General features: G+C 60.7%; 40 protein-coding genes and 21 pseudogenes (2 of these 61 running past the window's edge). 36 read left to right on the forward strand and 25 right to left on the reverse strand.

Features of this window, described 5'->3' with window-relative positions; genetic code table 11:
- The 4 genes in view from XH91_RS35640 to XH91_RS35655 are tightly spaced (each overlapping or abutting the next) and all read left to right on the forward strand, a layout consistent with a single transcriptional unit that may run on beyond the window.
- A protein-coding gene (locus tag XH91_RS35640; RefSeq protein ID WP_164934301.1) for an ABC transporter substrate-binding protein crosses the window boundary here: on the forward strand, positions 1–1,531 show its 3' portion. 86 nt of this gene lie to the left of the window's left edge; only the last 1,531 of its 1,617 coding nucleotides appear in the window; its start codon lies off the left edge, out of view; the stop codon is at positions 1,529–1,531.
- Positions 1,528–2,505 carry an ABC transporter permease gene (locus XH91_RS35645; protein WP_128955116.1) on the forward strand — a complete coding sequence of 326 codons (978 nt, stop codon included), beginning with the start codon at positions 1,528–1,530 and terminating at the stop codon, positions 2,503–2,505. Before XH91_RS35640 ends, XH91_RS35645 begins: the two co-directional genes overlap by 4 nt.
- Positions 2,502–3,422 carry an ABC transporter permease gene (locus XH91_RS35650; protein WP_128929847.1) on the forward strand — a complete coding sequence of 307 codons (921 nt, stop codon included), beginning with the start codon at positions 2,502–2,504 and terminating at the stop codon, positions 3,420–3,422. Before XH91_RS35645 ends, XH91_RS35650 begins: the two co-directional genes overlap by 4 nt.
- A complete protein-coding gene (locus XH91_RS35655) occupies positions 3,422–5,164 on the forward strand; it encodes a dipeptide ABC transporter ATP-binding protein (RefSeq protein ID WP_128929848.1) in 1,743 nt (580 codons plus the stop codon). The genes XH91_RS35650 and XH91_RS35655 overlap by 1 nt, the downstream gene beginning before the upstream one ends.
- 10 nt (positions 5,165–5,174) lie before the next feature.
- Here XH91_RS35655 and XH91_RS35660 read toward each other — a convergent pair.
- The 7 genes and pseudogenes from XH91_RS35660 to XH91_RS35690 all read right to left on the reverse strand — a co-directional run.
- Positions 5,175–5,303: pseudogene (locus tag XH91_RS35660) on the reverse strand (IS3 family transposase); the annotation flags it as partial.
- Positions 5,304–5,462: 159 nt separating this feature from the next.
- Positions 5,463–5,714: pseudogene (locus XH91_RS35665) on the reverse strand (transposase); the annotation flags it as partial.
- A gap of 112 nt (positions 5,715–5,826) precedes the next feature.
- A pseudogene (locus XH91_RS35670) lies at positions 5,827–6,510 on the reverse strand (IS66 family transposase); the annotation flags it as partial.
- 222 nt (positions 6,511–6,732) lie between these two features.
- Positions 6,733–7,545: an IS21-like element helper ATPase IstB gene (gene istB, locus XH91_RS35675; RefSeq protein WP_128929849.1), complete on the reverse strand. Its 813-nt coding sequence runs from the start codon at positions 7,543–7,545 to the stop codon at positions 6,733–6,735.
- Positions 7,542–9,011, reverse strand: coding sequence for an IS21 family transposase (istA, locus tag XH91_RS35680; RefSeq protein ID WP_128929850.1), 1,470 nt, complete (start codon positions 9,009–9,011; stop codon positions 7,542–7,544). Before istA (XH91_RS35680) ends, istB (XH91_RS35675) begins: the two co-directional genes overlap by 4 nt.
- 281 nt (positions 9,012–9,292) lie before the next feature.
- The gene (locus XH91_RS35685; RefSeq protein WP_164934317.1) at positions 9,293–10,318 is read right to left on the reverse strand and encodes an IS110 family RNA-guided transposase; all 1,026 of its coding nucleotides are present in this window, start codon (positions 10,316–10,318) and stop codon (positions 9,293–9,295) included.
- Positions 10,319–10,799: 481 nt separating this feature from the next.
- Entirely contained in the window at positions 10,800–12,257 is a 1,458-nt protein-coding gene (locus XH91_RS35690; protein WP_371746383.1) for an ISNCY family transposase, read from the reverse strand.
- Here XH91_RS35690 and XH91_RS35695 point away from each other — a divergent pair.
- The 7 genes and pseudogenes from XH91_RS35695 to ald form a co-directional block, all read left to right on the forward strand.
- Positions 12,218–12,394 (forward strand): annotated as a pseudogene (locus XH91_RS35695) (ISNCY family transposase); the annotation flags it as partial. The gene XH91_RS35690 and the pseudogene XH91_RS35695 sit on opposite strands and share 40 nt — an antisense overlap.
- Positions 12,324–12,818: a transposase gene (locus tag XH91_RS40230; RefSeq protein ID WP_206733559.1), complete on the forward strand. Its 495-nt coding sequence runs from the start codon at positions 12,324–12,326 to the stop codon at positions 12,816–12,818. The pseudogene XH91_RS35695 and the gene XH91_RS40230, both read left to right, overlap by 71 nt.
- Before the next feature lie 254 nt (positions 12,819–13,072).
- A pseudogene (locus XH91_RS35705) lies at positions 13,073–13,374 on the forward strand (transposase); the annotation flags it as partial.
- A 71-nt stretch (positions 13,375–13,445) separates the two neighbouring features.
- Positions 13,446–14,174 (forward strand): annotated as a pseudogene (locus tag XH91_RS39695) (Mu transposase domain-containing protein); the annotation flags it as partial.
- An 831-nt stretch (positions 14,175–15,005) separates the two neighbouring features.
- Positions 15,006–16,208: a M20 family metallopeptidase gene (locus XH91_RS35710; RefSeq protein ID WP_128929852.1), complete on the forward strand. Its 1,203-nt coding sequence runs from the start codon at positions 15,006–15,008 to the stop codon at positions 16,206–16,208.
- A 322-nt stretch (positions 16,209–16,530) separates the two neighbouring features.
- On the forward strand, positions 16,531–17,298 hold the full coding sequence (locus XH91_RS35715) for a M24 family metallopeptidase (RefSeq protein WP_232995624.1): 768 nt from the start codon (positions 16,531–16,533) through the stop codon (positions 17,296–17,298).
- An 869-nt stretch (positions 17,299–18,167) separates the two neighbouring features.
- A complete protein-coding gene (gene ald, locus XH91_RS35720; RefSeq protein WP_128929853.1) occupies positions 18,168–19,280 on the forward strand; it encodes an alanine dehydrogenase in 1,113 nt (370 codons plus the stop codon).
- A gap of 254 nt (positions 19,281–19,534) precedes the next feature.
- Here ald and XH91_RS35725 read toward each other — a convergent pair whose 3' ends face one another.
- Positions 19,535–20,011 (reverse strand): Lrp/AsnC family transcriptional regulator, encoded by a 477-nt coding sequence (locus XH91_RS35725; protein WP_128929854.1) that lies wholly within the window; start codon positions 20,009–20,011, stop codon positions 19,535–19,537.
- A 158-nt stretch (positions 20,012–20,169) separates the two neighbouring features.
- Between XH91_RS35725 and XH91_RS35730 the strand changes: the two genes are divergently transcribed.
- The 3 genes and pseudogenes from XH91_RS35730 to XH91_RS39170 form a co-directional block, all read left to right on the forward strand.
- Positions 20,170–21,684, forward strand: coding sequence for an NAD-dependent succinate-semialdehyde dehydrogenase (locus XH91_RS35730; RefSeq protein WP_128929855.1), 1,515 nt, complete (start codon positions 20,170–20,172; stop codon positions 21,682–21,684).
- A gap of 9 nt (positions 21,685–21,693) precedes the next feature.
- Positions 21,694–23,094, forward strand: coding sequence for an aminotransferase (locus XH91_RS35735; RefSeq protein ID WP_128929856.1), 1,401 nt, complete (start codon positions 21,694–21,696; stop codon positions 23,092–23,094).
- A gap of 495 nt (positions 23,095–23,589) precedes the next feature.
- A pseudogene (locus XH91_RS39170) lies at positions 23,590–23,776 on the forward strand (IS66 family transposase zinc-finger binding domain-containing protein); the annotation flags it as partial.
- A 288-nt stretch (positions 23,777–24,064) separates the two neighbouring features.
- Here XH91_RS39170 and XH91_RS39700 read toward each other — a convergent pair.
- Positions 24,065–24,529, reverse strand: a complete 465-nt coding sequence (locus tag XH91_RS39700) for a group II intron maturase-specific domain-containing protein (protein WP_232995625.1) — start codon at positions 24,527–24,529, stop codon at positions 24,065–24,067.
- Between the two features lie 623 nt (positions 24,530–25,152).
- Here XH91_RS39700 and XH91_RS35745 point away from each other — a divergent pair.
- Both XH91_RS35745 and XH91_RS35755 read left to right on the forward strand, forming a co-directional pair.
- A complete protein-coding gene (locus XH91_RS35745) occupies positions 25,153–26,667 on the forward strand; it encodes an ISNCY family transposase (RefSeq protein WP_128955117.1) in 1,515 nt (504 codons plus the stop codon).
- An 883-nt stretch (positions 26,668–27,550) separates the two neighbouring features.
- Positions 27,551–28,416, forward strand: a pseudogene (locus tag XH91_RS35755) (IS66 family transposase); the annotation flags it as partial.
- A 34-nt stretch (positions 28,417–28,450) separates the two neighbouring features.
- Here XH91_RS35755 and XH91_RS35760 read toward each other — a convergent pair.
- The 4 genes and pseudogenes from XH91_RS35760 to tnpA form a co-directional block, all read right to left on the reverse strand.
- Positions 28,451–29,041: a UPF0149 family protein gene (locus XH91_RS35760; RefSeq protein ID WP_128955118.1), complete on the reverse strand. Its 591-nt coding sequence runs from the start codon at positions 29,039–29,041 to the stop codon at positions 28,451–28,453.
- Positions 29,042–29,070: 29 nt separating this feature from the next.
- A pseudogene (gene tnpC, locus XH91_RS35765) lies at positions 29,071–30,628 on the reverse strand (IS66 family transposase).
- Between the two features lie 50 nt (positions 30,629–30,678).
- On the reverse strand, positions 30,679–31,032 hold the full coding sequence (gene tnpB, locus XH91_RS35770) for an IS66 family insertion sequence element accessory protein TnpB (RefSeq protein WP_128955119.1): 354 nt from the start codon (positions 31,030–31,032) through the stop codon (positions 30,679–30,681).
- Positions 31,029–31,460: an IS66-like element accessory protein TnpA gene (gene tnpA / locus XH91_RS40235; protein ID WP_128955120.1), complete on the reverse strand. Its 432-nt coding sequence runs from the start codon at positions 31,458–31,460 to the stop codon at positions 31,029–31,031. Before tnpA ends, tnpB (XH91_RS35770) begins: the two co-directional genes overlap by 4 nt.
- A gap of 504 nt (positions 31,461–31,964) precedes the next feature.
- Between tnpA and XH91_RS35780 the strand changes: the two genes are divergently transcribed.
- From XH91_RS35780 to XH91_RS39710, 3 genes and pseudogenes are all read left to right on the forward strand, one after another.
- Positions 31,965–32,135: a hypothetical protein gene (locus XH91_RS35780; RefSeq protein WP_206733234.1), complete on the forward strand. Its 171-nt coding sequence runs from the start codon at positions 31,965–31,967 to the stop codon at positions 32,133–32,135.
- Positions 32,125–34,359, forward strand: a pseudogene (locus XH91_RS40240) (recombinase family protein). The gene XH91_RS35780 and the pseudogene XH91_RS40240 overlap by 11 nt, the downstream one beginning before the upstream one ends.
- On the forward strand, positions 34,314–34,550 hold the full coding sequence (locus XH91_RS39710) for a helix-turn-helix domain-containing protein (protein WP_232995628.1): 237 nt from the start codon (positions 34,314–34,316) through the stop codon (positions 34,548–34,550). The pseudogene XH91_RS40240 and the gene XH91_RS39710 overlap by 46 nt, the downstream one beginning before the upstream one ends.
- 34 nt (positions 34,551–34,584) lie before the next feature.
- Here XH91_RS39710 and XH91_RS35790 read toward each other — a convergent pair.
- A pseudogene (locus XH91_RS35790) lies at positions 34,585–34,929 on the reverse strand (ATP-binding protein); the annotation flags it as partial.
- Positions 34,926–35,917: pseudogene (locus tag XH91_RS35795) on the reverse strand (IS21 family transposase); the annotation flags it as partial. The pseudogenes XH91_RS35795 and XH91_RS35790, both read right to left, overlap by 4 nt.
- Between XH91_RS35795 and XH91_RS39715 the strand changes: the two are divergent.
- Positions 35,918–36,475: pseudogene (locus XH91_RS39715) on the forward strand (IS110 family RNA-guided transposase); the annotation flags it as partial.
- 313 nt (positions 36,476–36,788) lie between these two features.
- On the opposite strand, the pseudogene XH91_RS35810 reads toward XH91_RS39715, so the two are convergent.
- Positions 36,789–37,166: pseudogene (locus XH91_RS35810) on the reverse strand (IS110 family transposase); the annotation flags it as partial.
- 66 nt (positions 37,167–37,232) lie between these two features.
- Here XH91_RS35810 and XH91_RS35815 point away from each other — a divergent pair.
- The 3 genes and pseudogenes from XH91_RS35815 to tnpB (XH91_RS35825) all read left to right on the forward strand — a co-directional run.
- A pseudogene (locus XH91_RS35815) lies at positions 37,233–38,156 on the forward strand (IS3 family transposase); the annotation flags it as partial.
- Positions 38,157–38,183: 27 nt separating this feature from the next.
- Positions 38,184–38,285, forward strand: a pseudogene (locus XH91_RS40245) (hypothetical protein); the annotation flags it as partial.
- 430 nt (positions 38,286–38,715) lie between these two features.
- Positions 38,716–39,063, forward strand: coding sequence for an IS66 family insertion sequence element accessory protein TnpB (gene tnpB, locus XH91_RS35825; RefSeq protein WP_128929859.1), 348 nt, complete (start codon positions 38,716–38,718; stop codon positions 39,061–39,063).
- Between the two features lie 535 nt (positions 39,064–39,598).
- Here tnpB (XH91_RS35825) and XH91_RS35835 read toward each other — a convergent pair.
- The 6 genes and pseudogenes from XH91_RS35835 to XH91_RS35860 all read right to left on the reverse strand — a co-directional run bounded on the left by XH91_RS35835 (position 39,599) and on the right by XH91_RS35860 (position 44,706).
- Positions 39,599–40,824: pseudogene (locus XH91_RS35835) on the reverse strand (IS256 family transposase).
- Between the two features lie 129 nt (positions 40,825–40,953).
- The gene (istA, locus tag XH91_RS35840) at positions 40,954–41,853 is read right to left on the reverse strand and encodes an IS21 family transposase (protein WP_164934314.1); all 900 of its coding nucleotides are present in this window, start codon (positions 41,851–41,853) and stop codon (positions 40,954–40,956) included.
- Between the two features lie 291 nt (positions 41,854–42,144).
- Positions 42,145–42,384 carry a hypothetical protein gene (locus tag XH91_RS35845; RefSeq protein ID WP_128929832.1) on the reverse strand — a complete coding sequence of 80 codons (240 nt, stop codon included), beginning with the start codon at positions 42,382–42,384 and terminating at the stop codon, positions 42,145–42,147.
- A complete protein-coding gene (locus tag XH91_RS35850; protein ID WP_128929833.1) occupies positions 42,381–43,574 on the reverse strand; it encodes an IS91 family transposase in 1,194 nt (397 codons plus the stop codon). The genes XH91_RS35845 and XH91_RS35850 overlap by 4 nt, the downstream gene beginning before the upstream one ends.
- A 9-nt stretch (positions 43,575–43,583) precedes the next feature.
- Positions 43,584–44,444, reverse strand: coding sequence for a tyrosine-type recombinase/integrase (locus XH91_RS35855; protein WP_164935788.1), 861 nt, complete (start codon positions 44,442–44,444; stop codon positions 43,584–43,586).
- 130 nt (positions 44,445–44,574) lie between these two features.
- Positions 44,575–44,706 carry a transposase gene (locus XH91_RS35860; protein WP_371746382.1) on the reverse strand — a complete coding sequence of 44 codons (132 nt, stop codon included), beginning with the start codon at positions 44,704–44,706 and terminating at the stop codon, positions 44,575–44,577.
- A gap of 166 nt (positions 44,707–44,872) precedes the next feature.
- On the opposite strand from XH91_RS35860, the gene XH91_RS35865 reads away from it, so the two are divergent.
- The 5 genes and pseudogenes from XH91_RS35865 to tnpC (XH91_RS35880) all read left to right on the forward strand — a co-directional run.
- Positions 44,873–45,184, forward strand: coding sequence for a transposase (locus tag XH91_RS35865; RefSeq protein WP_128929863.1), 312 nt, complete (start codon positions 44,873–44,875; stop codon positions 45,182–45,184).
- A gap of 262 nt (positions 45,185–45,446) precedes the next feature.
- Positions 45,447–46,751, forward strand: a complete 1,305-nt coding sequence (locus XH91_RS35870) for an IS110 family RNA-guided transposase (protein WP_128929864.1) — start codon at positions 45,447–45,449, stop codon at positions 46,749–46,751.
- A 33-nt stretch (positions 46,752–46,784) separates the two neighbouring features.
- Positions 46,785–47,441 carry an IS3 family transposase gene (locus XH91_RS35875; RefSeq protein ID WP_128929865.1) on the forward strand — a complete coding sequence of 219 codons (657 nt, stop codon included), beginning with the start codon at positions 46,785–46,787 and terminating at the stop codon, positions 47,439–47,441.
- A gap of 82 nt (positions 47,442–47,523) precedes the next feature.
- Entirely contained in the window at positions 47,524–47,688 is a 165-nt protein-coding gene (locus XH91_RS39180; RefSeq protein ID WP_164934318.1) for a hypothetical protein, read from the forward strand.
- A gap of 79 nt (positions 47,689–47,767) precedes the next feature.
- A pseudogene (gene tnpC, locus XH91_RS35880) lies at positions 47,768–48,625 on the forward strand (IS66 family transposase); the annotation flags it as partial.
- A 136-nt stretch (positions 48,626–48,761) separates the two neighbouring features.
- Here the strand turns inward: tnpC (XH91_RS35880) and XH91_RS35885 are convergent.
- The 3 genes and pseudogenes from XH91_RS35885 to XH91_RS35895 all read right to left on the reverse strand — a co-directional run.
- Positions 48,762–49,330, reverse strand: a pseudogene (locus tag XH91_RS35885) (IS5 family transposase); the annotation flags it as partial.
- A 65-nt stretch (positions 49,331–49,395) separates the two neighbouring features.
- Positions 49,396–50,490: a C45 family autoproteolytic acyltransferase/hydrolase gene (locus tag XH91_RS35890; protein ID WP_164934298.1), complete on the reverse strand. Its 1,095-nt coding sequence runs from the start codon at positions 50,488–50,490 to the stop codon at positions 49,396–49,398.
- A 275-nt stretch (positions 50,491–50,765) separates the two neighbouring features.
- Entirely contained in the window at positions 50,766–51,446 is a 681-nt protein-coding gene (locus tag XH91_RS35895) for a hypothetical protein (protein ID WP_128929867.1), read from the reverse strand.
- A 246-nt stretch (positions 51,447–51,692) separates the two neighbouring features.
- Here XH91_RS35895 and XH91_RS35900 point away from each other — a divergent pair, with 246 nt between their 5' ends.
- From XH91_RS35900 to XH91_RS35930, 8 genes and pseudogenes are all read left to right on the forward strand, one after another.
- Positions 51,693–52,337 carry a transposase gene (locus tag XH91_RS35900; protein ID WP_128929868.1) on the forward strand — a complete coding sequence of 215 codons (645 nt, stop codon included), beginning with the start codon at positions 51,693–51,695 and terminating at the stop codon, positions 52,335–52,337.
- A 14-nt stretch (positions 52,338–52,351) separates the two neighbouring features.
- On the forward strand, positions 52,352–53,113 hold the full coding sequence (gene istB, locus XH91_RS35905) for an IS21-like element helper ATPase IstB (protein ID WP_128929869.1): 762 nt from the start codon (positions 52,352–52,354) through the stop codon (positions 53,111–53,113).
- 375 nt (positions 53,114–53,488) lie between these two features.
- Positions 53,489–53,842, forward strand: a complete 354-nt coding sequence (gene tnpB, locus XH91_RS35910; protein WP_128929870.1) for an IS66 family insertion sequence element accessory protein TnpB — start codon at positions 53,489–53,491, stop codon at positions 53,840–53,842.
- Between the two features lie 51 nt (positions 53,843–53,893).
- Positions 53,894–54,169, forward strand: a complete 276-nt coding sequence (locus XH91_RS39720; protein ID WP_232995629.1) for a transposase — start codon at positions 53,894–53,896, stop codon at positions 54,167–54,169.
- A gap of 36 nt (positions 54,170–54,205) precedes the next feature.
- Positions 54,206–55,400, forward strand: a pseudogene (gene tnpC, locus XH91_RS35915) (IS66 family transposase).
- Between the two features lie 41 nt (positions 55,401–55,441).
- On the forward strand, positions 55,442–56,680 hold the full coding sequence (locus tag XH91_RS35920) for a tyrosine-type recombinase/integrase (RefSeq protein ID WP_128929871.1): 1,239 nt from the start codon (positions 55,442–55,444) through the stop codon (positions 56,678–56,680).
- Positions 56,677–57,602, forward strand: a pseudogene (locus tag XH91_RS35925) (tyrosine-type recombinase/integrase). Before XH91_RS35920 ends, XH91_RS35925 begins: the two are co-directional and overlap by 4 nt.
- A protein-coding gene (locus tag XH91_RS35930) for a tyrosine-type recombinase/integrase (RefSeq protein ID WP_128929872.1) crosses the window boundary here: on the forward strand, positions 57,599–57,671 show its start. 929 nt of this gene lie beyond the right edge of the window; the window shows 73 of its 1,002 coding nt (coding positions 1–73); the start codon lies at positions 57,599–57,601; its stop codon lies off the right edge, out of view. The pseudogene XH91_RS35925 and the gene XH91_RS35930 overlap by 4 nt, the downstream one beginning before the upstream one ends.

Consider the following 57,671-nt stretch of genomic DNA (forward strand, 5'->3'; position numbering starts at 1 on the left):
ACTAATGACCGTCTCACCCGGGGGCGCGGAAACGCTGAAATGGGCTCGGAGCTTGGACGTTCAGACTCTAGACCCTCACGCCTATAATGAGAACGTGACCTTTGCGTTCAATCGGCAGATGTACGAAGGCCTTGTGGAGCGCTCCGACGACGGAAAGCTCATTGGAGTACTAGCGACCGAATGGCGGATGTTGCCTGATCACCCCGACGTTTGGGAGTTCAAGCTTCGCCGGAACGTTACGTTCCACGACGGCGCACCATTTAAGGCCGACGACGCCGCATTTTCAATCCAGCGAGCTATGGCACCAACCTCGAATGTGCGGACCTATCTGGCTGCCGCCGCGGTTGAGGAAGCCATCGCGAAGGACGACTACACCGTGCAGGTCAAGACAAAGGGACCCAGCCCTCTTCTGCCCGAAAACTTGGCAAGCATCTTCATAATGAATAGAGCATGGGCCGAGAAGAACGACTCCGTTGTTCCGCAGGATTTTAAAGGCGGGAAAGAAAACTATGCTGCTCGCCATGAGAACGGCACTGGCGCCTATCGCCTTGTAAGCCGAGAATCGGATCGCCGTTCGGAGTTGGAAGCTTACGATAAATACTGGGGTATCGGCCAGTTCCCAATCGATATCGATCGGATCATCTATACCCCTATCCAGTCGGCCGCGACGCGTGTATCCGCATTGATCAGCGGAGAAGTTAATTTTCTCCAAGACGTCCCCCCCCAAGACATTTCACGGTTGGAGCAGAATGAAAGCCTTCGGGTGGTTCGCGGCCCAGAGATTCGCACGGTTTTTTTAGGCGTCAATACAAGCGCGAACACACTTGCCAGCGGGGAAGCAAAGGGAAATCCTTTCGCCGACAAGCGGGTGCGCCACGCAATGAACATGTCCATTGATCGTCTAGCGATCAAGTCGGCAATCATGCGAGGGGAGTCGGTTCCGCTCGGTACAATCATTTCGCCGATCGCCGACGGCTATACGGAAGAATTGGGTAAGTTCCCAAAGCTCAATATTGACCAAGCCAAGCAGCTTATGGCCGAGGCAGGTTACCCCAACGGATTTTCGGTCACTCTAAACTGTCCAAATGACGGCATGGTGAACGACGAGCGCATCTGTCAGGCCGTGGTGGCAATGCTCGCCAAGATCGGTGTCACCGTGCATCTCGATGTCCAACCCAGCGCAGTCGTCTGGCCTCTAGTTCTCAATAGGAAGACCGACTTTTACCTGATGACGTGGGGCTCATACGATTCTCAATTAATCTTCGATAATCTCGTCCACTCTCGGGGCGCCTGGGCTGCAGCGAATTACAAAAACCCGGAGATTGATGCCAAAATTGAATTACTCCGGTCGGAAGCCGATCCTCAAAGACGTAAAACCATAATCGCCGAAATTTGGAAGACCGTTCAGGACGAGTGTTTCTATCTACCGATTCACGCGCAGGTGTTGGCGCGTGCAACGCAGAAGAAGATTCACGTTACGCCAAACGTTGGTAATCAGATCTCCGTGAAAACCATCAAGGTGGACAAGTGACAGGTTTCTTTCTGCGCAGATTGCTGTCCGTGTTGCCGGTGATGCTGATGACGGCGTTTCTGTCGTTCGCCGCCTTTCATTTTATCGGCGATCCGCTCCAGAATATGGTCGGACCGGAGGCGACCGCGCAGGACCGCGCGCGGCTAGCGGCGGAACTCGGGTTCGACCGCCCCTTTTACATCCAGTTCTTTCGTTTTATCAGTTCGGCACTCCATGGGGACTTCGGCATTTCCACTCGCGTTGGAAGGCCGGTGTTGGATTTGATCCTGGAGCGGCTGCCTGCGACTCTGGAACTAGCTATATTATCGTTTATATTTGCAATGATAGCGGGAGTCGCCCTTGGCGTCGTGACAGCATTGCGGCCGCGCTCCATATTATCGGGCTTCAGCTTGACGGTCTCGCTGATCGCAGTATCCCTGCCTAACTTCTTAATCGGCATCGGCCTCATCTACGTGTTCGCGGTCAAACTTGGCTGGTTGCCGTCCTTCGGACGGGGCGACACGGTGAAGATCGGCTGGTGGACCACCGGGTTACTGACTAAGACCGGCTGGCAGGCTATCATCCTTCCCGCGATTTCACTGGCCACCTATCAACTCACGCTGATCTTGCGTTTAGTCCGCACTGAAATGCTTGAGGTCATGCATTCCGATCATATCCGGTTCGCACGCGCGCGAGGGCTGCCAGACCGGCTCATCTATTTTTCTTACGCTTTGAAGAACACGATGATTCCGGTCGTCACGGTTGCAGGTTTGCAGTTGGGATCCATCATCGCATTCGCCGTCGTTACTGAGACAGTATTCCAATGGCCAGGCGTTGGGCTGCTCTTTATTAATTCCATTAGATTTTCCGACGTCCCAATCATGGCCGCATACCTTCTCATCGTGTCGATCATTTTCGTTACCATCAACATGGTCGTGGATTGCGTCTACTACCTTCTAGATCCTCGCCTGCGGACGGGAGGAGTAGTCAGATGACCATTCACAAGCTTTCCGCATTGTTTAACTCTGATATCGGGCACTCTTACATCCGTTCCCCCAGAGCAGTTCTGTCTACGCTCGCACTGCTAACTCTCATTGTCGCGGCCCTGGGAGCTCCTTTATGGGCACCACAGAACACTCTCGACGCCAGCACGTTCGATCTGCTTTCGTCAAATACACCGGCCTGGAGCATCAATGAGTTCACGAACCGCTTCTACGCTTTCGGCACAGACGATCAGGGACGTGACGTGCTTTCAGCGACCCTTTATGGAACACGGGTTTCACTCCTAGTGGGCCTTGCCTCTGTTTTGGTTTCAATGTCGATCGGCGTCAGCTTAGGCCTGATATCCGGTTATTTCGGGGGACACATTGACGCAGCGATCATGCGTATCGCAGACATCCAGTTGTCCATCCCCGCCATTTTTATTGCGCTCCTTATTTCCGGCTTAACGCGGTCGCTACTGCCACCGAGCGCGCGCGAAGCCCTTGCTGTCTACATGGTAATATTGGCGATTGGAATTTCCGGATGGGTCACATATGCCCGCACGGTGCGCGGCGCCGTGATGGGGGAGAAACAGCGAGAGTATGTGCAGGCAGCCCTAATGATAGGCCTTCCGACGGGCACAGTGCTGGTACGGCACATATTGCCAAACGTGCGTCGACCGATCCTCGTGATCGCGACAATCTCACTTGCGCTTTCAATTATTACCGAAGCCACGCTGTCCTACTTGGGCGCAGGTCTGCCCCCCACCCAACCATCTCTTGGAACATTGATCCGCAGTGGGCAAGACTTTCTTTTTGCTGGGCAGTGGTGGATCCTGCTGTTTCCTGCCGCCACCCTTCTTACACTCGCGCTGGCCATTAACGTCTTGGGCGACTGGTTCCGGGATGTAATCAACCCAAGGGGCATCTGATGACAACAACTGCCCAGCCTTGCGTTCTTTCCATTCGGGGACTTAGCGTCGACTTTCCTAGCCGGCATGGCGCCTTGCAAGCCGTATGCAACGTCAGCCTAGACATCGCGCCAGGCGAAATACTCGGCATCGTCGGCGAATCGGGCGCGGGCAAATCGACCGTTGGAGCTGCCATCACGGGCTTACTACAGGCTCCCGGCCATATTAGTGCGGGCGAAGTTCGGCTTTCCGGAGATATCATCGATGCGCGCGACGTTAAGGCGATGCGGGCGTTACGCGGCAAACGCGTCTCGACTATTTTCCAAGATCCACTGACCAGCTTAAATCCACTTTTCACAATTGAGAGACAACTGGTCGACACGATCCGAACTCATCTCGCCTTATCACGCAGCGACGCAAGGATCGAGGCGGTGCGTCAGTTGGAGGCGGTAGGGATTCCAGAGCCAGCCCGGCGCGTGAAGAACTGGCCACATGAATTCTCGGGTGGCATGCGACAGCGCGCAGTTATCGCGCTTGCTCTCTGCTCACAACCCGAACTCATTGTCGCGGACGAACCAACAACTGCGCTCGACGTGACCGTTCAGGCACAGATCTTGAAGCTAATCAAGAACTTGGCTCGTGAACGTCAAGTGGGTGTGATGCTCATCACCCACAACATGGGCGTGATTTCCCAGGTCACTGATCGCGTCGCGGTGATGAGGGCAGGCGAAATCGTCGAACTAAACGACACTGCGGCTGTTCTTGGAAATCCATGCCACGAGTACAGCCAAGCATTGATTTCGGTTGTGCCGCGCGGCGACATTAAGCTGCATCGCTTTCCCGTGTCTGGCGCCGCTCGAAATATCGATGCGGCCATGCAGTGGCTGCTGGAAAGAGACATGCCGCAAAGTTCAAGCCAGCCGGAGGCACTTGTAGAACTCCGGGGTGTGGAGCGCGTATATGGGGCGACAGGCATGTTCGGTGGTTCCGCTCGGCGAGCCTTTAAGGCCCTGCACGATGTGAACCTGAGTATCCGCCCCGGAGAAGTCATGGGCCTTGTTGGCGAATCCGGCTCTGGAAAAAGCACGATCGCAAGAGTCGTTGCTGGGCTTGCCCGCCCGAGCAGCGGCCAACTGATTTATGGCGGAAAAGATGTTTATGCAGCCAGCCTTGAAGATCGTCAAGATATTCGGCGTCAAACTCAAATGGTGTTTCAAGACCCGTACTCGTCTCTGAATCCACAGATGCGCGTGGGCGAGATTATCATGGAGCCAATGATTCACTTTGGACTAGTAAAGGATAAGCGAGAGGCCGAACCGATAATGTTAGAGCTGCTGAAGGCCGTTGGTCTGGAGCCCACCGTCGCCCGCCGTTATCCGCACGCCTTCTCAGGCGGTCAGCGACAACGTATTTCAATCGCACGAACCTTGGCAAGTCGCCCGCGGTTCCTCATCTGCGATGAACCTACCTCGGCACTCGATGTCTCGATCCAGGCGCAGATCCTAAATCTTCTGAAAGACCTTCAAGAGAATCTATCGCTGACGATGTTATTTATCAGTCACGATCTCCCTGTCGTGCGTCAGATTTGCGACAGAGTTACAGTACTACAGAATGGGCAAATTTGCGAAAGCAGCGAGACGGAACAGTTGTTCAAAGCGCCGAAGCACTCTTACACAGCATCGCTCTTGTCCATGATACCGAAGATGCAGACCCCAGAGTGGATCGTCAAGCCGTCTGAGATCCCATCACAGTCCATCTGCTAGCCCCGGACGCGTCCGCCCGGGTTGTCAGATATCTGATGGTCATGCGGCAGCAGCCGATGGCTTTATACGCCCGCCGTACGCTCATCCCGTGGGCAACCATGAGATACGCGACAGCTTTCCGCTTGCCCGCGGGCAAAAAGCGGGCTTCGTGCCCGAACCATTTATCGCGAACGGCGTGCGCGGATCTCGTCATGGCCTGGCTGCAACAGCAGTCCACTCGCGAGAGGCCGGATACATTTATGCAATTGGAAGCGTCATTTTTGCTGTTACGAACCCTTGCACGGACCGGGGCGGACCATACATTCTTTCCCACGAGATCCTTGGGCGCCGCATTGTCCAGCACGGCATCAGCCACCAACCGCTTCAGCCGTGTGTTCTCGTCCTCCAGCGTCTTCAGCCGCTTGGCCTCCGACACTCCAGTGGCCTTCCATTTGTAGATGCTGGGGTCGCTGACGCCGCGCTTGCGGCACAGATCGGCAACCGAAACCCCGGCCTCATGCTCCTTCAAAATCCCGATGATCTGCTCTGCCGAAAAGCGGCTACGCTTCATGCTCTGGTCCTTGTTTGGGCCAGCGCGAACTTCAATCTGGATTAAGCCTGTGGGGCAAGGTCATTCACGTCCTTGAGGGTTATCCTGATCCGGACGGCGGTCGTGTTCAGGCTCATGCTGCCAGCCTCGGATCGTGCGCATGCATCCTGTAGGTCGATGCCCAGGGAGGCAGTTTGTCCAGTCGCGCCGCAGGCCAGCCATTGATGAGTTTTGCGAGCACGCCGGAGAGCCAGGGCTAGGCGCTGACGACATTGAGCCTACACGTTTCAATGAGCGAGGCCAGCAATGCCCAATTATCGGCACCCTCGTCGCACCCAGCGAACAGGGCATTCTTGGCATCGAGTTTGATTGGCCGCATCGCACGCTCGACCGCATTCGTGTCCATCTCGATGCGCCCGTCATCAAGGTAGAGCGTCAGGCCGTCCCAATGGCGCAGCGAATAGCGCAGAGCCTTCGCCGTGTCGCTCTTCCCCGCAAGATGATCAAGAGTTGCCTCAAACCACTGCTTCAAGGCTGCTGCCAGAGGTCTGGCATGAGCTTGTCGACCCGCGCAGCGCTCGGCAGCAGAGTGGCCCCGAAGTGCCTTCTCGACCGCGTTGAGCTGGGCGATGCGCTTAAGGGCCTCGCGGCAAACTGGAGCTGGCGCCGGAGCAGCCTCACGCGCGATCTTCACAAACTAGCGCCGTAGATGCGATCAGCAGAAGGCGAGCGGCCCAGACAGGGCGCCCGCACGCGTCTCCCGGGTCATGGTCTTGTAGGCCTGATAGCCTTCGCAATAGATGATACCGCGATAGCCCCAATCAGCGATGGCTTTGGGTGTCGCGTGCGAGGTCGGCCGTCCCGGACCGCGTTTTCCGTCGAGCGCGGTGCGCCTGCGATAGCTCTCGACTGTAGCGCGGCGATCTGGGAGAGAGGTGCGCGACAATCTGGATGAGAATCTGGTGTCGCGGCGGATGTGATGATCCGCGGGTTTGATTGACGCGCGCAAGTGCTTTGTCAGGTTGATTGTCGCGGCGCGTCAATCAGGGGCGATATTGGCGGGTGTGGCGTATGACGCTGGGCGTCCAGGTCCCTTTTTGCGCTCAGCGGCCTCGCGGCGTCGGTAGCTTTCGACATTCATCTCGAAGATGGTGGCGTGATGAACGAGCCGGTCGACCGCGGCGAGCGTCATAGCGGGGTCCGGGAAGATCTTCCCCCACTCGCCAAAGGGTTGGTTGGCTGTGATCAGCATGGAGCGCCGTTCGTAACGGGCGCTGATCAGCTCGAAGAGCACACTGGTCTCGGCCTGGTCCTTGGTGACGTATGCGAGATCATCGAGGATGAGCAGGTCGAACTTGTCGAGCTTGGCCAGCACGCTCTCGAGGACGAGGTCGCGGCGGGCCTGCTGCAGCTTCTGGACGAGATCTGTGGTGCGGGTGAACAGCACCCTGTAGCCGTTCTCGATGAGGGCGAGACCGATCGCCGAGGCGAGATGGCTCTTGCCGGTGCCGGGCGGGCCGAACAGGAGCAGGTTTGCGCCTTTCTCCAACCAGGTGTCGCCGGCGACGATGGCCATGACCTGAGCTTTGGAGACCATCGGCACGGCGTCGAACTCGAAGCTCTCGAGGGTCTTTCCGGGCAGAAGGCGGCCCTCTGTGAGGTGCCGCTCGATGCGGCGGCGATCGCGCTCGGCCAGTTCGTGCTCGGCGAGCACAGTGAGGAAGCGCGCGGCGGGCCAGCCCTCCTTGTCGGCCTGCTCGGCGAACTGTGGCCAGATCACCTTGCTGGCGGGCAGTCGCAGCTCGTTAAGGAGCAGGCTGAGCTTGGCGGGGTCAATCGAGGCGCTCTTCATGCTGCGTCTCCCAGGCTGGCGCCGATGAGCGCTTCGTAGGCCTGAAGCGGCGCCAGGCGGACGACTACGTTGGGTAGGCGCGCGGGATCGGGCGCGAAGCGGGCACGCAGCGCGGCCATGTCGGGGAGCCGGTGATTGTCGAGGCAGATGGACAGCTCCTCGGCCAGTTCGCTCTCGCAGCCGCGCTCGTGGGCGAGGCCAAGAAGCTCGACCATGATGCGGCAGGCCTGGCGCTCGGGCAGACGCTCGACGAGGAGATCGAAAGTCCGCCGGTAGGCCTCGCGCGGGAAGAGCCGATCGCGATAGACCAGATTGAGCAATGCCATCGGCTTCCTTCTGAGCGAATGGATGACGTGCCGGTAGTTGACGACCTGGTCATGCTTGCCGGACGGGGAAGCACGCCCGCGCGGCAGCGTCATGAGATGCGTGCCGCCGATGAAGACATCGAGCCGATCGTCGTAGAGGCGCACGCGCAAGCGATGGCCGATCAGGCGCGAGGGCACCGTATAGAAGACCTTGCGCAGCGTGAAGCCGCCTGAGGAAGTGACGCGCACGCTGAGTTCCTCATAGTCGGTGGTGCGCCGCTCAGGTAGCTCCCGAAGCTGGGCGCGCTCGGCATCGATGCGCTTGGCGTTGCGGGCATTGCGGCGGCCGACGATCTCGTCGACGAAGCGGCGATAGGAGGCGAGATCATCGAAGTCGACGGTGCCACGCAGCAACAGTGCATCCTCGATCGCCCGCTTGAGATGGCCGTGCGGCCCCTCGATCGAGCCGTTCTCGTGGGCGATGCCGGCATTGTTGCGTGACGGTGTCATGCCGTAATGGCTGCACAGCTCGTTATAGCGGCGGGTCAGGTCCTCGCGCGCGTCCTTGTCCAGGTTGCGGAAGGCGGCGGACAGGCTGTCCGAGCGGTGCTCGCGCGGCACCCCACCGAGGGACCAGAGTGCGTTCTGTAGGCCTTCCGCCAGCGCCACGAAGCTCTCGCCGCCGAGCACGACATGGGCGTGCTCGAAGCCGGAATAGGCGAGCCGGAAATGATAGAGTCGGTGGTCGAGCGGCTGACCGGCGATGGTGATGCCGAACGAGGCCACCTCGGTGAAGTCCGACAGACCGAGCCTGCCGGGTTCGTGCGCCTGGCGGAAGATGACCTCCTGCTCCTCACCGTGGATGGCACGCCAGCCTCGGATGCGCCGCTCCAGCGTCCGGCGCACGCCCTCGCCCAACTCGGAATGGCGCAGCATCATCTCCTCGAAAATGGCCACGGGCCGGATGCCGGGCGCTGCCCGCAGCAGCGGCACGACTTCAGAGTCGAAAATGTCGGCGATTGGATCGGGACGCCGTCGTGCGCGCGGCTCCTTCTTCTGCGAAGGTAGTACTGGATCCTTCTCGATGCGGTAGGCCGTTGCCACGCTGATCGACGCCTTCGCCGCGGCGACAGGCGTCGGATGGGTCTTCCTGAGCTTCATGTAGAGCCTTCTGTGGTTGCCGCCCGCAATGCAAGAAGTTTCTGACCCTTTGGCGTGTGATCGAGTGCGGTCTTCTGTCAGGCCTTCCTTTACGGCATTTTCAGAAGCCGCTGGCCGGTATGGTGATCCGCGGACCAGGTCCAATTCTCATCTCCGAGCACGTCGGCTCTTTGGCTCTAGCTGGTTTCCTGATCCAGATCTGTTCGATCGTTGCGCCCATTCGGGTCGTCGCCTTCTCACACCCCCTTCGCCAACGTCAGGCTATTTCGTGCTGCATGCAGTCATGCCGTCACTGCCTGCGCTGGGTTCCGATAATCCTCCTTCCGGGTGAGCATGGCCCAAATCGTCCGAGCCATCTTGTTCGCCAAGGCGATCGCCACAAGCATGCGCGGCTTCCTCGCCAGCATCTGCGCCAGCCAGGATCCGCTAGGGATCGACTTGCGCCCGAGCCAGTTCAGCCGCGACATCGCCCCAACGATGAGCAACTGGCGAATGTCCGCCTGTCCTTCCTTCGAAACGCGTCCGAGCCTTTCCTTTCCCCCTGAGGAATGTTGCCGTGGGACCAAGCCGAGCCAAGCCGCGAAGTCTCGGCCACGTCGAAAGGCCGCCATGTCGGGCGCGAAAGCCTCGATCGCGAGTGCGGTCAGCGGGCCGACCCCCGGCATTGTCTGCAGCCGCTGCGCCGTGACCGTCCGCGTCGCCAACTTCTTGAGCTGCTCTGCCTTGGCATCGATCCGCTCCGTCTTGTAGGCGATCTGATCAATGAGACTCCGACATTCCTCGCGGACCAGTTCTGGTAGATCGCTGTTCGGATCTTCGAGGATTGCGTCAATGCGTTTAAGTTGTTCGATTCCTTGCGGGATGATATGGCCGAATTCGTAGAGAACAGAACGCAGCGCATTCACCAGATCGGTGCGCTGATGAACAAGGCGCTTCCGAGCCCGAAAGAGCACTGCCCTGGCCTGCTGTTCTTCCGATTTCGGCTCGACGAAGCGCATCTCGGGGCGCTGTGCCGCGATCACGATTGCTTCGGCATCAGCCGCGTCGTTCTTTTGGCGTTTCACAAAAGGCTTCACATATTGCGGAGCGATCAGTTTCACTTCATGGCCGAGCTTGACCATCTCCCGTGCCCAATAGTGGGCGCTGCCACAGGCTTCCATCACCACCACTGCCGATGGGTGGCCCGCCATGAACTTCCGAAACTGAAGCCGCGACAGTTTCTTTCGAAATTTCAAGTGTCCCGCCATTGACGCCCCGTGGAGCTGAAACACATTCTTGGCTAGATCCACTCCGATCACCGTATCCATCAATTTGCCGTCCTCTTCGCTTCGGGGTTCAAACACTGCGTTCTTGGCACATTACGATGCCGTCTGGGGAGGGCGGCAACCATCCCATCTCAATTGATGGACGGTTATGTGGCGGCCGGGCACAAAAGTGATTCCTCCGAATCGGAAAAACCACCGGCATACCGGCCGACCGCGACCACCTGAGGCCTCGAAAAGGCCGCCGCCGCTGGACGGAAACTCCGGTCGGGCTACGCCCTCCCGACGTTCCCGTCCAGTGGCGGCATTCTCATCTGGATTGACGCTGCACTCTCACTTTGATCGCCGCGCCGCACTTATAGCGCGACAATCAGGATGAGAGCGCGTATTGCCTCATGTATTGATGCTCCCGGGTGCGATCGGTTGCCTCATTTATTTTGCTCCCGGCTTGGGTTGAGGAGGAGGCCGGGTGCGGAGATGGCCGGGGTTTCGGAGCGCCCGGCCTCCTCCGCTGGCGTCTGCCACATCATTGGGTTGTTGTGACCTCATGCCCCAGCAGCGTTTCCTCCGTAGGAACGAACAACAACGCGTTCGCTTGCTCGCTGCGCCAGGATTTAAGCCTACGCTGAAGCGTTCGAAGAAGCTTGTTCGGATAGGCTCCAGGATATTCCGCCTGCAACCGGGAGAGCAGTTCGCTACCAGTCCGCCAAGGCTCGGCTTCAAACCATTTTCGCAAATCTAGCGTTGCCCGGATGAGCGGGTCGGGACGCCGCCGGCCTCTTTTCGCTTTCACGATTGGCCGATCCGTCGGTCGCATAGCTCCGTCTTTCCAGGCGGTTCGTAGGCTTGCCAGGAAGAGATCGATCGGTTGCGATGCCGCAGCAGGATGGGCGATTGGCTGCGTATCAGCGAGCGCCGCGAGGCGTTCCTGCGCGCCGCGGATGTCGCGCAACAACGCGACCGGGTCGAGAGCGGCATAGATTTCTTGGAGATGGTGACGAATCGCATCGGGCGTGCGGGCGTCGGCGGCCAAGCGCTGGTGTGGCGTTGCCGGTGCGCTGTATGTCTTACGCACACGAGCACCGTCGCGCTGCTTGGCCATCAGTTTGAATGAGGGTTGGAAGAAGTTCACGAACAGCCGCGCCGATCGATAGAGTTCAGCCAGCAGCTTGGCCGCTTCCAGGCCCTCGAGCCGACGATAGCCGACCATCCTGCGCACGACGGCACCGTTCTTCTGCTCGACGAACGCCTGGTCGTTCTTCCGGTAGGGCCGGCAACGCGTGAAGACGATGTTGGCCGCATCGCAGTAGGCTTTCAGCGTCTCATTCATGAACACCGTATCATTGTCCGTATCGAGGCCGACCAGCGCAAAAGGCAATTGTTTGCGCAATTCCGTCAACACCGTGCTCAACAGTGTTTGTTCGCGCACGATCAGAGGAGCGCACTCCGTCCAGCCGGTAGCAATGTCGGTGAGCACGAGGGTCTGGATGAAGCTGCCGCGCGCCGATAGACCGCTATGCGCTACAAGGTCAGCCTCGACGAACCCCGGCGCCGGATCGTTCCAATCTGCCGACGTCCGTATTGGAATACTGCGACGCAACGAGTGCGTCGCGTGCCGTCGGCGCTTGCGACCTAATCCTTCTCGGACCCGTGCCAACGCGCGGTCGATCGTCGCAGCACTCATTGCCAAAAGTTTGTCGCGGATCTCGGGAGCAAGGTCGAGGTGGCCGTGCCGTTCCATCGCTTCAATCAGCGCAGGCATTAACGCCTTCAGCCGCTTCCCGCAGATCCGGTCTGACGCCTCCCAAAGCAGCACGAGCGCGTTGTGTTCCGCCTCATTATAGATCCGACGTCGCGCCCGTCGGCCTGCGCTTACGTCTTCCTGGCCTCGAAGTAGACGCATCGCATGTTTGCGATGGAATCCGGTGATGTCGACGAACTCGCCTGGAAGCGGCCGAGCTGCTGGCCGCACTCTGTCGATCAGCGCGGCTGTTCGTAAACTTCTTCCAACCCTCGTTCAAACTGTTAGCCAAGCAGCGCGACAGTGCTCGTGTACGCAAGACATACAGCGCGCCGGCAACGCCTCACCAGCGCCTGGCAGCGGACGTCCGCACGCCTGAAGGGTCAGATCGCCGCGGAAAGCCTTGAGCCGGGTGCGATTGCAATCGATATCGCCCGCCGCCATGGCTGCCGGACACAGCAGGTACATGACTGGCGACGCCGGGCGCGTTCAACAACTGGTGCTGCCGGCTTCGGCAGATGCAATATCGTTCGTGCCTTTGGTGTCGGAATCGTCGCCACCGGCGGCTGCGGAGCCTCCGCCAGCATACACTTCGATACGCGGCGACAATGGTCCTCTTATGTCGTCCGAATGGTCTCCACTATGAGCACCCTTGCCGCCAATCCCAATTCGTGCGCGCTGCGCGACGTCGTCGATGCCGAGCAAATCCTCACTGCAATGCGTCGACTCATAAGTCAGCACCGCCACCTTTGCAGACGGGGGAGCTGGCGCAGCCGTTGCGAGCATCGATGCAGACGTCGCTAAGTGCTTGAGCGCCTGCGCTCGGCGTGCGAGAAATCGCTGTGATCCTACTCGAGTGGGCTAAATTTCCATTGTCGCACCCGCAATCCGCCGAATGAGCAAACTTCCGGTTTTTGACATCGTGGTCCTGTACCGGGGTCGTGGTCGAGTAACTCAGCCATTCGGCTTCGCCCTCACAGATCCGGGCGGGCAGACTTCCCGCACCCGGCTCTTCCCGAGCGTAACCCGCGTCATATGCGCGCCTGCGCCCTCGAGTGATGCGTGGAACGGAAAGACGGAAGCGAGCCGTCAGGGTCTCGAACTCCGGCCATCTCTTGCGCGAGATGATCGGCTTTGCTGCCCAGCGGCTGATGGAGCTGGAAGTCGAAGGCCAGGTCGGTGCAGCCTACGGCGAGAAGAACCCCGAGCGTCTGGCCCAGCGCAACGGTGAGCTTCGACCGGACCTGGGAGACCTGGCCGGCACGGTCGAGCTTCGCATCCCAAGCTGCGCAAGGGCTCCTACTTCCCGGGTTTCCTGGAGCCGCGCCGGATGGCCGAGAAGGCGCTCACCGCCGTGGTCTGTCGATTCCGAGGTCATCGCGCGCACCGTACCGATTTGATGGCGCGCGGAGTTCCGAAATGATCGCGCGCTTCGTTGCGGTCATGGGCGCATCCAGCTTGTCATTCCCGCTAGCGACGTGGACCGAGCAGCTCGGCGACTGGATCGCGGGAAACGACGCGGCCTACAGCTTTTTTGGTGACGCGACGCAACTGCTGGTGCCCACAACGCCAAGATCGCGGTGATCGAGGCCTGCCTCTGTGACCCCATAGTCGACCGCAGCTACAGCGATATGGCGCAGCATTCCGGCACGGCCGCCTCGCCCGAGAGATAAGGCAAAGGTCGAGGCCTGCGGTGGGAATCATCGAGCGTTGGCTGCTGCGGCGGTTGCGCAACCGAACTTTTTACAGCCTGGCCGAACTCAACCGCGCGATCGCCTAGTGGCTGGCCAAGCTCAATGACGAACGGGTACTGCGTCAGTATGGCCGCATACGGCGCCAGCTTTCGAGGAAATTGATGCGCCAATTCTCAAACCGCTTCCGGGCCAGCCGTGGGTCCATGCCGAATGGCGGGTCGGGCTCGACTATCACGTCGAGATCGAACAACACCATATTCGGTGCCCTATCGCTTCGCCCGCCGCTGAGTTAGACTAGAAGCGCGGATCAGCGCACGAACGATTGAACCCTCCTTGGAGGCGAGCGTGCATATGCGTGGCAGTGGCAACGGGCGGCACACGACGATCAGCGCCACATGCCCTCCAGCCACCGGCGCTATGCGAGTGGACGCCGGCAAAGATCTGCAGGGAGGGAGGCCGGTCCGGCCCGATACTGCGCTAGTCGACCGGATCATCGAGGACCTGAAGCGAAAGATCTTAACCATGCCCGCCAACAGTTATACTGGCTGACTCGTTCTGCTCGCTACGAATTCATGAGAATCTCCGCAGCCAGCTCGCCGAGCGCCACGTCAGTCGTGGGCCGTAGCGGAGCGCTTTTGGTACAGCCAGCATACCCTGAGCGGAAAGCAGCGGATCGATGTAGGCTAGCGCACCTCCTATTGCGACATCCCGCACGATGAGGGTAAACGAGGTCACCGCGTAGATGCCCTCGCACGCGACGACCGTTCCAATGGCGTCCCGGATTTCCGCGCCTCATGTGCTCGGCTGTCCACAATACCGGCCGATGCCTCGCCTTGCGTGAAAGCCTGGAGCTGGGGTACGGAGCTGCGACGTGTCGCAATGATATTGTCATTTGCAGCCGCAATTATTTTGAAGGCCGGCGCCATATTTGCCCAAAGACCCACCATTTCCTTCGGCAGAGGCGCGAACGAGCAGCGCTGGAGCGGCCGATCGACTGGAGAGCATTCAGGGAGCAGGGCGCAGGCCTCGGATAGAGGATGACCAAAGAGCTGAGAAGCTGACGGCTCCGGGGCCGTGATGGTAGTCCCGATCGACAGGCGCGCCGTTAGCTTGTTTTGGTTGTGCAGGGCCTCTTCCGAGGCCCTGCGATCCGGCGCCCGCCAGGATCAGATGCTCTCAGATTGTGCGCATCGGACGACAACCTTGCAGCATTGCTGCGCGATAGCCACGCTAGTCGCTGCTCCCCGCCTACCCGACCTGCTACATTGACTCAAGCGTCAACTGGAAGGCCGCGAAGATGAAGAGGACTACAAACACAAGCGCAAACAATCTGCTTTCCAGTTCCGAAAAGGACGTGGTGATCGAAATGCGGCATGCTATGCATCGCGAGCCGGAGCTTTCCAACAACGAGTGGAAAACTCAACAGCGGATCCGCGAAACGCTTGAACGGTTTGGGCTGTTCGATGCGAAGACCTTTCACAAAACCGGCCTTTACGTCGACATCCACGGTTTAGCCTCCGGGCCGCAGCGCTCCGTCGCCATACGGGGCGACATCGATGCCTTGCCGATCCAGGAAACCCGGGACGACTTGTCCTATCAGTCCCGGGTCCCAGGTCATATGCATGCGTGCGGTCATGACCTGCATGCGTCGATCGCTATGGGTACCGCACTTGCGTTTCATCGGATGCGAGAGAGCTTTTCTGGCAAGCTTCGCGTGTTTTTCCAGCCCGCCGAGGAGGCGGAGCCACTCGGCGGACGATCAGTGGCTGAGCAGGGCCTGCTTAGCGGCTTCCACGCTGCTGTTGGGTTCCACGTCAAAACTGATTTGCCCGCGGGGATGTTCGGCGCACGCCCAGGCGCTGTGACACAATCCGCCGATCAGTTCGCGATCACACTTATCGGGACCATGGCCCACGGCGCGAGGCCGCATGCGGGCGTGGATGCAATTGCGATGGCCGGGGCATTCATCAATGAGGTCCAAAAGGTCGTGTCGCGGGAAATGCCCTTCGATGACGGGGCGATCGTCACAATCGGGACGATTGCAGGTGGCGAAGCCACAAATATCATTTGCCCGTCAGTTACGATGACCGGAACTATCAGAACAAGCCGTTGTGAGCGGAGAGAGCTCCTGGTTCAGCGCGTGCGAGAAATAGCTGAAGGGGTCGCGACGATGCACCGCGGGAAAGCGGAGTTCTCCCACAAATTCGGTGAACCGCCGGTCATTAACAACGACGTGATGGTTGACAGGTTTCGGCGGCTGGTGGTCGAGACCGTGGGCAAAGACAAGTTTTCCGACCTGAAGTCGTCGAGCGCAGGCGGCGGCAGCGACGATTTCGGATTCTACTCCGCGTGCGTGCCCTCGATCTACTTCTGGTTTGGCAGCAAGGAGCAAGGCAACGAGTCCGGCGTGCACACGCCAACTTTCGGAGCCTCGGACGATCTGCTCGTTCCGACAGCTGAGCTCGCGATCAGGTACTGCTTGGAGATGCTGAATTCGTAGCGGCGCCGATGTACGATCCCGCCACAAATGACACGAAAAGATCCGCCGGCCCGCCCTCGATCCACGCGAGAGAACGACCCACTCTTTCCAGAAGGAGTTTGCACATGGCAATGCCTAAGGCTTCGCAAGCATTCGCCCGCGGCGGGTATCTGCGGAGATTATCCGCCGTCAAGTCGGAGATAGAGCGGCGAAGGTCGAAGCGGTGGTCACGGCTCCGGCTAACATCATATATCTCTCCGGATACACTTCGAGGTCGGGCTATGTTCCGCGGGGGCTGGTCGTGACTTTAACGGATGAGTAGCCGACCTTCCTGACGCGCAGAATGGTCTGGCCGGCGGCGATCCATCAGATGTTTGTCGATCGCAGTCGTGTCACTGGTTATTCGGAGGCGCTCATCGCTACCCCGAACGGGAGGAGACCATCGACTTCATCTTGGACGATGGCGTCGGCCGCAAATGGACCGGTCTGGAAGAACGGCTCTTGCCCGCTGACAGTTAAGAAGTTCAAATCTCGCTCGACAGGCGCGAACATCGTCTACTGCACTAACGCCGTGACCCGGATCCGCGGCGTGAAATCGGACTCGGAATTCGCGATGATGCGGGAAGCTACCGCTATTTCCGACGCCGGCATGCTCAAAGCGAGAGACGTTATCCGCTCAGGCGCGCGCGAGGCCAATGAATCCGCCGAGGTCATTGCAACATTGGTGCGCAGCGCTAACGGCAAGCCCAGCACGGATTTTGCGGGCCTCTTCTTTGCGCTGCGCACGCATCTCCACGTGTCACATTCGCTGGACCGAAGACGTCTTCCAGACGGGCTCGCAGAGCAATTTCGAGTTCAGCGGCGGGCGTCATGGCTAGACCTCTCCGCTGATGCGCACGATGTCGCGATCGGTAAGCCGTCGGATCACATACGCCGGTTGCATGAAGGGAACGTTGCCAGGTTGGAAGCTGCACTTGCCGCCGCCAAACCCGGCAGGACCTGCAGCGACGTCGCCATAGCTTTCAACTCCAACTTGAAAACGCGATGGCTTGGTGAAGGAGTCTCGGTGCGGCTACGCCGTCGCGATAGATTGGACGGAACCTACAGCTAGCTTGAAGGACGGCGATAACACGGTCCTCAAGCCGAATACGACATTTCACCTCATGCTTGAAAACTGGATCGATGAAGACGTGGTTATGTGATCAGCGAAACCTTCCGCATACCGACGTTGCAGGTGAACCATTCACGAAGTTGCCGCGCGAGCTATTCGAACTCTGACGCGCAATCCGCTGCGGCCTCAGCGATTCCAGGCCTGCCGCTAGTGCGTTAAGGTCTCTCAAAGGAGAACAATGGGCCACTCTCGCTCGCAGCACTCGCCTTCTTGCACGAGGACACCGGTTTTCAACACTAGGCGTCCGCAGATAGGTGGCCCGGTCGCGGTGCTGATTGCGCCGAGCCGTAGTCCATCGCAATATCCCGGGCTCGCGCCTGCGCTCGTCATCACCAAGACCGAAGGTGGACGCGATCGTCACAATCGGAAAGGCCGCTTTCGAGCGATCATTGACAGCCGCTCCATGATGCTCACAATCTCTGAGCGTATCGTTGCCATTCGATCGGCGAGCCCTGGCGGCATGCGCGCGTTGCTGGGCAACTGTTCCGCCATAAATATCCGCCGGGATTCATGCAGCTTTTGCGTGGAGCGGGACAGAGGGGATGTTTCGCCCAGAGCCCCGTGGAGGAACCGAAGGCCGTTAAATACGTGAAAATCGCTGTGCGAAACTTCCTTTGGATCGATGTGTCGGCTGCCACTGTGCCGATTGCGGCGCCAGGAATAGCAAACCATCACCATCTCGCGCACTCTGCTGGAATTGTGCGCAAGAACGCCGAGGTTGCTGAATTTCTGCGTCGTTCGCCGGTCCCTTCTCAATTTCACCGCGTGGTTCCGATTAGAAGTGGTTCAGCAAAAGCGGAGATTGCAAGATGCAAGTCGGTGTTCCCAAGGAAATCAAAACACACGAATATCGCGTGGGCCTGACCCCTGGAGCTGTCCGGGAATATGTGGCTGCCGGCCACCAAGTATTGGTGGAGGCCAATGCCGGCGCTGGCATCGGGGCAAGCGACGAGGAATACCGGAAGGCCGGTGCAACAATCGCCGCGGCTGCTCGGGAGGTGTTTGCATCGAGCGAGATGGTAGTCAAGGTCAAGGAGCCGCAGCCGTCCGAATGGGTCCAGCTCCGAGAGAATCAGATCCTCTTCACCTATCTGCATCTGGCGCCCGATCCGGAGCAGGCAAAAGGACTGCTGAAATCGGGTTGCACAGCGATCGCCTATGAAACCGTCACCGACTCGAACGGGGGCTTGCCGTTGCTTGCGCCAATGAGCGAAGTCGCGGGCCGGCTCACGATCGAGGCTGCCGGCGCGGCCCTAAAACGGTACAGCGGCGGGCGGGGGTTATTGATCGGCGGCGTGCCTGGCGTTCAGCCCGCTCGTATCGTTGTCATCGGTGGCGGTGTCGTCGGTACGCATGCCGCCCGAATGGCAGCCGGTTTGGGTGCGGAAGTCACCGTCATCGACCGTTCGATCAACCGCCTTCGCGAACTGGACGAGCTATTCGAGGGCCGCGTCCGCACCAGGTACTCGACCATCGACAGCGTTGAAGAGGAAGTCTCTGCCGCAGACGTCGTTATTGGCGCCGTGCTCGTCCCAGGAGCCAGTGCACCGAAGCTGGTGTCGCGCAAGATGCTGAGCTCGATGAAGCAAGGCTCTGTGGTCGTTGACGTCGCGATCGATCAAGGCGGTTGCTTTGAGACGTCGCGTGCCACCACCCATGCTGATCCAACCTACGAAGTCGACGGCGTGATCCACTATTGCGTTGCCAACATGCCCGGTGCAGTCCCGCTTACCTCAAGTCAGGCCCTCAACAACGCAACTTTGCCTTTTGGCTTGGCTTTGGCAAACAAGGGCTTTGCGGCCGTGCTTGAAAATCCGCACTTGCGCGCTGGCCTGAACGTCTATCGGGGCCGGTTGACCTACAAGGCAGTGGCAGAGAGTCTCGGCCTACCATTTTCACCGATCGAACAGGCTGCGGCCTGATCTCCCAGGCCCCCTAGGGGCGTTTCCTCCCTAACTTGAAGGGGCCACCCTTGGAGTGGCCCCTCCTTTTTTTGCTTTCAAGCACCATTCTGGCACGTAATTCGACCAAGCCCACTGGGGCGAGTTCGTTAGGCCTGTTTTGGGTTGAAGAGGATTGTGAGAAGTCAGAATTGTCAGAGCTTTCGGTATGGTTCTCATTCTTTCACGAGTGCTCAAAACAGCTGGACCGTCGGGACGTCGCGATCAAAGATCGCTTATCTGTCCGGTGGCATTTCGATTGGAACTGCAAACCCCGATTTTACGCGGTCCATGATGACCATGGTTTTGAACCCCTTAATATCGGGGTTCTCGTAAAAGAAGCGTCTGGTGAAAAGCTCGTAGTCCTCCATCGTGCGAGCCGTTATGTACAGAACGAAGTCTGCATCGCCCGTGACATAGAAGCCATTTACGACTTCACTCGACGTTTTGATGGCCTTCTTGAATTTGTCGATGATATCGGAGCGCTCCCGCTCGAGATTCACGAGGACAAGCATCTGAATCGGCCTTCCCACTGCTCTTGCCGAGACGATGGACACATCCGACTCAATGATTCCTTCCGAACGGAGCCTCTTCAACCTTCTCTGACACGCCGTGGGGGAAAGCCCCGCCATTTCGCCAATGACCTCGGACGTGAGGCGATTGTTTTTTTGCACGATCTCCAGGATGCGTGCATCTATCCGATCGTAACGCATAGCGGTTGTCTCCAGCCCTAAGCTGCGTTTCGTCGCAAGGCATCAATGCTTTGCAGGAATTCATCCCGCGCACCGAAAATGCGACGCAAATCTGTTTGCGTCACTAGTATCCTGATTACTCCAGCAATTTCAATAAGTGACGGCGCGGGAGTTTCAAAATGGGTGTTCAAGGCTTTCGGCACAGACGCCCGGAGTGGGGTGGCCTCGCTATGCGGCACCTTCGAACTCTCAGACGACGAGACTTTTTAGCGGGGGCAGCGTTCATCGACGGCAAGTGGACGGACGGCGGGCAGAAGGACGCGGTTGTCGACCCCGCGACGGGGGAGGAAATCGCGGAAGCTGCCCGTTGCTCGGCGGCCGACATGGAGCTGGCAATCGGAGCAGCAGAGAAGTCGTTTGTTGCATGGAGGCGTCTGCTGCCCACCGAGCGAGGAGTGATCCTCAAATCTTGGGCGTCCCTGATCCGCGGCCATTCAGAGGATCTCGCCGTTCTTATGACCAGCGAGCAAGGAAAGCCTCTGGCGGAGGCACGCTACGAGATCACATATGGCGCGGGCTTTCTGGAATGGTTTGCCGCTGAAGGCGAGCGCACCTATGGCGAGACCATTCCGAGTCACAAAGCGGGAAGCCTGCTTCATGTGCGAATGCAGCCAATCGGTGTTGCGGCGGCGATCACGCCATGGAATTTTCCAATCGCGATGATCACGAGAAAGGCGGGAGCTGCTCTTGCCGCGGGCTGCCCGATCGTCGTGAAGCCGGCTCCCGAGACGCCATTGTCGGCCCTTGCCCTGGCTAGGTTGGCCGAAGAAGCTGGTATTCCGCGTGGCGTATTTCAGGTGCTTGTCGGTGATTCAATCGAGCTTTCGAAACCACTGTTGCGCGATACGAGGGTGCGAGCTCTTTCGTTTACTGGTTCTACCGAAGTTGGGCGCCTGCTTCTGGCAGAGGCGGCACAAACCGTGAAGAAAGTGTCGCTTGAGCTGGGGGGCCACGCTCCGTGCATCATCTTTGACGACGTCGATGTCGACAAGGCGGTTAAGGGAGCGATGGACGCAAAGTTCACCACTTCGGGCCAGGACTGTCTCGCCGCCAATCGCATCTACGTGCATAGAAAGATCTACCGCGCCTTCGTCGAGGCGTTTGCCACCCCTATTTCTCAGCTCAGAGTCGGGCACGGCCTGGAAACGACAACTGATATAGGGCCGATGACAAAGCTGTCGGTTGCCAACAAATGCAGGGCCCACATCGACGACGCCGCAAAAAAGGGGGCGCGGGTGTTTTGCGCCGACAAGGGCGCAAGTTTGGGTGCAAACTTCGTTCCTCCGACGTTGCTCAGCGATGTCACCGACCACATGCTGATCACGCATGAAGAAACCTTCGGGCCGGTTGCTGCCGTGCTCCCGTTCGATTCTGAGGCGGAGGTTGTATCCAGGGCGAACGCCAGCGAAATGGGGCTGGCTGGATACATCTACACAAACAACCTTCGCCGGGCGCTCCGCCTTTCTGAGCAGATCGAGTGCGGCATGCTCGGAATCAATACAGCTTCCTTTACTGGACCGCCCATTCCGTTCGGAGGCTGGAAGCAGTCCGGACTCGGACGAGAAGGGTCGAAGCACGGTTTAGCAGAGTACATGGAACACAAATACGTCTGTTTCGGCGATTTGGCGGCATAGGAGAACTATATGATTGATATCAAGACCATCGCTGAGCGAGATCGTTCCAGTGTTCTGCATCCCTTCACGCAGCTGAAGGATTTCGCGAGCGGCAAGCTTGGCGATCCCACAATCGTCACAGGTGGTAAAGGGATATCCATTCGGGATGCGGAGGGCCGAACATACATCGATGGCTTTGCCGGTCTCTACTGTGTCAATATCGGCTATGGGCGTACCGAAGTTGCCGAGGCCATCGCAAGGCAGGCCTATCAGCTCGCATATTACCACACGTACGCTGCTCACACGACCGAAGAGCTCGCAAAGCTTTCGCATCGCCTCGTGCAAATGGCACCGGGAAACGCCAGCAAAGTCTTCTACGGACTTTCCGGATCGGATGCCAACGAAACTCAGGCCAAGCTCGTCTGGTATTACAACAATCTGCGTGGTCAGCCGAAGAAGAAGAAGATCATCTCTCGCGAGCGCGGTTATCACGGGTGCTCGGTCATTTCTGGATCAATGACGGGAATGTCGTTCTATCACGATCAAATGGACCTTCCGTTTCCGGGTATTCTGCACACAGGCACTCCCCACCATTATTGGGGCGCTGAGCACGGGGAATCGGAGGAGGCCTTTTCTCGTCGGCGTGCGGCCGAACTCGAAGAGCTAATTGTGCGGGAGGGCGCGGAAACGGTCGGCGCGTTTATTGCCGAGCCTGTCCTTGGTACCGGAGGCATCACACCGCCGCCCAGCGGGTATTGGCGGGAGATTCAGGCCGTACTCAGGCGGTATGACGTTCTTCTCATCGCCGATGAGGTGATCTGTGGATTCGGGCGAACCGGGGCCGACTTTGGCAGTACTCTATACGGGATGGAGCCGGATCTCGTAACGGTCGCCAAGGGGCTCACCTCGGGCTACATGCCGCTCTCGGCAGCCATCGTGGGGGAGAAGGTTTACTCTGTTATGGAGGGGGCCGCCGATCGCGTTGGCGCATTCTCACACGGTTACACCTACTCGGGTCATCCGATCGCTGCCGCCGCCGCCAACGCAGTGCTCGATATCGTTGAAAAGGAGCAGCTCAGCAATCGCGCCAGGGTGGTCGGCGCGCACTTTCAAAAGCGGCTTAAGGAAAGGTTCGCTCAATTGGAGATCGCTGGCGAAGTTCGCGGCGTCGGCTTGCTCGGCGCTATCGAGTTTGTCGCGGACCGTCACACGAAGCGACGGTTCGACGCCCAGCTCAAAGTCGGCGCCCGCATCTCGAAGGCTGCTCGCGAGCGGGGACTTATTGCTCGGGCAATGCCGCATGGCGATATTCTGGGTTTTGCTCCGCCTCTTGTCGTCTCGGAAGGCGAGATTGATGAGATTGTCGAGCTTGCCTATCAGGCAACCAGGCAAGTCATTGACGAACTCGCCAGGGAGCCCGCAAGCGTTTAGAAACTCCGCATTCCACGCCCGGCACGTGTCGCACATCGGGCGCGCTTCATGAGTGAAGGTCATCCTCACCGTGAGGCGACCCGATCCGTTCTGAGCTAACTCAAGTAGCACCGGGCCGCCGCGGCAAATGCCCAGTTACACGGACTTTGTCAATCCTAGGAACTACGTCCGAATGGGGCAGGTCGCGCGCCCTAACGACCCAATGGTGGTGCGGAAGGTGCTGGCAAACGCGAGCGGAGAGATCTTCTCGCCCTTCGACTGGGCGCAAGCCATTTATCGCACCTCTGGCGGCGGTGGCCCTTCAGTTCATCTGAAGAAGGAGAGCAGGTGACTCTGTGGTATTCCTCCGTTGCGGGCCGTCTTGTTTGACGGACGCGAACGCTGCAGGTCCTACGGGTAATCCTGGGAGAAGCACTATGCCGATTTCGAGGGGCGGAGGTGATCACATCGGCCGAGCGGCGGCGCCGGTGGTCGCAGGATGAGAAGGAACGGCTTGTTGCAGCACTGGGCGAGGATGTGACCGAGACGTTGGGAGATCCCGCGCCGGTTCAAGGTCATCGAGACCGTGCGAGAGAAGTTCACTTGCCGCGATTGCGAGAAGATCAGCCAGCCGCCGGCACCGTTCCATGCCACGCCGCGCGGCTTCATCGGTCCGCAATTGCTGGCGACGATCCTGTTCGACAGTGGGGTCGAGGACTGGCGCGCCGCTTAACCAGTTTTCCCGGTCATGCACGTTTCCAGCCCCCGCCACATCGCACGCAGCATGCAGATTTCCCGCACTACGCGCTCCCATTTGCTTCATGACAAGGCTTATGGACCTATCATGTTGGAGCAGCTTTTACTTCGGCGGCACTCGCCCGGTAGCCGTTGAACAGCTTCAAGGTGTCGTACAGCCACGAGTTACTCCACTGCTTCCAGCCGAAGCCCTTTTGTTTCCGTGCCTTCGCCAGATGGCGTCTGACCTTCCTCTCTACCCAGTCTCTGATGTAGGGAAGCATTTACTGGAATCGCCTATCCGGAAGTAGTTTACCCATCCTCGGAGCTTTGGATTGATCAGGCTTATCACCCGACTAATCGGTTGCGACCGATAGCTGCCAAACACTTCCTTGAGCCCCCGCAGAAGCGCCGTCCGCTTTTTGAGCTTGGGCGTGTAATACGGCCGCATCACTCCGCGCAGACTGCGGAGATAGCGGAAGTCGATTCCCAGGAAGCCGAAGCTCTCGCCTCGGGCCAGGTCAACTATGCGACTCTTCTCATCATTCACCTCAACCTGTAACTTGGCGAACTCCTCCCGCAAGCGCTTGTTTATAGCGCCGAGCAGCCAGTCATGTCGCTGGTGGGCATAGATCAAGACAACCATATCGTCAGCAAAACGTGCATATTCGATATTGGTGTACTTGCCGCGACGTGTAACTTCACGTGCTCGCTCCAGCATCTTGTCCACCTCATTGAGGTAGAGGTTACTGAGCAAGGGTGAAAATTACGCCGCCTTGCGGAACGCCTTTCTTGCCAGAAGCTTTCAGCACAAGCCGCAGAAGATGCATGACGTCCCCATCATCAACCCGCAGGGCTACCTTCTCCAGAATCCGATCATGCCGGACGTTGTCGAAGTAGGCCCGCAAATCAAGATCGAGAACCCGCGTCTTCCGCTCAGCTATTGCTTTAGCAACTCGCTTGATCGCTTCATGTGTTGTCCGCTTGGGAACGATCCCGGTTGGAAATCCGCCTCGAATACAGGTTCGAGTATGAGCTTGAGCGCCCCTGTACCTCTCTGTCGCGGATAGCCGGAATCGACAGAACGCGGACCTTGGAGCCCCCGTCCTTCGGTATTTCCCGCTTCCTTGATGGAAGTGGCTTATAAGTGCGCTCGATCAGTTCGTCTCGTAATTGCTCGAGCAGAGACTCCACGCCTCGCGCTTCGATGGCTTCGAACGTCACCCCGTTATAGCGCGACAATCAGGATGAGAGCGCGCATTGCCTCGCCTTAATTGTTACCGGATGCTGAGCCGTTGCCTCACGTAAATTGCTCCCCTGGATCGGGAACAAGCGGGGGCGCAGATGGGGTGGCTGAGCATGGCAACGCGGAAGGAACTGACGGCGGCGGCGGGCGCGCGCTATCGGCGTTCGGATCGTGCGAAGAAGGCGCGGATATTAGACGAGTTCGTCGACATCACCGGATTCCATCGCAAACATGCGATGCGTCTACTTCGAGGCCAGGAAGACGTAAGCGCAGGCCGACGGGCGCGACGTCGGATCTATAATGAGGCGGAACACAACGCGCTCTTGCTGCTTTGGGAGGCGTCAGACCGGATCTGCGGGAAGCGGCTGAAGGCGTTAATGCCTGCGCTGATTGAAGCGATGGAACGGCACGGCCACCTCGACCTTGCTCCCGAGATCCGCGACAAACTTTTGGCAATGAGTGCTGCGACGATCGACCGCGCGTTGGCACGGGTCCGAGAAGGATTAGGTCGCAAGCGCCGACGGCACGCGACGCACTCGTTGCGTCGCAGTATTCCAATACGGACGTCGGCAGATTGGAACGATCCGGCGCCGGGGTTCGTCGAGGCTGACCTTGTAGCGCATAGCGGTCTATCGGCGCGCGGCAGCTTCATCCAGACCCTCGTGCTCACCGACATTGCTACCGGCTGGACGGAGTGCGCTCCTCTGATCGTGCGCGAACAAACACTGTTGAGCACGGTGTTGACGGAATTGCGCAAACAATTGCCTTTTGCGCTGATCGGCCTCGATACGGACAATGATACGGTGTTCATGAATGAGACGCTGAAAGCCTACTGCGATGCGGCCAACATCGTCTTCACGCGTTGCCGGCCCTACCGGAAGAACGACCAGGCGTTCGTCGAGCAGAAGAACGGTGCCGTCGTGCGCAGGATGGTCGGCTATCGTCGGCTCGAGGGCCTGGAAGCGGCCAAGCTGCTGGCTGAACTCTATCGATCGGCGCGGCTGTTCGTGAACTTCTTCCAACCCTCATTCAAACTGATGGCCAAGCAGCGCGACGGTGCTCGTGTGCGTAAGACATACAGCGCACCGGCAACGCCACACCAGCGCTTGGCCGCCGACGCCCGCACGCCCGATGCGATTCGTCACCATCTCCAAGAAATCTATGCCGCTCTCGACCCGGTCGCGTTGTTGCGCGACATCCGCGGCGCGCAGGAACGCCTCGCGGCGCTCGCTGATACGCAGCCAATCGCCCATCCTGCTGCGGCATCGCAACCGATCGATCTCTTCCTGGCAAGCCTACGAACCGCCTGGAAAGACGGAGCTATGCGACCGACGGATCGGCCAATCGTGAAAGCGAAAAGAGGCCGGCGGCGTCCCGACCCGCTCATCCGGGCAACGCTAGATTTGCGAAAATGGTTTGAAGCCGAGCCTTGGCGGACTGGTAGCGAACTGCTCTCCCGGTTGCAGGCGGAATATCCTGGAGCCTATCCGAACAAGCTTCTTCGAACGCTTCAGCGTAGGCTTAAATCCTGGCGCAGCGAGCAAGCGAACGCGTTGTTGTTCGTTCCTACGGAGGAAACGCTGCTGGGGCATGAGGTCACAACAACCCAATGATGTGGCAGACGCCAGCGGAGGAGGCCGGGCGCTCCGAAACCCCGGCCATCTCCGCACCCGGCCTCCTCCTCAACCCAAGCCGGGAGCAAAATAAATGAGGCAACCGATCGCACTCGGGAGCATCGATAGGTGAGGCAATACGGAGTCTCACCCTGATCGCCGCCGCGCACCCCGTCTATTCCCGGTGCGCCGTCGTTTTCTTTCGCCATCTCATACGCTGCGCGCAGGGTCTCCATCTTGCACACGTGGACGTATAGACCCCAGAAACGCCAGGACGGTTCAGCCTTCGCCTTGACGTATAGTCTCCGCCTCAGGTCTTGCAAATCGATGGACGCCTTTATCATCTCGTCCTTGCCTTCCTTACGTTAGAGACATCACAAATGGCAGGGACCCTTTGCTCCACGGGAGTTACTCCGCTTCATCGCTACTCCAGTCCCGGCCGCCACCTTCTCATCTTCGGTCGATTTCCCGGGATCTCCGGTTATACGACCTACCTTCTTCCGGCGATTTCTCTCCGGGATGAAGGCTTCTCCAGTTGCTCGGCATGTCCTTGTCACCGTGCTGTCGCTTTCACCCCGCCGAAATGACCCGTCGTGTCAGTTAGCATTCGATGGATCATGCTGCCTTCGCCCCTAAACTGCAGGCTCGACTTTCGGTTTTCAGCATTTTCGAGGCCACAACGCGTTCTCTTTTGATACGGCCCGATGACTCGTGGTCTCCCCAAGGGAGTTTTGTCGATAGGCTTCAAAGGTTCTATTTCTATCTCCTCTGCTACCCACACTACGGGGAGCTAACTTTTTCCCCGGCAGGACTTACTCCTGCTGAACATGCCAGCCTTCGCTGGACGCACAGTTCGGCATGCATATCCCGCTCAACCAAGTGCGAGAGGATCGACCTGCCATTGTCGACGCTCGCTGACCAGGTCGGCCACGGAACCTTCGCCATCATGCCGCTCTTCCAGCTGATCGAGCGTCATGTACTCGCAGTCGAGCGCCTTCATGGCGACGACACCACCATCCGCGTCCTGGCGAAGGGCAAGTGCACGACCCGCCGGAGCTGGAGTTATGGGCGGGATGACCGGCCCTTCGGTGGGCCGGCGCCGCCGGCTGCGGTCTATTACGCCTCACCCGACCGGCGAGGCCAGCATCCCCAGAGGCATCTGGCCGCCTTCGCCGGCATCCTGCAAGCCGATTGCTATAGCGGCTTCGAGCCGTTGTTCGACCCGCAAAGGAAAGCGATGCCGATCACGCCGGCATTCTGCTTCGCGCATGCGCGGCGGGGCTTCTTCGAGTTGGCCGATATCGAGAAGAACGCCAGGGTAGGCAGCAAGGGTAAACCAGCTCCCCGATCGCGCTAAGCCGCTGCTCGACGACATGCACGCCTGGCTGCTGCGCGAGCGAGAAACCCTCTCGCGCTCCTCCGAGGTCCTGAAGCCCACGAATTACATGCCAGGCGCTGAGCCGACTTTGCCCGCTTCCTCGACGATGGCAGGATCTGCCTCAGCAACAACGCCGCCAAAAGAGCGTTGCGCGGCATCGCCTTGGGAAGGCGCAATTGGACCTTCGCCGGCAGCCTGCGCGGCGCCGAACGCGCCGCCATCATGCTGACGATGATCACCACCTGTCGTCTTAACGATGTCGATCCCAAAGCCCGGCTCTCCGACGTCCTCGCCCGGATCGCCGATCTTCCCGCTTCGCGTCTGCGCGAACTGCTGCCTGGGAATGGAAGCTCCCGCGCCAAGCCGACTAACTGTAACCGGCATGAGCTCCCACGACCGCAGTGATCAGTGAGCGCGGGCGTAGCGGATCGGCATCCAGTATTGCCGCAAGGCTTCGACCGCCGCGGGAATATCGGCGTGGGCGTTACGCAGAAATTTCTTGGTCTCGCGGCCGCTTCGTGGTGGTCCAAGCAGCGGTCGGCCCTGATCGTCGCGACAGTGCAGCAGGATAGGTAGAAGTAGGCCGTGATTGACGTTGCCGGTGTCCAGCAACGGTGCCCACGCCAATAGCTTGAGCCGCATCGCGGCGTAGAAGCCTTGGCACCATGGTCGCGGATCCACGTCTCCACTGGGTTTACGCCGGTGCATCGGCGCGAACCTGTCGGGTGCGGTCGAGAGGGTGTTGCTGATGTCGTTGTGACGCAGGGCGACAGCCGATATGGCTGCAAACTCCGGGGTGCCGCTGTGGTTGAAGGCATCGGCATCGATGGCGAGCAGCGGGCAGATCCAGTCGAGTGGGCTCATCGACACCGGTCCGGCCACGATTGCGGCGACGTAGCCGTCGAGCATGGGGAGATTGGTGGCGGCAGGTTGCTGATCGACCCGAGCCTGCAGCCATCGCTCGAGCTCCTCAAGTGGCATCTCGGCTGCGGCCATTGACGACGCTGCTTTATGACGACGCGGGCTCATGCCGCGGCCTGTGCGGTGCGCTGGCGCGCCGCCTTCCAGTGCCAGGCGAGCAGTTCGTGCAGTTGATGGCTCTTGGTTCCACCGGAGACGATGCGCTCCAGCACGTCGGTCAGATAGGCTTGCGGATCGAGCTCATGGAGCTTTGCGGTGTTCACGAGCGACGCGAGGATGGCCCAGCTCTCGGCACCACCTTCGCTACCGCTGAACAAGGCGTTGCGTCTTCCCATGGCAATCGGGCGCATGGAACGCTCGACCGTGTTGGAATCGACCTCGACGCGGCCGTCGCTGAGAAACAGCGTCAGTCCGTCCCAGTGATTGAGCGCATAGTTGATCGCCTCTGTCAGCTTCGATTGGGAAAACAGCTGACCTACCATCTCAATCAGTCGCGCATTGAGCGCCACCATCAACGGGGCGCTCCTGGTGCGGCGGGCGGCCAGCCGCTGCTCCGCACTGCTGCCGCGGATCTCTGCCTCGATCGCATAGACCGCCTGCAGCCGTTCAATCACGTCGCGCGCGAATGGCGACTGCGTGGACTTGTACACCTCGACGAATTTGCGTCGAGCATGGGCGAGACAAAAGGCGAGCTGGATCGCGCCGCCATGACGGCGGGCCAGCGCCTTGTAGGCGGCATAACCGTCCACCTGCAGAACGCCGCAAAAGCCCATCAACTGTCCGGCGATCTCCTCGGTGCCGCGGCCGTCGGCGAATACGTAGGTAACCGCCGGCGGCGAGGGGCCACCCCATGGCCGGTCATCCATAGCATGCGCCCAGAACTGGCAGATGCGGGGACGATGTCGTCCTGGATCAAGCACCGGCATCGGCGTCTCGTCGCAGAACACGCGCGGCGCAGCCTGAATGATCCGCAGCTGCAGCTCATAAAGGCTCCTGAGCCACAAGGCGGTACGTTTGACCCAACCGCGAGTGTCGCGCGGTCAAGATGGATGCCGTGGCCGGCCAGGATCTGAACTTGCCGGTACAGCGGCAAATACCGGGCGAACTTCGAGACCACCACATGGCTCACGAGGGCCGTCGACGCCATGCCGCCCTCAATCAGGCGCGGCAGCACTTTGGCTTGGACCACGCCATCGGTGCAGCCGCGGCAGCCGTATTTGGGACGGATCGTGCGCAGCACGCGCAGGAGCGCCGGGATCACTCCAACACCTCGCTGACGTCCTCGCCGATCTTGTGAAGCTGGCCCTGGCAGCACGGGCAGGCCGTCACCTCCGGCTCCAGGACCTGCTCACAGCGCGGCAGATGCTTGGGCAACGCGCCGATGTTGCGGCGCGCCTTCTTACGTAGCTTATCGGACGGCTTCACCGCAGGTGCATCGTCGTTGGCAGCTGCCGGCGGCGTGACACTGGTCTCAAGATCGTCAAGCTCAAGCTCAAGCTGCTCGGCCACGAGCGTGGCAAGCCGTTCCGAGCGCTTCCCGAAGATCATCTCCTTGAGCGTCTGCATCGCAACACGCAGCTTCTCGTTCTCGGCGTCGAGCGCGAGCACCATCTCTGTTAGAGCGGCGGGATCAGTCGAGAGGACGTCCGGGCGAATCGCCATAAATGGACCATACATCCGCGCGGCGCAGGCTCCAGCGAAATCCTCTCCTCTCAGCCGACAACGGCCGGCTGCTTCACCGGCTTGGGCGAGACGCGCGTCCACTCGAGTCCGTCGAGCAGCATCGCGAGCTGTGTCGCAGTCAGATGCACCACGCCTTCGCGGATCGGCGGCCAGGTGAAGTGCCCCTGGTGCAACCACTTCGTCATCAGCACCATGCCGCTGCCGTCCCACGCCAGAAGCTTCACTCTGTCCGTGCGTTTGCTGCGGAACACGAAGACGTCCCCACAACACGGATTCGCACGCAGCGCTTCGCTCACCAGTGCCGACAGCGTATGCACCGACTTGCGGAAATCGACCGGCTGTGTCGCCAGCACCACCTTGAGGTCAGAGCGTAGCGCAATCACCGGATACCCCGAAGCGCCGCCAGCACGGTCGACAGCGTCGCCAGCTCAACGTCCGGCTCGACCCGGATGCGCGCCCCGTTCACCTCGATCTCGACAACTCCGCAAACCTTGGCCGGCGGCGCGGCGATCTCCAAAGGCCTCGTCTGTAGCCCGGAAATACGTTCATGCTCGCCCGCTGTCCCGCGATCGATCCCCGGACCAATTTGGATTGGCACGAAGTTCGGTGCCTTGCCCCCCACCGCCGCCGCAACTTGGCGGCGCCACACCGTAAGCAGCCCGCGCGAAACGCCATTGCGCCGCGCAACCTCGGAGATGTTCGCACCCTCCTCAAAGCTCTCCGCCACGATCCGGGCCTTCTCCTCGCTCGTCCACCGACGCCGTCGGCGCTCCCCGGTGATCACTGAGCGTGCTGCCGGTTTGATGGACACCCCGTTAAGCTAATCCCACCTTGCGCTCCATCTCGACCGAGCTGATATAGCCGATGGCCGAGTGTCCGCGGTGTTCGTTGTACAACAACGTTTGAGAACGGCCACAGGACCGTTCTTCGCGAGGTTCTTTATCGGCATCATCCATGGTTTGGGCGCCGAGTTTGCGTTCATGGAGCCGTCGACAAGGCTTTGATGTTGTTTTTCGCTGCACCTTGGACGGATCGCAAGGAGATCGTTGGCTGGAAGTGCCAGCAGGGATGTTCGACCGGACGGCATGCCCTGACGCCGAGCTTTTGACAGCTCAACCGTTTGTCAGCATCGATGCGCTTGCGGCGCTTTCTGCGCTTCTCGATCTGGCGTTGAAGGATCGAACGCCATCAGCTGCCCTGCTTTCTGGCGCATCCAGAGGCTCTCACGGTCAGAATCGGGGAGCGACTCATGTCACGCCAGACGGCAATGCCAGGGAGCGGATACCGACACAATCAACAACCGCGGCCGCAGCAGATGGATCTGTTCGGGAGCGGCCTGTCGAGCGGCGCCACCGGTGCGCCCACATGGTCGGAGCTTCCGGCGGAAGCGCAGGCGGCCCTTACGAGTCTGATGACGCAGTTGATCCTCGACCATGCCGCGACGACAGCGACGCCGCGCGCGAAGGAGGTCGGTCATGATCTCTGACAAGGTCAGGCCTCATCATCTGGAGAAGGGGATACTTTACGTGCGTCAATCCTCAGCACATCAGGTGCTACACAATCGCGAGAGCGGCGCGTTGCAATACGCCATGCGGGACCGACTGACGGCACTCGGATGGTCAGAGGTTGAAGTGATCGATGATGATCTCGGTCGCTCAGCCGCCGGCGGCGTACAACGCGCCGGCTTCGAGCGGATGGTAGCGGAGGTTTGCCTCGGTAAAGTTGGTGCGGTTTGCGCCCGCGAAGTCTCGCGCTTCGCTCGCAACAGACGGGATTGGCAGCAACTCATCGAGATGTGCCGCGTGGTCGATACCGTTCTGATCGATCAGGAGACGATCTACGCGCCAAGGCACGGTAACGATCGCCTGTTGCTCGGGCTCAAGGGCAGCCTCAACGAGTACGAGCTGGATCTGTTGCGCCAGCGCTCGCTCTCGGCCCGCTACGAGAAGGCGCGCCGGGGCGAGTTGGTTGTGGCAGCGCCCGTCGGCTTCGTGAAGGCCGGCGACCGTTATGAGAAAGATCCGGATCGGCGTGTCCAGGAGCGATCAAGCTGGTGTTCGACAAGGTCGAGGAACTCGGCAGCGCGCGACCGTTCTGCTGGCTCCACGAGTACAATCTCGATCTGCCGGTGAAGCGGACCAACGGCGCAACGGCCTGGCGGCGACCGAGCTACTCCGCCATCCACCGGATCATTGAGAACCCGGTCTACGGCGGCGCCTATGCCTATGGTAAGACGGCTGTCGCGGCGGGATACAGCGCCGTGGGTGTGAGCGTGAAGATCCGCCGCAGGCGCGGAGCGAATGGCTGGCGCTGAAGCCCAACACCCACGACGGGTATGTGAGCTGGGAGAGGTTCGAGGCGATCCGCACCATGGTCAGCAGCAACGCTCCCACCGGTCGGCATCACGGCGCGCCCAAGCATGGTGACGCGCTGCTGGCCGGTCTGATCCGGTGCAAGCGCTGCGGTCGCAAGCTCACACTCCGGTACTCCGGCATGAACCACCATATCCCGCGCTATAGCTGTAGCCGCGCCTGGATGGACAATGGCGGCCCTCACTGCATCGGCTTCGGCGGACTGCCCGTCGATGATGCAATCGAGGAAGCACTGCTTGGCGTCATCGGTCCGGGCGCTATCGCCGCCGCAACCGCTGCCGCCAAGGAAGCCAGGGGAACGGCGCGATCAGGTGCGCGATGCTCTCAGTCGCGATCTCGAAGCGGCGCGCTATGCCGCCGACCAGGCTTTTCCGGCAATACGATGCCGCTGACCCCGCGAGCCGGCTGGTGGCGGGCGAGCTTGGAGCGCGCTGGAACAGGACGCTCGCTCACGCAGCGGAGGTCGAGGGCAAAATCGCCACGCATAATGCGGCGATGCCTGCCCCCATTGCTGATCCAGCCTCGCTCGGCGTTCTGGCCTCGAACCTCAGAACGGTCTGGGATGCGCCGACGACGGATGCTCGCCTCAAGAAGCGCATTGTGCGCACCCTCATCCATGAGGTCGTAGCCGATATCGATGATGCGGCCTCCGAGATCGTCCTCGTCGTCCACTGGGTTGGCGGCGTTCACAGCGAGATACGCCTGCCCAAGCGTGAGCAAGCGCGCTATGAGGCCACTCGGGCTCGTCGGCGATATGAGGCTGTCGATCCCGACAATCGCCTGGTCGCCGGCGAGCTGGAGCGACGTTGGAATGAACGTCTGCTGGCCGTCCGCGCGCTCGAGGAAGAGCGCGGTGCACTGTTGGCCAAGCCGGAGAGTCCTCTGAGCGAGGCGGATCGCGAGCGGCTGCTTGCGCTTGGCTCCGATTTGGAGCGGGCCTGGAACAGTCCTGGGGCGACGCCTGCCACGCGCAAGGGGATCATCCGAACCTTAATCCACGAAATCGTTGTATGCGTCGGCGATGCGGCAATTGAGCTTGTGATCCACTGGCAGGGCGGCGATCACACAGCGCTAGAGACCAGAAAGAACCGCACGGGCCAACACCGCTGGAGCACATCCGCAGATGTCATCGATCTCCTGCGTGTTCTGGCACGCCAGATGCCCGACGGCACGATCGCGGCGGTCCTCGACCGAGCGGCAAGTCGACGGGGCACGGTAACAGCTGGACCCGCGCCCGCGTTCGTCACTTGCGCAACCAGCAAGCTATCGCACCCTACCGGGAAGGCGAACGCATGGAGAGAGGAGAAATTACTCTGGATGAAGCCGCCGCTGCGTTGACGGTCAGCCCATCGACGGTTCGCCGTCTGATCGCGGAGCGAAGCTTGCCCGCGCACCAGCTGTGCAAGGGCGCACCCTGGGTGATCAAGGCGCCTGATCTGGAGCACCCCGAGGTCAGGAACGCCGCGCAGGCGCGGCGCTTCCGGCGCCCGTCGTCTGGCGATCTCCGCCAAAGAGAGCTTGAACTATAATGGCATAACGAGGTGGGCAGTATGAATCGGACTCGGGCGGCCCGAACAGGAGCAAATTGGCACCCTTACCCAACCAGCTGTCACCGGCGGCGAGCGCCATCACCTGCGCCTTGGAGATCATCGGCACGGCCTCGAAGTCGAAGCCGCCGAAGGTCTTCCCAGCAGACAGCCGCGCCTCGACGAGATGGCGCTCGGTGAGCCGGCGACCGCGTTCGGCGATCTCGTGCTCGGCAATGGTGGCGAGGAAGCGGGCCGCTGGCCAACCTTCCTTGTCGGACTGCTCGGCAAATTGCGCCCACAGCACCTTGATGGCCGGGAGGCGGAGCTCGTTGAGCAACAGATTGAGGCGCGCGGTATCAACGGTATTGGCTACGCTCATGCGGCACCTCCGATCTCGGCAGTACCGATGAGGCATTCGTAGGTGGCAAGGGGGTGCGAGCTGCACCACGACGTTCGGCAGGTGGGCGGGTCAGGAGCGAAGTGAGCGCGCAGCCGGTTAGGTTCAGGCAGTCGGCCGGCCTCGAGGTCGGCGGTGAGCTGATCGGCGAGTTCGGTCTCGCAGCCGCGTTCATGAGCGAGCGCGAGGAGATCGACCATGATCCGGCAGGCTTTTTTGTCCGGCAAGCGTTCGCGCAACCGATCGAAGGTCTTCCAATAGGCATCGCGCGGGAACAGCCGATCTCGGTAGACCAGATTGAGAAGCGCCATCGGCTTGCGCCGCAGGGAATGGATCACGTGCCGATAATCTCGAGACGATCATCGTAAAGGCGCACCCGCAGCCGGTGACCGATCAGGCGCGATGGCACCGTGTAGAACACCTTGCGCAGGGTGAAGCCGCCGGACGATGTCACGCGGACGATCACCTCTTCGTAGTCGGAGGTGCGCCGATCGGGCAGCTCCTGCAACACCACGCGCTCGCTATCGATCCGCTTGGCGTTGCGGGCATTGCGGCGGCTGACGATCTCGTCGATGAAGCCGCGATAGGTGGCAAGATCGTCGAAGTCGACAGTTCCGCGCAGCAGCAAGGCATCCGCGATTGCTCGCTTCAGATGACCGTGGGGCCCTTCGATCGAATCATTCTCGTGAGCAACGCCTCGATTGTTGCGGGAATGCCCCATGCCGTAATGGGCACAAAGGGCCTCGTATCGCTGCGTCAGATCATCCCGAGCATGGCAATCGAGATTGCGGAATGCGGCCGACAGGCTGTCGGTCCGATGCTCCCGCGGCGCCCCACCGAGCGACCAGAGGGCATTCTGCAGGCCTTCGGCCAGGGCAACGAAGCTCTCACCGCCAAGCACGACGTGGGCGTGCGCGAACCCGCAATAGGCCAAACGGACGTGATAGAGACGATGATCCAGCGGTGCGCCGATTTGTCGCCAGTGATGCGTCGCCTGGTGGGCGCTCGCTTCGCCGATCTCCGCCGCCTCGAAGAACGGATCCGCGAATTGACACAGGAGATCGAAGCGGTTGCCGATCGAGAGGACGTCACCCGCCGGCTGATGACAATTCCTGGTATCGGCGCATTGGGTGCGACCGCCGTACTTGCCGCGATCGGTGATGGGCTGCAGTTTCGCAAGGCCCGCGACCTTGCTGCCTGGCTGGGGTTAGTGCCCAGGCAATACTCGAGCGGCGGAAAACAGACGTTGCTTGGCGTCAGCAAACGCGGCAACCGTTATCTGAGAAAGCTTTTGGTGCAGGGCGCGCGATCCTGCTTCCGGCATTTGGACCGGACGCGCGATCGCCTAGGAAGCTGGCTCGACGGGCTCCAGGCTCGGATGCATCCGAACAAGGCCGTTGTCGCTCTAGCCGCCAAGATGGCCCGCATTGTGTGGGTGGTCTTGAACAAGCCCGGAGCACTCTACGAACGCAGAGATCCTGCCTTGCCTGACGCTTCTGGCTTCGATTGCAAGGCTCGGGAACAGTGATGACGAAACAGTGGATCAACATGCCGTAAGCCCTGTGCAAAAAAGCGGGCTTCCTGCCCGAACTATTTATTGGGAACGGCGTGCGCGGATCTCATCATGGCGTGGCTGCAACAGCAGTCCACTCGCGAGAGGCCGGATACATTTATGCAACTGGAAGCGCTGCATCGCGAATCCGTGCCAGATGGTCGGCTCGAGGACACGCCTGATCAATCAGACGCGGGCTTTCTGCCTCGAGTACGGTGTACCTTTGCGTCAGGGTGCCGGAATATTCAATCTCGAGTTGCCGCGCGTTTGAATGACGAAGGAAACGCGCTTGAAGATCCACTTGGTCCTCCTCCTTCACGGCAACGAAGCGCATTGTCGGTCGCGTAGCGGCCTCAGCGATCGCCTCGGCGTCGATGATATCGTTCTTGTTTGACTTCACGTAGGGCTTCACGAATTGCACGGGGATCAGGCGCACCTTGTGACCAAGTGCCTGTATCTTCCGGGCGAGCCACTGTGGACCGACGCAGGATTCCATGCCAACTATGCTTGGTTGTGCGCGCGCAAAGAACTGAAGAAGGGTGTCCCCTCGAAAGCGAAATTTCTGAACAGGTGTGCCGTCGCAGCTCAGGCCAACGACGTGGAATAGGTTCTTGCCAATGTCGATTCCATAGACAGCCGCGGGTCGCGGCAAATTGCGATCGGCCATGATACTCTCCTCTTTAGTCTGCCCTTCCTATGATGAGGGAGGAGGACGGGGCGGTCCATCCCATTAATGGTGACGCCCGCGGGCAAGCGGAAAGCTGTCGCGTATCTCATGGTTGCCCACGGGATGAGCGAACGGCGGGCGTGTAAAGCCATCGGCTGCTGCCGCATGACCATCAGATATCTGACAATCCGGGCGGACGATGCCGTCCTACGGCAGCGCATGCGGGCGATCGCCCACGAACGCCGTCGTTTTTGTTTGTCGGCGCCTGCACGTGCTGCTCAACCGGGAGGGCTACCTGGTCAAACCACAAGAAGCTGTTCCGGGGAAGAGAGGCTTGCGGTACGCCGCCGCGGCGGCCGCAAGCGGGCCGCCCTTGGGACCCGGGCGCCAATGACGGTGCCGATGGCCCGCAACGATCGCTGGTTGCTCGACTTCGTGTCGGATCAGCTGACCTGCGGCCGCCGCTTCAGCGTCCTCACCGTGGTCGATGACTGCACCCGCGAGTGCTTGGCGCTAGTCGCCGATACCTCGCTCTCCGGCATCCGCGTGGCGCGGGAACTGGACCGGCTGATGTTCGAGCGCGGCGAGCCCAGGATGGTGGTCAGCGACAACGGCACCGAGCTCACCAGCAACGCCATCCTGACATGGGCCGATCAAAGCCCCGTCGGTTGGCATTACATCGCGCCGGGCAAGCCCATGCAGAATGCGTTCATCGAGCGCTTCAATGGCCGGCTGCGGGACGAACTGCTCAACGAGACGCTGTTCACGTCACTGGCGCAGGCCCTCGTCGCGCTCGGATGCGGGCGGGCCCACTACAACGACGCACGACCACACTCTCAGCTCGGATGGAAAACGCCGTCCGAGTTCGCCGACACCTGCCATCCGCGACGGGATCTGGCGCTGTGCGTTATGCCGAAGGCTCTGCGCCAGCTCCCGTCGCTCCCCCAACTGGGCAAATCCAACGACCGGGGCGAACTCAGGGCTGGATAAAACTTGGGGCAAGGTCAGCACGTGCGGATGCAGGTCAATGTGTTGGGTGCCGAGCGTCGGCGGCGATGGAGTTACGACGAGAAGGTCCGTCTGTCGAGGAGACGTTTGCAGGCCGGCGAGACGGTCTGCGGCGTCGCGCGCCGGCATGGGGTGGCTCACGACTTCCAGCTCTTCGAACGTCAGCGCCAACTGCGCTTGCGGGTAAATCCGCGCACCGTCGTCGGTTTGCCACAGCCTCTTCCGCCGCCAGCTCGTCCCCGGTGGCGTCAGATCTGACGCTTTAGCTTGGCGATCTGCAACTTCTGCTGCGCAATCAGTGCCTCGCATAGCTTGCTGTTCCGGCAGGCGCGCCAAGCCGCCTGGGCGGTGATGCGGTGCCAGCTCTGGTTCCTGTCGAGATCACACGTGCACCGGCATCGATCAGCACGTCGCAACTGGCGTCTTCGCCTCCTAAGCAACGCGCAACGGCTGGAATCATCGAGATCGAGCTTAGCGGCGGCTGTCGTGTTCGCGTTGATCGCGACGAGCTGCAGCGGGTTTTTGAGCTTCTGCGACGACGATGATCCCGCTCCCGAGCGGCGTCAGGGTATGGATCGCGACTGGCCACACCGACATGCGTCGGGCCATGCAAAGTTTGGCGCTTGCGGTTCAGGAAAGCTTGGAGCGCGATCCCCATGCCGGCGATCTCTATATCTTATGGGGCCGCCGCGGCCTTCTGGTCAAGATTCTCTCGCATGACGGCTTGGGCATGTCGCTCTATGCCAAGCGCCTGGATCACGGCAGGTTCATCTGGCCGTCGACGTCGGTCGGCGCGGTGTCGATCTCGGCAGCGCAAATGGCTTACATGCTCGAGGGCATCGACTGGTGGACTCCCCAACTGAGCTGGCGGCCGCAGAGCGGGGGCTAATCCAGGAAAATCCTCATATTGCCGACATTTGGGAGTCCCAATGCATTCAATCTGTGATTCACTGCGTCGCATGAATGCGGATCGCGACGCCGCTCCGGATGACGTTGCCGCCCTGAAGGCGGCGCCGGCAGCCGAGCGCGCTAAGGGTACGGAGATCGCCGCCGAGCTCGCGGTCGCCCGTGCGAAAGCGTCGGAAGACGCGCCGAGTGGCCAGACCTTCCCGGAGCACCTGAACTCAGGACTGGATAACACTTGGGGGCGAGGTCACGATAAATGTCAGTGGCTAGTTTGATGATGTTGTCGCAGCCGCTACCGCCGGGAATGTCCGAAGTTTTGTGTAAGCGATTTCTGTGAAGGTGGGTTTTGCGTTTGAGACATTGAAAGCTGGCATCGACGGCATGGCCGATAATTCTGCTTGGCCGGACCGAGCGGTCAAGCCCCGAAGCCGCGCAGCGGCGCGCCGCAGGCGCGGGGCTTGACGGCGAAGGTTCGGTCCAAACGATCATGGTCGGCGCCGTGATGTCGGTTGTGATCATCAGCGCGCTGTTCCGGGAAACCGCGCGCCGAAGTGGATGGCGAACTGCCCCATCGCGGCAGTCCATTCAACCGGTCGCCGCCAATAAACGCCAGCGTTCCTGAGGGCGAGATACAACAGCTTGAGCGCCGCCTCGTCGGTCGGGAAGCTGCCGCGGGTCTTGATGATCTTGCGCAGCGAACGATGTAGCGCCTCGACCCCGTTTGTCGTGTAGATCATCTTTCGGATGCCAGGCGCGAAGGCGAAGAACGGCACTACGTGCTCCCACGCTTTGCGCCAGATCTGGCCAATGGCGGGATAGCGCTTGCCCCATTCGGCCTCGAACTCGGCAAGCCTCAGCGCCGCCGCGTCGGCACTCTCAGCCCGATAGATCGCCTTTCGAGGGCAGGATCGCCTTGCGGTCCTTCCAGGAGACGAAGGCAAGGCTGTTACGGATCAGGTGCACGATGCAGGTCTGCACCAGCGTCTGCGGGTAGACCGATGTGATCGCCTCGGGAAACCCCTTCAGCTCGTCGACGACGGCAATCAGGATATCGTTGACGCCGCGCGCCTTGAGTTCGTTGACGACCCGCAGCCAGAATTTGGCGCCCTCGGTCTGCTCGATCCAGAGCCCGAGCGTCCTTCTCGCCATCGGCATTGTAGGCGAGCGCAACGTAGACCGCCTTGTTCTTGACCAGCCCTTCGTCGCGTATCTTGACCCGCAGCGCGTCAAAAAAGACGATTGGGTACACGGCGTCGAGCGGCCGGCTCTGGCATTCCCGGACCTCATCGAGGACGGCGTCGGCCACCCGGCTAATGAGATCGGGCGAGACCTCGGCGCCTTAGAGCTCGGCCAGGTGGCCCTGGATCTCCCGCACCGTCATGCCGCGGGCATAGAGGCTCAGGATCTTGTCGTCGAAACCATCGAACCGGGTCTGCCCCTTGGCGGTCAACTGCGGCTCGAAGCTGCCGGCCCGATCGCGAGGCACGGTAATCTCGATCTCGCCATCCTCCGTCAGGATCGTCTTCGAGCTTGTCCCGTTGCGGCTGTTGCCTGAGCCCCGGCCGGCAGGATCACCCTTCTCGTAGCCCAAATGCTCGGTCAGCTCGGCTCCAAGTGCGCGCTCGATCAAGGCCTTCTTGAGCTGCTTGAACAGCCCATTCTCGCCGGTCAGGTTTTCGGGCTTGCTGTAGTTCGCAAGAAGCTGGTCCAGCAGTTCAGGGGTAATCGTCGTATCGGTGGTCATGTGAGTCTCCAATTAAGGTAAACTCACAGAAACCTCCTTACACATCGTTCCGGACACCCTCCTACCGCCCCGCTCGCAGAGGAGGTCCGTAACGCACAGAGCCGTGGCACGAGCCACTATCGGTCGCAGCTATTTTATCAGACAAGACTCTGCATAAGAGTCGTTGAGGTCCGCGATCGCCTTGCGGATGGCCCCGTTGAGTTCGTCAAGCGAGAAGAAGCGCCGGTTCCGCAGCCGCGCCAGCACAAACCGCTGGACGATCTGCACCGCCACTTCCACCTTCGCCTTGTCGCGTGGTTTGCGCGGACGCGTGGGCAGGATCGCGGTGCCGTAGTGCTCGGCCAGCTCCTGGTAGGTGCGGTTGATGCCCGGCTCATAGCGACAGGTGGCGGTGACGCCGGCCTTCAGATTGTCGCAGACGATCGCCTTCGGCACGCCGCCGATCGCGCGCAACGTATTGGCGTGCAGCCCGATCCAGTCGGCCAGCCCTTCCGACCAACGCGCCTCGGCAAAGGTGTAGTTGGATGCTCCTAGCACCGCGACGAAGACATGGGCCAGCCGCTGCGCGCCGGTCGCGGCGTCGAACACCGGCACCGTGTCGCCCGCGAAGTCGACGAACAGCTTCTCTCCAGGCCCATGCGTCTGCCGCATGGTCGGCGAGATCGCCTCGCTCCATTCCCGGTAGAGATCGCAAAACCGGCTGTAGCCATAGCCGTCGGCGTGCTCCGCGCGATATTCCTCCCACAACAGGAGCAACGTCACGCTGCGCCGCTTCAGCTCCCGGTGCACCGCCTTCCAGTCGGGCAACGGCCGCGCCGGCTTCTCCTCGAATGTCGGCGGCGTGAACAGCCGGCGCTCGAGTTCGCCGTCGTCCATCCCTTCCGGCACCGGCCAGGTGATGCCGATCACGGCAGCCCGCCGCAGATACTCGCCAACCGTCGATCGGCTGATGCCGACCGTGACGGCGATCTGCCGCTCGCTCACGCCAAGGGCGTGCCGCAGTCTCAAAACTTCTCGAACCTTCCGCATCGGCGCTCTCTCGGCGGGCATCAGACCTTCCCTTGCTTGGTCGCAAAGGTGGGCTGGTCCGCGATTCGATCGCCGTCTTCGAGAGCGTCAGGCGGTCTCAACAGGGTGGCCGGCTTCGATCGGAATGGGTGGCCGACTTCCGTCGGAATCGGTGGCCGGATTGCGTCGGAATACTGGAGGGTTCAAATAGGTCCCGCGTCGCAGATCTCGCCGCAAGTCCAGCGCGGGACCTATTTGAAGCTGGATTGAACGAAGCCGCGTCTTGTGAGCGAGGACCTATGGGGGCTCGATCTAGGCGCCGGTAGGCGCGATTGACCCGATGTCGGGCCCGCGAGCGAGTGTGGCCGCAGATTGCCGTTGATATTGGCAGCAGAGGATGCCGGCGTCGATAGCGTCGAACGGCGCGTCAAGCCCAAGCGGCTGACTATCGCCCGTTCGCCGCGCGTTGTGAGCGTGCTTGATCGTTCCGACGGAGAACGTCGGCATGGCGATGCCTGCAGTGGGAGCGAACAAGTCGAGGTAGTCGGTCATGATGTATCGCAGCGAGGTGCTGCGCGTCGCGGCGTTTGCGCACGCGGCACAGGCCCAATCTCGACCATGCGGCCTCCGCAGATGGGGCACAAGTCGAGGCGGTGACCAATGAGGATGGCGCAGCGCTCACGATAGTCGACAGCTTCGGCAGGCGGAGGCGGCTCTGGCGCCTTTAGCGCCGCTCGGATGCGCGCGAGTTTGGCGACGCGGCAGGCGTTCGCCAGGAAGCCAAAATGACGGATGCGGCGAAACCCCTTCGGCAATACGTGGAGCAGAAAGCGACGAAGGAACTCCTCAGTGTCGAGCGTCATCACTTTGGATCTGTTGCCAGCGCGATAATCCTTCCACCGGAAGCGGACGTGGCCCTGGTCACAGGTAAGGAGCCGGCCGTTGGCGATTGCAACGCGATGGGTGTAGCGCCCGAGATAGGCCAGAACCTGTTCTGGTCCGCCGAAGGGACGCTTGGCGTAGACGACCCACTCGACCTTGCGGAGGGCGGTTAGATGGCGGGCGAATGCCGCTGGCTCGACGAGGTGCGCGAGATGGCCGAAGAACTGGAGCTTGGTGCCATTGAACGCCGCCTGCAGGCGCTCCAGGAACAGCCGACGATACAATCGTGACAGGACGCGAACGGGAAGGAAGAAGCCGGGGCGACAATGAACCCAGCTTCCATCAGGGGCGATCCCGCCGCCTGGCACGAGGCAATGGGCATGCGGATGATGCGTCAGGGTCTGGCCCCAGGTATGGAGAATGGCGATCATCCCGGTCTCGGCACCGAGATGCTTCGGGTCGGCGCTGATGAGACGGATCGTCTCGGCTGCTGCCTTGAGCAGGATGTCGTAGACCGCCGTCTTGTTCTGCAGCGCGATGGCGGCCACCGGCGCCGGCACGGTGAAGACGACATGGAAATAGGGGACCGGCAGCAGGTCGGCCTGGCGCTCGGCGAGCCATTGGGCGCGCGCGAGCGCTTGGCACTTTGGACAGTGCCGATCGCGACAGCTGTTATAGGCGACGCGGACCAGGCCGCAGTCGTCGCACCGCTCGACGTGGCCGCCGAGCGTCGCTGTGCGACACGCCTCGATGGCCGCCATCACACGGCGCTGATCGGAGGACAGCCGAGGACCCTGCGCGGCACGGAAGGCGCCGCCGTGGCGGCGGAGGATGTCCGCCACCTCGAGCACGGGGCGCATATGCGCAGCTCAGTCGGGTGGGATCACCCTGACGGAGAGTCCATCGAATGGGCTGGTCGTGCGGGCGAGCAGGTTGGTCGCAACCTGAGCGTAGCGCGCGGTCGATCCCAGGTCGGCATGTCCGAGCAGAACTTGAATGATGCGAATGTCGATCCCGCTTTCCAGGAGATGGGTCGCAAACGAGTGCCGGAGCGTATGGACAGTAATCGGCTTGGCAAGCCGAGCGCGGCGGCGGGCGGCGCGGCAGGCCGCCTGGACGCAGCGGACGCTGACATGTTCACTTGGGTCTTGGCCTGGAAATAGCCACAGCCCCGGTCGGGCTCGCATCCAGTACGTACGCAGAATCTCCAGCAGTCGCGGAGAAAGCATCGCGTAACGATCCCTGCCGCCCTTACCGTTCTCGATGTGGATCAACATTCGCTTGCTGTCGATCGAGCTCACCTTCAGGCGGACGACTTCACTAACCCGTAAGCCAGCCGCATAAGCCGTCGCCAGCACGACGCGATTGCGCACCCCTGTAACCGCGTCCAGGAAGCGCTCGATCTCTTCGGCACTAAGCACGAGCGGGAGCTTGTCGGGCTTCTGGCCACCAATGATCCGCTCGAATGCCTCCGTCTGCCCGAGTGTGACGCCGTAGAAGAACCGCAGCGCGCAGGCCACCTGATTGATGTGGGACCACGAGCGCTTTTGGCCGATGAGATGTAGTTGGTAGGCGCGGACCTGCTCGAAACTCAACCGGTCCGGGGCATAGCCGAAATGGCGGCTAAACTTTGCGATCGCATAGATATAGGATTGTTGAGTCGACGGCGACAGATTGCGGACCGTCATGTCCTCGATCATGCGCTGCCGAAGAGGGCTCATCGTAGCCATCTGGGTCTCCTGTCTTGAGAGGGGTGGTGCGAAGACCAACATCCTCTCAGACAGGACACCTCAGTTCAGCAGGTTTGCCCCCTACTGCCGCGTAGCGGGTTCGTTCAATCAGTGGCCGGCTTGCATCGGATTACGCATGCTGGGGCCGGCAGCCATGGCGACGGGCGACGTCTGTGACAACCGCCCCCAGCTCGAGGCTTTCCGCGGCAATCTGTGCCTTCAATTCATCCGGCCACCGCTTGCGACCTGCGCCAGCGAACACTTCAATACGCGGTGACAACGGTCGTCTTATGGTAAGCGCGAATTTCTCCGCACCTTTTGCTTTTGAGTGCCGTGATGCATGAGGTGTCCACCAAAATAGGTGGACACTGAACCTCCTCCGAATGAGTGGACACCTGTAGTAGGCTCGTTGAGCCCGGAGGTGTCGAATGGAACGTCAACGTCGGTCGTTTACCGAGGATTACAAGCGTCGGGCCGCCGAACTGGTCGCGTCGAGCGGTCGCTCGATCGGGTCGGTTGCTAAGGAGCTCGGTCTGCGGGATTCGGTGCTGCGACGGTGGGTAGATAAGCTCCGGCAGGAGCCGGGATCGGCGGCGTGGCGACCCACCACGCAGGCGACGCCGATGCCGGCGGACCAGGCTTCGGAGATCGCCCGCCTACGTCAGGAGAACGAACGGCTGCGCATGGAGCGCGACATTTTAAAAAACTGTCCAGCGTCGTGGCGCGCCTGCGCGGAATAGAAACAGCCTTGTGCTATCCTTTAGCTCGGAGGGTAGCGGCCGTCAGCTTATTGGAGGCGCTGTCCCCGTTAAAAAACGTGGTCCATGGGCGCATGCGGACTTGAGAGTGGTGACGCCGTTTCGACGGCGATCCCGATTAGGAAGATGACAAATTGGCATAGCCCTGACCCTCCAGCCCATCATCGGACGGAGGAGTTGCGATGCCTAACAGGACAACCGACCGCGGCCCGGACCTAAAGCTGGTCAACCTCGGCGCGGCCCTATCGATATCGGATCAAAGATGCACATGGCCGCGGTAAACCCGGCCTGCACCGACAAGCCAGTGCGTGCATTCGGCACATTCACGCAAGACCTGCATGAACTGGCGGACTGGTTCAAGATGTGCGGCGTGACCAGTGTCGCGATGGAATCCACTGGGGTCTATTGGATCCCAGTCTACGAGATCTTAGAACAGCGCGGGTTTGAGGTCATTCTGGTCAACGCGCGGTACGCCAAGAATGTACCTGGCCGTAAAACCGATCTCAGCGATGCCGCTTGGTTACGCCAGCTCCACTCCTATGGCCTGTTACGGGGCAGCTTCCGACCCGATGCCGAGATCGCAACGTTGCGAGCCTATCTACGCCAGCGCGAGCGGCTCGTGGAATATGCTGCCGCCCATATCCAACATATGCAAAAGGCTCTGATGGAGATGAACCTGCAGCTCCATCATGTTGTGTCGGATATCACCGGCGCGACCGGCATGCGGATTATCCGAGCCATTGTTGCAGGCGAACGCAATCCCGACGTCCCGGCAACCTATCGGGACGTGCGCTGCCACTCATCGATCGAGACGATCCGCGCAGCGCTCGTAGGCAATGACCGCCACGAACATGTTTTCGCGTTAGCTCAATCACTGGAGCTCTACGACGTTTATCAGGCAAAGATGCTCGACTGTGATCGCAAGCTCGAAGTCCTGATCAGTGCATTGAACACCAAAGGAGCAAGACCGGTCGGAAACCTAGCCAAGCCGCGCGTAAAGACCAAGCAGGTCAACACCCCCACCTTCGATGTCAGGACCGCACTGTACAGAGTGCGGGGCGTCGATTTGACTGAGATCCACGGGTTGGGTCCGTCGCTCGCATTGAAGCTCATTGGCGAGTGCGGTATCGATCTAACGGCATGGCCGAGCGCCAAACACTTCACTTCCTGGCTCTGCCTCGCACCCGGCAACAAGATCTCCGGCGGCAAGGTGCTGTCTTCGCGCACACGGAGATCTTCAAGTCGCGCAGCTGCGTTGTTGCGTTTGGCAGCCACAACCGTGGGGCGGAGCGAGACAGCGCTGGGAGCATTCTATCGCCGGTTGTCAGCACGTGCGGGTAAATCGAAGGCGGTGACGGCGACGGCTCGCAAGATTGCGGTTTTATTCTACAACACACTCCGGCACGGCATGAGCTACAAGGATCCTGGCGCCGACCAATATGAGCAGCAATATCGTAGCCGCGTCCTCGCCAACCTACAGCGCCGGGCGAAATCGCTAGGCTTCGTGTTGCAGGCCATCCCGGGCGACGCCAATCCGGCTGTTTCTTAGGAAGTCGATCGCGATCTTCGTCGGAACCCGGACATGAGCTTCCGCTTCATCGAAGACCATCGCGAGACCTATCCGGTCCGCCTGATGTGCGCCGTGCTCGAGGTCTCGCCGGCCGGCTATTACGCCCGGCGCGAGCGCCCGGTGAGCGAGCGGGCAAAATCAAATGCCACGCTCCGGGCAGCGATCCGGCTGGTCCATCAAGACAGCAGCGGACGCTACGGCAGCCCCCGCGTCCATGCCGCCCTGCGGGCGCAGGGCCGTGGTCCCAGTCGCGGTCGAATTGAACGGATGATGCGTCGGTACGGTATTCGCGCCATCATGGCACCGCCGCGCCGTGTGCGCACCACCGACAGCCGCCACGGTCTGCCGATCGCACCGAACCTGATCGCGCGGGACTTCACCGCGGAAGACCCGAACCGGGTCTGGCTCGCCGATATCACCTATATTCCGACCGCTGAAGGTTGGCTGTATCTGGCGGCCGTCATGGACCTGTTCAGCCGAAAGATCGTCGGCTGGGCCATGCGGGATCATATGCAGGTCGAACTTGCATCTGCCGCCCTGACGATGGCGATCCAGCAGCAACTCGCGCTCAAGTCCAGAGCGATATCTTCGCCTTCATCGAGGGCTTCTACAACCGAACCAGGCTCCATTCCGCCATCGGATATATCCCCCCGATCGAAATGGAGCTAAAAGCCGCTTAACCCGTCCACTTTTTCGAGGGAAGATCAGGATCGCTTATTATGGGCAATACACCCGCTCAGCGCTTTATCCGTTGGCGCGCTACATCAACCAGACGTTAGGTATTTGGTTGAAGCGAAAGTACAAGCGCTTCCATCACCGTTTAGGACGCGCGCGTCTCTTCCTGGAGAAGATCGTGCGTGAGAACCGCAGGCTCTTTGTGCATTGGCAACTCGGCGGTGGCGGCAAGCTTGCCTGATGGGAGCCGGGTGAGGCGAGAGTCTCACGCCCGGTTCTGCGAGAGGCTGGAGGTGAAATCCCTCCGGCCTACTCACCCCACCATCCGGATCCTGGCGAAGGGCAAATGCACGACCGGCCGGATCTGGACGTATGTGCGGGATGACCGGCCGTTCGCCGGGCCTGCGCCGCCGGCGGCGGTCTATTATGCCTCGGGCAACCGACGGGGCGAACATCCTCAGAGGCATCTGGCCGCCTTCGCCGGCATTCTGCAGGCGGATTGCTATGGCGGCTTCGAGCCGTTGTTCGATCCAAAAAGGAAAGCAATGCCGATCACTCCGGCATTTTGCCTGGCCCATGCGCGGCGGGGATTCTTCGAGCTGGCTGACATCGAGAAAGCCGCCCGGGAAGGCAAGGGCAAACCGGTCTCCCCGATCGCGCTGGAGGCGGTCAGGCGTCTTGACGCCCTGTTCGAGATCGAGCGCGCCATCAACGGCCGTGGTGCCGACGAGCGGCGTGCTGTGCGCCAGGAGCGGAGCAAGCCGCTGCTCGACGACATGCACGCCTGGCTGCTCCGCGAGCGAGAAAGCCTCTCCCGCTCCGCCGAGGTCCTGAAGCCCATGAACTACATGCTCAAGCGCTGGGACGGCTTCGTCCGCTTCCTCGACGATGGCAGGATCTGCTTGATCAACAATTGCGCTGAGCGTGCATTGAGAGGCATTGCCTTGGGAAGGCGCAACTGGACCTTCGCTGGCAGCCAACGTGGCGCCGACCGTGCCGCTATCATGCTGACGATGATCACGACCTGTCGCCTCAACGACGTCGATCCCAAGGCTTGGCTCGCCGACGTCCTCGCCCGGATCGCCGATCTTCCCACCTCGCGTCTGCGCGAACTGCTGCCCTGGGAATGGAAGCTCCTTCACCAAGCCGGCAAGTCCGCCGATCAGCAAGCCGCCTGACCTTCACGCAACGCCATCGTAGAACTCGCCGTGCTCGCGCGCATGCGTCAATCAGGCGGCCTTCGTCGTATGCGTACGCTCCTCAAGCGGTGGAATTGGTGAAAGCTCCTGTCGCGGCTTAGCCCCGGCGGATACCGACAGGCTTGGCACCACGATCGATGATTTCGGCGCGAAAGCCGTCGCCGTCGTACCCTTTGTCACCAATGAGGGCAGACATCGGTGGCGCGAGTTCCAAAAGGGCCGGCGCTGCGGCTATATCTGCATCCTGGCCTGGAGTGAGATGAAATGCGCAAGGTCTGCAGTCAGGGTCGCTCAGCGCATGGATTTTCGTGGTCCGCCCACCGCGCGAGTGGCCGATCGCTTGTTCATGCTCCCCCCCTTTTCCGCCGCTCGCCGAGCGATGCGCTTGATCGAGGTGGAGTCGATGGATAAAGTCACGCCGTCCTTGCCACAGCGGGCGAGCGCTTCAAAGATCGCCTGCCAATGTCCACGCTTGGCCGAGCGATTGAACCGATTGTAGATCGTTGTGTAAGGACCGTAGTCGGGCGGACAATCGCGCCAGCGTGCGCCGCACTGAAGCATGTGAATGATACCGCTGATGATGCGCCGATCGTCATCGCGCGCCGGGCCGGTCTGGTTCATCGGCAGATGCGGCTCTATCTGAGCCCACTGCTTGTCGTTAAGCCAAAACAGCCCTTTGCGCATCGAAGTCCCCCGTGCCGAATCAACTCGGTGCGAGGGAATCAGAACCGGCTAATTAGGTACAGACCCTAAATCCAAAGATCAAATCGCTCAAGCGGCGCGCTGCACGGGGGTCCGTCAGTGGCGAACAAAACACGCTTGCTTAGATCCATAATGATGGCGGAAAGGGTACTATTCGGATACTGCGTATCCTGGTTCGGGTGACAGCAAATGGATGCCGGGTAAGAGAAATGGTCTTTGAGGCCCAACAAAATATGATCCACATCCACCTGCCCGAGCCTTGAGCGCAGATGTCGACCAAAGCGACGGGACCGAAACGGACTGTCGGGCACAAAGCGCTCCCATTCTGAAGGTATTCGTGTTCCCGGCTCAAAATGATTTGCGTGTGAAATTACCCCATCCTCAGGATAAATGTACCGTTTGTCATTGGGGGAGCTCTCAATGTTGATAATCTCGCCATCAGCATGGCCAATCAGGTAGTTCATAGAGATGTTTCGATCAGCGCGGATAATCGCGCTTATCGCGCGGTCGAATGTCGGCGCCTGAAGGATGGACCGGCACCTCAGCTTAAACGGGGCGGTCATGAGTGCCGAGCCATCAATAGGCGAAACCAAGCTGTTGCAGACTAGCCCGATCCCAGCTTCATTCAGTCCCGCTATGGGGCCGGCGCAGCCTGCTTCGAAGATGCCCAGCCATTGCGGGTTAGCGGGCGTCACTACTTTGCCTACAAAAAGGGTGCCCCGAACTGCCGCTTGCCCATCGATCGTTTGCGCCAGCATTGTTGTATTTTGCGCGGTTACCTCGGGCATTAATCCGGCAGACGTGCAGCCATCCAAAATCCCATACGATAGATCGGCGGCTCGACGTGCCATCAGGCGTAGCCAAATCTCATGCCGGACGTTAAGCATCACAACCGTATAGAGGGGCATAAAGGCAGCGTCGGCAATTCCCCTCAGCTCTTCAACGTAGTCGGGTCGTAGATCTTCAAGGAAGCGCAACCAACCAGTTGCTTCAGCTTGAATTTGCGCAAGATTAGTTCCGTTAGCGCAAAAGCGTTTTAAATAAAAGTCAGCATTGGCCGCGATTTCCGATCGCATCAGCTCTCCTTGCTGCTGTCCCCTTTCGCGGGGTATCGCAGTAAAGACGGTAAGCTTAAGACTCATTGAAAGATCTCCTTGCATTGGTATGTCCGCTTCTACGCGGTGGGCGGAGCGACGCGATAACTCGGATCGAAGTCGTGAGCCTTGTACGGTGACCCGGATGGTGTATAGAGATCCGATGGAGAGGCTGCTGGTAGCTGAAGTGCTTGGCACGCTCATTAACTCACAAGCGTATGGCATCTAGTCTAGAGAGCGGCAATCGGTGGGGCGTTAGCTCAAGACCTTCGTCGCCGGTATTGTTCCGGCCCGCAGCCCGCAAATGCAACGACGTTAGACGATCAGTTCAGGTCCGGCGTTACGTCTAACAATTGCTTAAGTTCATAGCCTGTCATCCAGAACAGCCAATCGTTAGCGACGATATTCTCTTGCACCAGGTGAATGTCTGCTCCGCCTGGTTCATTGTGAACCGGATCATAGACGTTCTTATCCAACGACCACCGCCCAGCTAGGCCACAGAGAAAGTCGGGAGCCCACATCGCAAGACTGACGCCACGCATAGTCCCCGTCATGATCTTGAGCAGGCCCGAGCCCCTGAAGTCGGGGCGGATCCAGATATCCCCGTGGTACACCACTTTACCTGTAATGCTGCGCGCCATCTGAGCAGTACAAACGCAGCGATCTTCAGGATGTGCATCTATCGTCGGATTCGCATAGAAGAACTTCAGCGTTTCGAGGTGTGCTGCAAGGGTGGTTTGCGACAGGTCATAGAAGCGCGCGGCCTCGACGAGCGCCACTTTGTTTTCCTTATCAAAACCCACAAGCCAATACCCTTCGCCCGTTCGAATCGGTGAGCGGTCTGGCCGAAAGATGGGATAAGTATTGGGTTTGTCTGCTAGCGAGGCTGTGATCGCGATGTACTCGTTGAAATCACACCCAATGGAAAGCCTGATGCCCATTTTCGCGGCCGCGTCATCGTAAACCTGGAGAAAGCGCAGCAAGGGATTCAAGGTGTATGTCATATTTGTTAGTCCTCTGTGTGAGGCTGGTTGTATCCTTTTATCGATCCTCACTGCTCGGCCGCAAGAGATTCCTGCCTATCTACTCTTGTAGGGTGAGTGATCTAGGCCGACCGCTCGTAGCTAGGAAACGTTCTCTTCCTGGATTGCCTAAGGAAAACCATGCTGTGAAAGCGACGGCCGTGCGGACGGCATGTCCTATCGTTAGGAGCAATAGGATTGAGGCGACGCCGATCCTATGCCAGGATCATGCGTAAACTCGGCGTGAGCCGCAACGAGCTGTTCGCACAGATCGACAAGCCGGCGCTCAACGCCCTGCCGCCGATGCCATATCAGTATGCCGAGTGGAAGAAGTGCCGAGTCGCGCCCGACTATCACGTCGAGATCGCCGGTCACTACTACTCGGTGCCCTCGCGTCTGATCCGCGAAGAGCTCGAGGCGCGCGTCACCGACAGGACGGTCGAGATCCTGCACAAGGGCAGCCGGGTTGCCAGCCACGCCCGCTCTGACGTACCCCAATGCCACACCACGATCCCGGAGCACATGCCGAGCGCGCACCGGCGTTATGCCGAATGGACCCCGGCGCGGATCAAGCGAGAAGCCGCCAAGATCGGCCCTGCCACGATCGCTCTCGTCGAAGCAATCATGAAAGCCAAACCACACCCCGAGCAGGGCTTCCGGGCTTGTCTCGGCATTTTGCGGCTCGCGCGCAGCTACGGCTCGGCCCGCATCGAGGCCGCCTGCCAGCGTGGCAACGACATCGGCGCGACCACCTACGGCTCGATCAAGTCGATCCTGCAGCACGGGCTCGATCGCGCCTACGCCAACGAGAGACCGCCAGACGGCCCACCGATCCGACACGGCAATATCCGCGGCACCGATTACTACCAGTGAAGAAAGGAGAGACGATGTTGACACATCCCACCCACGACCGCCTCGTCGCGCTCGGGCTTACCGGCATGGCGAAGGCCCTCGACGAACAGCAGCGACAACCCGACATTGCCGCGCTGGCCTTCGAGGAGCGCCTCGCACTGCTCGTCGACCGTGAAGCGACCGAGCGCGAGAACAAGCGGCTGGTTGCTCGGTTGCGGTTCGCAAGTCTCCGGCAGAACGCCGTCGTCGAGGATATCGACATGAAGGCGCCGCGCGGGCTCGACAAGCCGCTGTTCCAAAAGCTCGTCGCTGGCGAGTGGATCGACCGGCATCAGAACCTGCTCATCATCGACCCGACCGGCGTCGGCAAGAGCTGGATTGCTTGCGCCTTGGGCCACAAGGCCTGCCGGGACAACCGCTCCGTGCTTTATCAACGGCTGCCGCGGCTGTTCGAGGCGCTCACTCTCGCGCGGGGCGACGGCCGCCACGCTCGCCTGCTCAGGACCCTGGCGCGCGTCGAGCTTCTGGTCCTCGACGACTGGGGACTTGCCCCGATGACTGCCGAGCAGCAACGCGACCTGTTGGAGATGATGGAGGATCGCCATGGCCGCGGCTCGACCTTGGTGACAAGCCAGCTCCCGGTCGAGCATTGGCACGAGCTCATCGGCAACCCAACCATTGCCGACGCTATCCTCGATCGCCTCGTACACAACGCCCACAGGCTCAATCTCAAGGGCGAGAGCCTGCGCAAAGCCGCCGCCAAGCGTCAGACGCTTGACGACGAGCCCGCCAACTGACCTGATGACGACGTCGTCGCGAGACCCCGCCTCGGCAGGCGGCCGGGATCATCGGAATCCACGGCCGGCTTCAATCGGTACAGGCGGCCGGCTTCGCCCGGAATCCGCGGCCGACTTCGTCGGAATACGCACCCAGCAGGTGCACGACTGGCGACGCCGGGCACGTTTGGGCCAGTTGGTGCTGCCGACTTCGGAGACGCTGTCGTTCGTGCCGGTGGTATCGGAATCGGCGCTACCGGCGGCCGCAGAGCCGACCAGGTCGCCGGAAGCAGCCATTGTGACGGTTGAGCTCCAGGGAGCACGCGTGGAGGTGCGGGGGGCGCCTGGCCTTGCTGTGTTGAGCGACGTGTTCTTAGCGCTTCGACGGACACGTTCATGCTGACGCCGCCCGCGAGCCTCATGCTTTACGTGGCGACGCAACCTGTAGACTTCAGAAAAGGTGCGGAGGGCTTGGCGCTGTTGGCGAAGGAGACGCTGGGCCATGACCCGATGAAGGGTGTGCCGGTGGTGTTCCGTGCGATGCGCTCTAACCGGGTGAAGATCGTCGTCTGGGATGGCAGCGGCCTTGTGATGTACTGGAAGCGGCTCGATGGCAGCGGCTTCAAATGGCCTCACATTGTGGCCGGCGTGATGCGGATGAATGCCGCCCAGCTGTCGGTGCTTCTGGCTGGCATGGATTGGACGCGCATGCATGCGCCTCGCGACGCACCGCCGAAAGCACTTGCGTAAAGATACAAATCTTCGCTGCATCGGGGCGCGAAGCATGGCAGACTCGGGGCAATGAGTGATTTGCCTGATGAACTGCCGAGCGATCCGGCCGAGTTGCGGGTCTTTGCCGCGGCTCTGCTGGATCGCTGCGCCAGGCTCGAGCGGTTGCTCAAGCTTGCAAAAGATGCGCAGTTCGGTCGGTCCTCGGAAAAGCTGGACGCTGATCAGCTGCAGTTTGTTCTGGAGGATATCGATCAGGCCGTCGCCGCCCTCGAAGCAGCCGAAGATCGCCCCAATCCCAGAGTTTGCGAGAAGAGAGCTGCCGCGCGCAGAGCCAACAGGGTTTAACTTCCGTGGCATTTGCCGCGCATCGTCGAAATCCTGATGCCAGCGGAGACCAGTTGCCCGTGTTGTAACGGCGACCTCTTCGAGATCAGTCACGATGAGAGTCAGAGGCTCGATGTCGTTCCGGCGCAGTATCGCGTCATCGTAACCCGCCGGCCCAAGCTGGCCTGCCGCGCCTGTCACGGCGTCGTCCTCCAGCAGGCTGCGCCCGAGCGACTGATCAGGGGAGGATTGCCCACCGAGCGGCTGGTCGCGCATGTGATCGACGCCAAGTATCATTGGCATTTGCCGCTTTACCGCCAGGCGCAGATGTTGGCGACCCACGGAATAGCGCTGGATCGTTCCACGCTCGCCTTCTGGGTCGGCTATGCGGCCCAGGAATTGAAGGCATCGTCTGCGCCAGCTTCTGCTCGCCTCCTCGAAGCTCTGTGTCGATGAGACTCCCGCACCGGTGTTAGATCCGGGGCGCGGCAGGACGAAAACTGGCTACTTCTGGGCGCTGTCACGCGATGACAGGCCCTGGGCCGGACCTGACCCACCTGGGTGGTTTACGCTTATGCACCGGGCCGTGGAGCCGTCCGGCTTGAGGCTGCTCGAAGGCTATCGCGGCATCATCCACTGCGACGGAGCTTACAAGACGATGATCCGAGAGAGGCGTGCGGACGCCCTGTCCGGGACGCTCGCCTTCTGGTCGCATCTGCGGCGCCAGTTTGTGAAGATCGAGCGCGAGGCTTCGCCGGCGCCAGCTCCGGTTGCCCGCCAGGCTCTTGAACGCATCGCCCAGCTTTACGCAGTCGAGAAGGCCCTCCGCGGCCGATCGGATGCGGAGGGCTGTGCCGGCAGGCAGGCGCATGCTCGGCCTCTCGCTACAGCCTTGAAGCAGTGGGTTGAGGCCAAGCTTGATCACCTTGCACCGAAGAGCGACACGGCGAAGGCCTTGCGTTACGCGCTCCGTCATTGGAGCGGCCTGACACTCTACCTTGATGACGGGCGCATCGAGATGGACACGAATGCTGTCGAGCGTGCGATGCGGCCGATCAAGCTCAACGCCAAGAACTCTCTTTTTGCCGGGTGCGACGAGGGCGCCGAGGATTGGGCAGTCCTGGCTTCGTTCATTGAGACAGCCCTATGCCGCGCGCGGCATAGGGCTGTTTATGCCGCCCGCCGAACTATGCCGAGTCGGGTCGTTTTCCCCAGATTTCTGGCTGACCGGCGTTTGGTCGGTTCGGCATAGTTCGTTCTGTGCCTCCGCTTTCAACAGCGGAGAACAGGAAGATGGAAGTTGAAAAGTACTTGGGCAGAAGCCGGCTGTACCGGCGTCTCAGAAGCGGGCCGCACGGACAACTCGTCGAGCGCTACGCCGCTCGTCTCATCGAAGAGAGGCTCGTTCGGCACGGCACGTGGCGTTGCCTCAACGTGGTTGGCGGGCTCCTGAGTTGGATGGCGGGCCGTCGCTACAAGCTGGTCGATCTCGATGAGCAGGTCGTTGAGCGGTACCTCCGGCATCGAGGCGGAAGGCAGTCTATCCAACCCGGTGACCGGGCCGCGCTCAAGCGATGGCTGTCGGTGCTGCGCGAGGAAGGCGTGATCGCGCCGTCGGTGCTGCCGCCTCTCACCCCGCACGAACGGATCTTCAAGGAGTTCGATGCCTACCTGCGATCAGAGCGCGGCTTGGCCCCGAGGTCCATCGTCCGCCATCTCCCGGTCATCCGCAGGTTCCTGCACGAGGTGTGCTCCGGCGGCGCCGCCCTGGGCAAGATCAGCCAAGAGGACGTGATCCGCTACATTGAGCGCCACGCCCAGGATTGGAGCCCGGGAACAGGCAAGGCGATGTGCTGGTCGTTGCGCGCCTTTCTCCGTTACCTCCACCATCGGGGGCTGAACGCGCGCCCGTTGGCGGATTGCGTTCCATCGATGCGGCGATGGAAGCTCGCAACTCTGCCGACCTATCTGCCTGCGGCACAGGTGCGGAAGGCTCTCGACGGTTGCGACCGAGAGACAGTGATGGGACGGCGGGACTACGCCATTCTGTTGTTGCTAGCCAAGCTCGGCCTGCGGGCCGACGAGGTCGCGACGCTCACCCTTGATGATATCGACTGGCGCGCCAGCGAGATACTCGTTCGCGCCAAGGGCCGACAGCGTGCACGGATGCCGATACCGCCAGACGTTGGCGCGGCCATCGTTGCATATCTCCGCAATGGCCGCCCAAAGTCGTCGTGCCGACGATTGTTCGTCCGTACGCTCGCGCCACACGTCGGCTTTGCTTCCGGATGTGCGATCACCATGATCGCCAAGGCCGCTCTCGATCGCGTTGGAATCGAAGGTTGCGCACATCGCGGCGCCCATATCTTCCGACACAGTCTCGCTACCGAGCTTCTCCGATCTGGCGCCACCTTGTCGGAGATCGGACAGTTGCTGCGGCACGAGAACCACGACACTACCCGGATTTACTCGAAGGTCGACATCGATGCGCTGAGAACATTGAGCCTGCCCTGGCCGGGAGGCGTGCAATGACCAATCTGCGCGCCGCACTCGATAAGTACCTGAGCATGCGCAAGGGTTTGGATACAAGTACGAGCACCAGACCCGTCGGCTCGCCGACTTCGTCGCCTTCATGGAGAAGCGCAAGGCGAGGATCATCACGACGAAGCTGGCCATGGAATGGGCAACGCTGCCGCCCGATCGTCATGCATCCTGGGCGCTGCGATTGAGCGACGTGCGCGGGTTCGCGCGCCATGTCGCCAACTTCGACCCGAGAACGGAGGTGCCGCCCGTCGGCATGCTGCCCGGATGGAAGCGCGCCAAGCCCTATGTTTACAGCGACGCGGAGATCGATGCGTTGCTGACGGCAGCGCTGGCTCTGCCACCAGCGGACGGGCTGCGCCGATGGACCTACCATGCCTTGTTCGGGCTGATCGCGGTGACGGGCATGCGTATATCCGAGGCGATGGGCCTGGAGCGTGATGACGTCGACCTCGACGCCGGCGTGCTGACGGTCCGGCTGACCAAGTTCGGCAAGTCGCGGCTCGTGCCATTGCATCCGACGACGAGAACCGCGCTGCGCGACTACGCCCACCGGCGCGATGCGCTGCTCGGGTCACGCTGCGGCTCGACCTTCTTCGTTGCCGAACAGGGAGGCCGCTTGCTGCACCAGTACGTTCATCGCGTCTTCTGGCGATTGTCCAGAGAGATCGGGCTGCGGCGCCCAGGTGATCGTACCGGGCCACGCGTGCATGACTTCCGTCATCGCTTCGCCATCCGGACGCTGCTCAACTGGTATCGCGAAGGCAAGAACGTCGAGCAACAACTCCCAGTGCTCTCCACTTACCTCGGCCACGTCTGCGTGCGCGACACTTACTGGTATCTCTCGGCCTGCCCCGAGTTGATGGAGGAAGCCGCGCGGCGTCTCGATCGGCGATGGGAGGTGACGCCATGAAGCCCGCTTGCAATGTCGCCACGTTGATCGAGCGCTTCTTCACCGAGCGCCTCATGCGCCAGCGCAATG

Source organism: Bradyrhizobium guangzhouense, from assembly GCF_004114955.1.
Classification (GTDB): domain Bacteria; phylum Pseudomonadota; class Alphaproteobacteria; order Rhizobiales; family Xanthobacteraceae; genus Bradyrhizobium; species Bradyrhizobium guangzhouense.

Coding starts and splice junctions, on each gene's coding strand:
- XH91_RS35650 (WP_128929847.1), top strand. CDS start 2,502: ATGACCATTCACAAGCTTTCCGCATTGTTTAACTCTGATATCGGGCAC.
- XH91_RS35655 (WP_128929848.1), top strand. CDS start 3,422: ATGACAACAACTGCCCAGCCTTGCGTTCTTTCCATTCGGGGACTTAGC.
- istB (WP_128929849.1), bottom strand. CDS start 7,545: ATGAAGAGCGCCTCGATTGACCCCGCCAAGCTCAGCCTGCTCCTTAAC.
- istA (WP_128929850.1), bottom strand. CDS start 9,011: ATGAAGCTCAGGAAGACCCATCCGACGCCTGTCGCCGCGGCGAAGGCG.
- XH91_RS35685 (WP_164934317.1), bottom strand. CDS start 10,318: ATGGATACGGTGATCGGAGTGGATCTAGCCAAGAATGTGTTTCAGCTC.
- XH91_RS35710 (WP_128929852.1), top strand. CDS start 15,006: ATGAAGAGGACTACAAACACAAGCGCAAACAATCTGCTTTCCAGTTCC.
- XH91_RS35715 (WP_232995624.1), top strand. CDS start 16,531: ATGGTCTGGCCGGCGGCGATCCATCAGATGTTTGTCGATCGCAGTCGT.
- ald (WP_128929853.1), top strand. CDS start 18,168: ATGCAAGTCGGTGTTCCCAAGGAAATCAAAACACACGAATATCGCGTG.
- XH91_RS35725 (WP_128929854.1), bottom strand. CDS start 20,011: ATGCGTTACGATCGGATAGATGCACGCATCCTGGAGATCGTGCAAAAA.
- XH91_RS35730 (WP_128929855.1), top strand. CDS start 20,170: ATGGGTGTTCAAGGCTTTCGGCACAGACGCCCGGAGTGGGGTGGCCTC.
- XH91_RS35735 (WP_128929856.1), top strand. CDS start 21,694: ATGATTGATATCAAGACCATCGCTGAGCGAGATCGTTCCAGTGTTCTG.
- XH91_RS39700 (WP_232995625.1), bottom strand. CDS start 24,529: ATGCTGGAGCGAGCACGTGAAGTTACACGTCGCGGCAAGTACACCAAT.
- XH91_RS35745 (WP_128955117.1), top strand. CDS start 25,153: ATGGGGTGGCTGAGCATGGCAACGCGGAAGGAACTGACGGCGGCGGCG.
- XH91_RS35760 (WP_128955118.1), bottom strand. CDS start 29,041: ATGGCCGCAGCCGAGATGCCACTTGAGGAGCTCGAGCGATGGCTGCAG.
- XH91_RS35780 (WP_206733234.1), top strand. CDS start 31,965: ATGGATCTGTTCGGGAGCGGCCTGTCGAGCGGCGCCACCGGTGCGCCC.
- XH91_RS39710 (WP_232995628.1), top strand. CDS start 34,314: ATGGAGAGAGGAGAAATTACTCTGGATGAAGCCGCCGCTGCGTTGACG.
- tnpB (WP_128929859.1), top strand. CDS start 38,716: ATGATCCCGCTCCCGAGCGGCGTCAGGGTATGGATCGCGACTGGCCAC.
- istA (WP_164934314.1), bottom strand. CDS start 41,853: ATGCGGAAGGTTCGAGAAGTTTTGAGACTGCGGCACGCCCTTGGCGTG.
- XH91_RS35845 (WP_128929832.1), bottom strand. CDS start 42,384: ATGACCGACTACCTCGACTTGTTCGCTCCCACTGCAGGCATCGCCATG.
- XH91_RS35850 (WP_128929833.1), bottom strand. CDS start 43,574: ATGCGCCCCGTGCTCGAGGTGGCGGACATCCTCCGCCGCCACGGCGGC.
- XH91_RS35855 (WP_164935788.1), bottom strand. CDS start 44,444: ATGGCTACGATGAGCCCTCTTCGGCAGCGCATGATCGAGGACATGACG.
- XH91_RS35865 (WP_128929863.1), top strand. CDS start 44,873: ATGGAACGTCAACGTCGGTCGTTTACCGAGGATTACAAGCGTCGGGCC.
- XH91_RS35875 (WP_128929865.1), top strand. CDS start 46,785: ATGAGCTTCCGCTTCATCGAAGACCATCGCGAGACCTATCCGGTCCGC.
- XH91_RS35890 (WP_164934298.1), bottom strand. CDS start 50,490: ATGAGTCTTAAGCTTACCGTCTTTACTGCGATACCCCGCGAAAGGGGA.
- XH91_RS35895 (WP_128929867.1), bottom strand. CDS start 51,446: ATGACATACACCTTGAATCCCTTGCTGCGCTTTCTCCAGGTTTACGAT.
- XH91_RS35900 (WP_128929868.1), top strand. CDS start 51,693: ATGCGTAAACTCGGCGTGAGCCGCAACGAGCTGTTCGCACAGATCGAC.
- istB (WP_128929869.1), top strand. CDS start 52,352: ATGTTGACACATCCCACCCACGACCGCCTCGTCGCGCTCGGGCTTACC.
- tnpB (WP_128929870.1), top strand. CDS start 53,489: ATGCTGACGCCGCCCGCGAGCCTCATGCTTTACGTGGCGACGCAACCT.
- XH91_RS39720 (WP_232995629.1), top strand. CDS start 53,894: ATGAGTGATTTGCCTGATGAACTGCCGAGCGATCCGGCCGAGTTGCGG.
- XH91_RS35920 (WP_128929871.1), top strand. CDS start 55,442: ATGGAAGTTGAAAAGTACTTGGGCAGAAGCCGGCTGTACCGGCGTCTC.